Raw genomic sequence first — 42,510 nt, forward strand, 5'->3', positions numbered from 1 at the left:
CGTTGGTCGGTTGACGCGCCGGCGCTGCCGCTTGCGCGGACATCGCAGCGTTGCGCGCGGCGATGGCGGCTTCGTCGGCATTGCCCTTGCCGGGCTTCGTCGCCGCCGTCGAACTCGCAGCGTCGGGGGCGATGTCGGCCGCGGCGATGCTGGCCGAGTCGCCGCGTGCGTCGGCCAGCGCGAGGCCGCTCATCAGCCGCTTCAGATACTCCAATTCGAGCGCGGGATCGTTCGGCTTGGGCTCCCACGACGACGAGTCGTTGTTGACACCCGTCAGCGCTTCGCGCATACCCTTTTGGCTGATGAACACGTACGTGCCGCCGTTCGGGGCCGACTCGAGCCGGGTGCGGAACTTGTTGCGTTCGGCCGCGACATACGAATTGCCCATTGCCTTGGAAAGCGTATTGCGGATCAAGCCTTCGTTGATCTGCGGGCGCGTTTCGTTCCAATCGGTTTCGAGCACGTGCTTGTCGCGCTGATCGACGACGAGCAGGAAGCCTTGCTCCTGCCAGAAGCGGCGGATTTGCGGCCAGACTTGGTCCGGGGAGCGGCTATCGATGACGAGCCAGCTCTCGGTGCCGTCGCGTTGAATATGCATGCCCTTGACGGGCGGCATCACCGCATTTTCCGGCGGCGCGGCCTTTTGAACCTGAGTGAGCCCGGACAACGACGCCTGGCCGCTTTGGGGCGGCAGCGAGCGCTGGTCGGCTGCTTCGTCTAGGAGATTGGGCGGAACGGCGAGCGACGCTTGCTTCGACTTCGAATCGCTCTTGTAGTCGACCTTGGTGGGCGACGACGTGCTGCAACCGGCAACGAGGCCGCCGGCCAAAACCAAAGCGGCGAACCGCGAGGTAAAACGAAAATCGGTCATGTTCGGGAAATCCTTGCGCTTTCGCCGCCAGTGGGTGAATGAATCAGCCGAGCATTTTACCGGGCCCGGCGAGGCCTGTGCAAAAACACATGCCGAACAAGCCGCCGACGGGGCGATCGGAGCGGGAATCGGGTGTGGCGAAGACAGTCAGTGCGGTGGCTGCCCGCGCTCGAGGATATGCTGGAGCGCGGCCGATTTGGCGGCTTCCTCGGCTTGCTGCATCGTGGCGAACGGGCCTTGAGCCAGGTGCACGACGGGCCAGTCGGCTTCGTCGCCCGCGTCGCCCGAAACTCTGTAGCGTGCCGCGAAGCCGCTCGGCGACGCCGGCACGATCTGAATGTCGACCGACACGCCCTCCATTTGATGCCGCACGAAGCCATCCATGGCCGCCTCCTCGTTCCGTTCGAACGGATACAGCGGACATGCTAGCACCGCACGGTGCAGGCGATGCGGCGGGCGGCCCTTAGCCGTTCGACGCGTCGGGCGCCGGCGGGTTCGCCAGTTCAGCCGGTGCGAGCCAACGCGCGGCGGTCAATCTGTCTTCGTCGAACGTGCACTCGAGCGCGGCGGCCTTGACGATCGGTTTCGCCGGCTTTGCCGGTTCGCTCGCCTGCGTCGCCGAGCTAGGCGAGACGGCGGCTGCATCCGGAGCGTCCACTGGATCAGCGGGCGGCGGCGCGGCTGTCTTGAGCGCGCCTTCGACGACGACTCGAGAGCCCTTGATACCGACGCCGACATGCGAAATGGACAGCGTTGCCGCCGGCTCGGCTTGCGCGGCCGCGCGGCGCATTTGCGCTTCGCACGCGCTCGGATTGGCGTACAGCGAACAACCACCGGCTAGGATCGGTGCGATCGAGAGCAGCGCGAGCAAAGAAAGCGGTGGCTTGGTCATCGGCGGTCCTGATTTTCGAAGGGCGTCATTTTAGCCGAGGATCGTTCAGGCCATGCCCTCGGCGCGCATCGACGTTTTGGGGTGCGCGGCGCTCGAGCGGTGGTAGAATCGCGTCCGCCCTGCCCGGGTGATGAAATTGGTAAACATAGCGGACTTAAGCAATTGAGTGCCCGGCCGGAAACGGCCGGTGCAGAACCCTTCAAATTCGGCGAATCCCCTGGCGCCCAGGTGCTTGCGCGAGCAAGTCACCTTCGATACCGCGCCGAGGCAACGCCGAGCCAAGCCCGAAAACATGGCCTGCCACGTCAGGCCGCTTCGCGGAAGGTGTAGAGACTAGACGGGGGGCGCCTAATGCGGCGCGCACGAGCGAGCCTCGTGCACGCAACGATGGCGAAGGCATAGTCCAGCGCACGAACGGCGATAGCGATCTCGCCGGCGTCGAAAGACGCAGTGTGACGAAAATCCGCCGCCTCACGGCTTGCCGGTTCGAGTCCGGTCCCGGGCACCACTGGACGCTTCGACTGCCGCCGGAATCGATCGTGCTCGATCGACATTTAGGCGTGAATCGTCTCGCCGCGATTCAGCATGTCGACGAACTCGTCGATCTTGCGCGCCCGCGTTGCAGGCTTTTTTGCGTTCTGTATCCGAAACAAGATGGCATAGCGGTTTCGGCCGCTCAGCGTCGCAAAGAACGCACTGGCCTTGGGATTGGCATCCAGAGCGGCCCGCAGGTCGTCAGGTACGACCGAGTTGCTGGGTGACGTATACGCGGCCTCCCAGCGGCCGTCCTCCTTAGCTCTCTCGATTTCGCGCATGCCCGCGGGCCGCATTCTGCCCGCGGCGATCAGCGCTTCGGCCCGATCTTTATTGAGCCGAGACCAGATGCTTCTTGCGGAACGCCGAGTGAAGCGCTGCAACCAATATTCTTCGTTTTCAGTCTGCTTTTGACCGTCGATCCAACCATGGCAAAGGGCGCTTTCCACTGCCGCTTCGTACGTCAACGTCGGCTGCTCTGCGCCTTTTTTAGCAAGGCGCAGCCACACCCCGGTCGAAGTACCGCCGTTTTGGGTCAACCAGTTTTCCCACTCATTCTGGTCAAGGAACGTTAAACGCGGTTCTGTCATGGAAGATCGGAATGGCTGCATTCAGGCGGCGAGGCGTCTCTCGTTCCCCGATAGGGCTGTACGTCTGTGCAACGGGCCGTTGCGCAATTGCCGCGCCGCGCAAGCGCCCTGCCCATCACCGATGCTGCGTGGCCACCTTGAGCCCAAGCGAGATGAAGATCGAACCGATGATCTTGCCTTGCCAGCGGCCGAGCCACGACAAGCGCTTCACCAGTCGCCCCAACGGCCGAATCGACAAGACGACGAGCGTCGTATAAATGGCACTGAGCCCTACGAAAATCAGCCCGAGCACAGCGAACTGCGCGAACGTCGACCCATGTTCCGGATGGACGAATTGCGGCATGAACGCGAGGAAGAACAACGCCGTCTTCGGGTTGAGCACCTCGGCCGGAATGGCTTGGAGAAAAGCCTTGCCCGGCGTGACCGATGCGATCTTCGGCAACGACGGATCGCTCGGCTTTTCCATCAGCGCGCGTACGCCGAGGTAGACGAGATACGCGGCGCCCACGATCTTGACCACGTTGAAGGCCAGCGCGGACGTCATCAACAACGCGGATAGACCGACCGACGCAAACAGCGTGTGCACGAAATCGCCGGTTGCCACGCCGAGGCCCGTGAGAATGCCCGCTTTACGCCCGCCTTGCACCGTCCGGCTGAGCACCAGCAGCACCGCCGGCCCCGGAATGAGAAAAAGACCGAGGACCACGGCGACGAACGTACTCAACGTGGAAAGATCGAACATAGCGTCTCCGATTATCGAAATAGTGAGCGGGCGCCCCGTAAGGGCTTGCGCCGGTCGATTTTAACTCGGCGCATGAATATCCCGCTCTCTACTCAACGGCATTACGGTTGTTCGTAGTGCCGTTTGCAGAAACCCATGCCCGCGACGCTAAACCCCGCTCTTGAGCACCTTCCCGATTGCGTCGGCAACGATCGCGACGTTCGAATCGTTCAAGGCCGCGACGCACATCCGGCCGGAGCGCAAAATGTACACGCCGTGAACTTCGCGCAGCGCTTCGACTTGCGACTCGGTCAACCCCGTATACGTGAACATCCCGCGCTGCTTGACGTAACGCGTGAGCGCCTCGCCGCTCACGTGCTCGCGCAAGCTGTCGTGAATCGACTGCCGCATGCGCGCGATACGTTGGCACATAGCTGAAAGTTCGTTCTCCCACTGCTTGCGCAACGACGGCGTATTGAGCACGGTCGATACGATCTTCGCGCCGTGAACGGGCGGATTGCTGTAGTTCGAACGCACCGCACCGGCCAATTGGCCCAGCACGCGCGCGGCCGCCTCGGCACTCTCGCAAATCACGCTCAACCCGCCAATGCGCTCGCCATAGAGCGAAAAATTCTTCGAGAAGGAATTCGCCACCAAAGCCGGCAGCCCCCGCCGGGCCAGTTCGCGCACGGCGAACGCGTCCGCGTCGAGCCCCGCGCCGAAGCCCTGATACGCCATGTCGACGAACGGCAACAGAGCACGCGCGTCGATCACGTCGATCAAGCTTCGCCACTGGCTTTCATCGAGGTCGACGCCGGTCGGGTTGTGGCAACACGCGTGCAGCAGCACGATGCTGCGCGGCGGCAGCGCATCGATCGCGGCACGCATCGCGTCGAACTTCAAGCCGCCCGTTGCCTCGTCGTAGTAGGGGTACGTATTCGCCTTGATGCCGGCGCGCTCGAAGATGAAACGGTGGTTTTCCCAGCTGGGATCGCTGAGCCATACCTGCGAATCGGGAAAGTAGCGCTTCAGAAAATCGGCGCCCACCTTCAGCGCCCCCGAACCGCCCAGCGTTTGCACCGTCGCGATCCGATTCGCTTTGCGCGCCGGGTTTTCTTCGCCGAACACCAATGCCTGCACGGCATCGCGGTATTGCGCCATGCCGACCATCGGCAGATACGGTTTCGGACCGATCTCGCGCAATTGCACCGACTCGGCCTCGCGCACGGCTTCCATCACAGGAATGCGGCCGTCTTCATCGAAGTAGATGCCGATGCTGAGGTTGACCTTCCGGTCGCGCGGGTCTTTCTGGAAATCCTCGTTGAGCGAGAGAATCGGGTCGCCCGGATAGGCTTCGACGTGTTCGAACATTGCGATACCCATACATGAAATAAATTGTGGGGCGCGGCGATGGGGTGCGCGCTGCGCGTCATCATCGCCTCATTCGCGGGCGATGTCATCCTCGGCGCGTCCAGACCCCGACCATGTCGCAGGCATCACGTCCCTTGCCCGAGCGAGCGCCAAGCACCGGATAGTGTCCGCGCACGCGACGAGTGGAATTTATTCTTTTGTCTACCGATTCCCCCGATTGAAGACAAATTCTTCGCGCGAGCGCCGATTTCGAGCGGCACTCGTTTCTCGCCTTGTCGAGCGGATCAGCGGGCATTGCACATCGATTTAGATGCATACACAACCATCCCGTCGCAGCGCCGTGTGCCCGCCCGTTATGAGCCTACACCGCCGCTTTCGCCTCGACGCGCGCCACGGAACGCGTAGGCAGCGTCGGCACGAAGTACCATACGGCCGCGATCGCCTGGAGCGCGATGAGCACGGTCCACACGGTCTCGTGCGCGGCAGCGGGATAGCGGCCGGCCTGCATCGGCCAGTGTCCGAGCGCAGCGCCGATCGCCACCTGCAGCGCGAAGATCGCAAAAAAGATGACGAGGTTCAGCGACGTATTCACACGCCCGATGAGGCGCGCGGGAAAATGTTCGGCCATGACGGCGTACGTCAAGATGCCGGTCCCGCCCAGCGCGCCGTAAGCGGCCCACAGCACCGCCTCGGGGATCGGCGCGCGCGCCGCGATCAGCGCTTGCACGAGCACGAACAGCGCCATCGTCACGCCCGAGGATAAATACACGCTCACGCCGCGCCGCTCCAATACGCGGGCCAGCGCGCCGAAGCCGAGATTACCCGCGATGAAGGCCGCGCCCAGCAGCGACACGAGCGTCGCGACCCGCGATGCGCCGGCGTGGGCGCCCGCCGGAACGACGTCGCGCAGGAAAGCCCCCACCCAGAGCGATTGCATGGCGTAAAAGACGCTCTGCGTAAGGCCCGAGAATGCCGTGAGTTTCCAAAATGCCCGGCTGCTCAGCACATGCCAGGCGCCCTTGAATTGTTCGACGACGCTCGCCTGAGCGGGGCGCTCGGAAACCGAAGGCGCACCCACCCAGACCGCCACGGCGGCAACGGTCGTGAGAATCGCCAACCCGATGCCGATCGTACGCCAGCCGGCCATCGACAAGAGCCAGGTCAACGGCGCCCCGACCGCGACCCCGCCCAAACCGCCCACCGCCATGACGACGCCGTTGACGAGCGTGAGCTGGCCGACCGGAAAATGCTGCGCCGTCGCCTTGAACGCGCCGCCCAGGCACACCGAAACGCCGACGCCGATCAGAAAGCGGCCCAGCATCATCGAACCGAGGCCGCCCGCCAAGCTGAACAGTAGCGCGCCGATCGCGGCGATCAGCATCACGCCCGCGGTGACCCGGCGCGCGCCGAACCGATCGAGCAGTACGCCGACCGGGAGCTGCGCGCCGGCGAATCCCAGAAAGTAGAGACTCGTCAACGTGCCGAGATCCGAGGACGAGAGCCCGAAGTCATGGATGAGCCGCGGCGCGAATGCGAGATTGACGCCGCGAAACACGTACGACACGAAGTACCCGAAGGCGAAAACGGCGAGTAGCCGGCATTGAGTCGAAGTCATGGTGAATCGCAAAAACAGGCGATGGAGGAAGGGTTCGATTATTGGCGAGCGCAGGAGCGCATGCCAGCGAGAGATTTTTCAGGGTAATGTGAGTAGAATTTGACGGCATGAGCACCTCGCTTCCTCCCCTGCAGGCGCTACGCGCGCTCGAAGCGGCCGCTCGACGCCGCAGCTTCAGCCGCGCCGCCGAAGAATTGCATTTGACGCACAGCGCGGTGAGCCATCATTTGCGCGGCCTCGAAGCGCAGCTCGGCGTCGAGCTGTTTCGGCGCGCCGGGGCACGCATGATTCCAACCGCGGCGGGCGCGCAATTGGCCGAGCGCGTGCGGCACAGCCTCGACGATCTGCGCGACGCGCTCGACGCGGCCCGTCGCGGGGCGCGAGGCGCTCACGGGGCGACGCGGCTCGAACTCAGTGCGATGTCGGACTTCCTATCGATCTGGCTCATTCCCAGGCTCGGCGATTTCTACGACCAGCATCCGCTCATCGATTTGTCGCTGCATATGCACGCGGACGTCGCGCCGCCCGATCCGTACTCGGTGGACATCGGCATCTGGCACCGGCGCGTGGACGAACCGGGGTTCGAAATCCGCAAGCTGCTCGACGACCAGGTCATCGCCGTCTGCAGCCCGGCCCTGCTCGCGCGCTATCCGAACTTCCGAATGGAGGATTTGCCGAGCATGCCGCTCCTGCATTTCTCGCGTCGATCATGGCGAGATTTCTTCGAGGCGGCCGCTCTGCGAGCCGACGAACCCGAACGCGGCCCCGTCTTCGACGATGCGGGTCTGCTGCTGCAGGCGACGGTGAACGGGCAAGGCGCGGCGACGGCGCGGCTGCAGCTCGCGCAGGGCTACCTGCAGCGCGGTGAACTGGTGCAGCTCGGCCACGTGCGCATTCCCGCCTCTCTCGACTATTTCTTCACCTGGCGCGAAGGCCACCCGCGCGAAGCGGCCATTTTGCAGTTCTATCGCTGGCTCAAAGGCAAGCTTTCGGCTGAGCGTCAGCCCGCTGTCGCGTAGTCCGTGCGCACCGTTTCGATCGCCTGCGCCAGGTACTTCTCGAAAATCTTCACGACGACTTGCGTCTTTGACGGCGCGGGCCAAGCGACGGCGAGCGCTCGGTGAGCCGTGCCGTCATATCGTCTTCGGCATGTCGCGCGCCGGCGAATTGCCGGCGGTATTCGGCCGGCGTCATCCGTTTGGCCGCCTTGAATTGACGGTTGAAATTGGCGACGTTCGCGAACCCGGCGCGGGCGGCGACGACGGAAACCGGCATGGACGAATCGGTCAGCAGGCGGCATGCATGACCGATCCGGACGCGCGTGACATAGCGCGCGACGCTCTCGCCCAAGTGCTGGCTGAAGCGGCGCGTAAGCGTGCGCTCGGACAAGCCCGCGGCTTTCGCGAGGGTCGCCAGGCGCAACGGGCTCGCATAGCCCGTCTCGATCAATGCGAGCACGCGGTGGATCTGGTCGGGCTCGTGGCCCGACGGGGCGCCTTTGCCCGTCTTGGCATCGAAGGCGCTCGGCGAGGCGAGCGGCGCCGCGGGCGCATCGGACAAATCATCGAGGACATCGAGCACCGCTTTCAAGCGTTCCCGCGAATCGGCGCTCAGCAATCGATCGAGCGTGGCGCGCATGCGCGCGCCCGCCCCTTCGCCGAAGGCGAGCCCGCTGGCGGCGCGCCGCAAAAGATTGAGCAATCCCGCGTATTCGGGACAGAGGTCGACGAACCGGCGCACCCATGCCCCATCGAACCAGACGACGACGGCCACTTGCGGGCTCGCTGCGTCGATGGAGCGATTCGACGCCCACGTATGCGGCAAATTCGGCGGAACGAGCACGAGATCGTCGGCGCCGTAGGCGGCGATCGAATCGCCGATATAGCGCTTGCCTCGGCTGTTCATCGTCAAGGTGAGTTCGTACTCGGGGTGATGGTGCCATTCGAACGGAATGCGCGGCAGCCGCCGATGGTAGACCCGCACCGAACAGCGATCGCCGAAGTCCACGTACTCATAGGCCGGCTTCATGGCTGTTTCCGCAAAGTAATTGGCGCAATAGTATCACCCTGGAATCGACGCACGGCGTACGCTTCTGTACATCGCAGCACCACTAAAACGCACCGATGCACGAAGTGAAGGAGACGAGGCCATGCCACTGAAAATCGACGACCTGCCCACGGCGATCCGACACGCGAAGCGCGAACTGCGCGCGCGCTTGCCCAATTATCGCGACGTATTCGCCGCGGTCGAGGCCGACATGAATGCGCAAGCAACGCACATCGCCGCGCTGCGCGAGCGCGGCGAATCCGTGATCCCCGAGATCGCGTTCGAGGACATCGCCGCGCAACGCGTCGACGCCGAACATATCGCGCTAGTCAAAGCACGCGGCGCGTGCGTGATTCGCCGCGTGTTCGACCGCAAGCTCGCCGAGCAATGGGATCGGGACATTGCCGATTACGTCGAGCGAAATCGTCTCGACGCCAAGCTGCCCCACCGGGCGGAGGATAAATACTTCGGCCAGCTTGCCTCGAGCAAGCCCCAAATTTACGGCGTGTATTGGTCCAAACCGCAAGTGCTCGCGCGGCAGTCCCCGGCGTTGACGCAAGCACGCGTCTTTCTGAACCGGCTGTGGCGCGCGCAAAGCGAGGGCCGCGTGCATTTCGATCCCGATCGCGTACCGGTCTACGCGGACCGCGTGCGGCGCCGCCCCCCGGGTTCGGCATCGCTCGGGCTGTCCGCACATTGCGATGGGGGCTCTGTCGAACGATGGATCGAGTCCAACTTCCGCAAGGTCTACCGTCATGTGTTTTCCGGACACTGGCGCGACTACGATCCGTTCGACGCGGCGTGGCGCACCGACGTGGAGGAGATCGCATCCCCGGCCGTCTGCTCGATGTTCCGCACGTTCCAAGGATGGACTGCGCTGACGCGCCAAGGCCCGGGCGACGGCACGCTGCAGCTCGTGCCGATCGCCAACGCAATGGTCTATATCCTCCTGCGCGCGCTGCAAGACGACGTGGCAGAGGACGACCTATGCGGCGCACAACCCGGGCGGGCGTTGTCGATCAACCCCGACTATCACGCGCCGCTCTTTCGCGCGCTTTCCTCGATCCCCACGATGGATGCAGGCGACACGGTGTTCTGGCACAGCGATGTCATTCACGCCGTCGAAGACGCCCATCGCGGCACGGGCTACAGCAACGTGATGTATATCGGCGCCCTGCCGTCCTGCGCGAAGAACGATGCCTATCTTGCGAAGCAACGCGCGAGCTTCCTAGAGGGCAAGAGCCCGCCCGATTTCCCGGCCGATGATTTCGAGGTCGACTTCGAAGGCCGCGCGAGCGCCGACGATTTGACCGCGCTCGGCCGTGCCCAGATGGGTTTCGATGCGTAGCACCGTCGCGCCGCGCGCGGCGGCCCTACTTGACGGCGAGCGTAGCCGCATTGCCCGCCCCGCAGATCGGGGCGGAGAGCGCGAGTTCGCTCGCGCGCCGAGCGCCGGGGCGCCACGCGTCCAACGCCCCATCGCGCACCCTGTCCACGAACGCGTCGACGCTCGCTTTCGCGTCCGCCAGCGGCTGCGTGATGCGAGAGATGAGCGCCGTCGTCGGCGAAACGATGGCGACGTTTTGCATCATGCCGAAATCCTCGTGATCGAGGATATGACAATGCATGACGAATTCGCCGGTGAAGTCCTGGTAGTGCGTGCGCATGACCACCGTATAGCCGGCTTTGACGAAGACGGTATCGAGAAAGACGCCGCGCAGCGTGCAGTATTGCCGGTCGCCGGTAGCGAGTTCCGCGGCGGTGCAATGGCCGGCGGTGTCGAATATCGACGCGCCGTTCGGGCCCAGAATATCGACGATCTCGAACGGATTCACGTGAATGTGAAAGAGATGACCACCCGCGCCGGCGGTCAGTCGCCACTCGTCCGTCGTTCCGAGCACGGCCGTGTAGTCGACGCGCGCCGGGTCGTAGGTCTGCCCGTTCATCATGAACCGCAGCGCGCCGTTCGAAAAGGCGATGTCGAACCGCATCGATACCTGCTTGTTGACCAGGCCCGTGAGCGGTCTTTCCGGCGAGAAGACCTTCGTGTCGAGCGAGCGCAGATCGCCTAGAACGTCAGCCGGCAAATCGCCGTTCGCGGCGACGAACCGGTTTCGCACGTATTGCCAGTACTTCGAATGCCCGAGTCCGTCGGGCGTGTAGTCGGGGATGTTCGTGCCGGGGCCCACGCGCACCAAGGCCAGCAGACGCCGGTCCTTGACATTGCCCGCGCCGGGGCGAAAGTTGATCGTCGCGCTCGCGTCGGCCGCCTCGTCCAGCACGCAATACAGGCCCGGCTTGGGAAATGCCACGAGCACGTCGCTGCGGTAGCCCGGGTTCAGCGTGTTCACGTCCTTTTCGACCATGGCGTTGCGCGTGAGCCCGTCGACCGCGATCTCGACTTGCTTGACCGTCTCGCCGCCGCATAGTCGATCGAGCGTCGTCGCTCGTTGCGCGCGCGAGCGCACGCCGGCCAGCAACGCATTCGCCGCCCTCGCCCCCGCGTCGATGTCTTGGACGGTCGCGGCGCCCTCGCCCGCGCGGCCGAGCACCGACACGTTCGCGCGCACGACCTTCATGTTGATCGTGTCCCGGTCGCCTCCGTGCACGAGGCGCCAGCGCTGAATTTCGCCGGCAGGCAAGAAGCCGCTCGCGGAAGGAAACTGCGGTTGCACGACGCCGTTGATCTGCGTATAGCGGCCGGAAATCGCCCACGTCGAATTGAATTGCCCCGCGTGCGCCGGGCGCGGATCGGCCACGAAATTCAGTTGATTCGTGTAGTTTCGCAGCTCACCCACGCCCCCGGGCGGACACACCCATTCGTGCGTCTCGGGGTCGGCCAGCGGCGCCGCGGCTTTCGCGTCCGCAAAGCAGCCGTACTCGACCTGCTGGAACAAGAAGACGTGTTCGGGGAAAGGTCTTTTCAGGCGCTCGTCGTGCAGGATTGTGTCGATGTCGGCGATGCCGCCGTTCGCCGCGCGATGCGCGACCGTGCGATGCCCCCGCACGATCAGCACGCCCTCCATGCCGCTCGCGGCGTCGATGGCGGTCGAGCCGTGCCGATGCGAGTGATACCAGAACGTGCCGGCCGGGTGATTGCGGGGAATCTCGTAGCGATAGTCGAGCGACCCGCCCGGCGGCACGCTCAGAAAGACATTGTCGCTATTGCCCGACGGCGAAACGTGCATCCCGTGCAGGTGAATGTTGACGGTGTTGAAGCAGTGCGGCGCGTCGTGCGCTGCATCGGGCGGGCAAGTATCGGCCGATTCGGGCGGCAGCAGGTTGTTGAGTCGAATGCTGAGCGTCTGGCCCGGGTCGACGTTGATCGTAGGTCCCGTTGGACAGCCATCGTAGGCGCGCACCTTGACCTGATCGTAGCTGTCCGTGGAGGGGTTGTAGATGCGATACGAGGCGTAGCCGGCGTTGAGTGTGACCAGACGCGACGCGTCGAACGTGTAGGCCGCGCCGGCGCAAGGCAATGACGCGCGCGAAATCGATGAGGCAGCCGGTACGAATGGCTGCGGCTGAGCGAGCGCCGGCGCGTTCGCGTCATTCAGATCGGCGAATGCGCGGGCCGCGCCGGACGCCGCGAGCGCGGCCGTGCTGCACAGCATTGCCGTACAGGCCGCGGCGGCGGCCATCCATCGCAGGAACCGCATCAGTGAACTCCTTGCCGTGTCGTGATTATTCGTTCTTGGGGTGTCGGTGTCGGCATGACGAACCGCACGCCGAAGCGTCGTCGATTCGTTCGACAAATGCGTTTTGATTGGACGGGCGAAGAAATCTGACGCAATCCGCGTGTCCGAAATTGACGCGCTTATGTCCGGGCGAGCCGTCGTAGACCGAATGGCGGCCAAACGCGCGCCCAAAATCGCATCAAAATTCGCGCAAAATTGCGCGCCGGCGCGCGGCGACTCGTGCCGTTCAACCGAACGTGGCCGTCACGAAATCGATGAAGCTACGTAGCTTCGGCGTGGGTCGCCTATCGGGAGAGAACAGCAGGTGCACCGGCAACGGCGGTGCTTCGTAGCCGGGCAAAACGCGCACGAGGCGCCCGGATGCGAGGTCGTCGTCGAGCAACTCCAACGGCTGGAGAATGATGCCGAGGCCGGCCAGCGCCGCCATCCGCAGCCCTTGTCCGCTGTTGATCGACAGCCGGCCGCCGACGCGAACGTTCGTCGTCGTCCGCTCGCCCGTCAGCACCCATTCCGGCTCCGGCGGGCGCCCCCAGTACGCGAAACCGAGGCACTCGTGATCGGCCAGATCCTCGGGCCGCCGCGGCGTGCCCCGGGCCGCGAGGTACGCGGGCGAGGCGCAGACGATGAGCCGGTACGGCGTGAGCGGCCGGGCGATCATGCGCGAATCGGGCAGCGGCGCGATTCGGATGACGGCGTCGTAGCCCTCGTCGACGAGATCGACGACACGGTCGCTCAACGTCAATTCGACTTGCACCTCCGGATGGTCCGCCAGGTAGCGCGCCAGCGCCGGCGCCAGCCGATAGGCGCCGAAGCTCACGGGCGCGTTGACGCGCAGCGTACCGCGCGGGACGGCCTGCAGGTTCGCGGTCAATGCCTCGACCGCCTCCGCTTCGGCCAGCACCGCTTTGCAGCCTTCGTAGAACGCGCGGCCCGCCTCGGTCAGGCTTTGCCGGCGCGTCGTGCGGTTGATGAGCTGCATGCCGTAGCGCGCCTCGAGCGCGCGCACATGCTTGCCCACCAGCTGCGAGGACATGCCGAGCGCCGCGCCGGCCGCCGCGAACGAGCCCGCTTCGGCTGCCTTGGCGAAGATCGCCATGCTCGTGAGTCGATCCATGATTAGAAACGTTTTGTTTCGATAGAAGGGTTGAATGCGGCGTTTTTCTACGATTCAGCGCGAATTATAGTGGGCGCTCTTTCCCTTTTCATCGACCGGAGAATCGTCATGCCGAGCATCGTCCGCTTCCATCAAAACGGCGGCCCCGAAGTGTTGAAGATCGAAGACGTCGACGTACCGCCGCCGGGTCCGGGGGAGGTAACGCTGCAGGTCAAGGCGATCGGGGTCAACCGTGCCGAATCGATGTTTCGCACGGGGCGCTATATCGAGGCTGCGCAGTTCCCGGCACGGCTCGGCTACGAAGCCGCCGGCATCGTGACCGCGCTGGGCGCGGGCGTGGAAGCACACGAGTTGGCGATCGGCGACGCGGTCAGCCTAGTGCCGCCGACTTCGATCACGCGCTGGGGCACGTATGGCGAACTCGCCAATGTGCCGGCGGCGTACCTCGTGAAGCATCCGGCTACGCTCACCATGACCCAGGCGGCAGCCGTCTGGATGCAGTACGTGACGGCGTGGGGCGCGCTCGTCGATCTGGCGCAGCTCGAGCGCGGCGACACGGTGATCGTGACGGCGGCGTCCAGCAGCGTCGGCATTGCCGCGATTCAAATCGCCCGTTGTCTCGGCGCGAAAGTCATCGCGACCACGCGAACCGGCGCGAAGCGCGACGCGTTGCTGAAAGTGGGCGCTCACCATGTGATCGCGACGCAAGAAGAGGATTTGGCGGCGCGGGTGCGCGAATTGACGGACGGCAAGGGAGCGCGCGTGGCGTTCGACCCTGTCGCCGGGCCGCAATTCGACGCGATTGCCGAAGCGCTGTCGGAGGACAGCACGGCGATCGTCTACGGCGCCTTGAGTCCCGATGCCACGCCGATGCCGCTGTTTCCAATGCTCGGCAAGCGCATCAGCGTGCACGGCTACACCTATAAGCGCGTCATTCATCACGCCGAGCGCTTCGCGCGCGCTAAGCGCTTTATTCTCGACGCGCTAGCCGAAGGACGGCTCGTCCCCGTCGTCGACCGCACGTTCGCCCTCTCGGAGATCGTCGAGGCGCATCGTTATCTGGAGTCGAACCAGCAGTTCGGGAAAATCGTCGTGACCGTCTAGCGTCGCGTGCGCCGGCGCCGTCAATATTGAACGAGGATCGTCACCCGGCGGTTGGCCGCGCGTGCTTGCGCGTCATCGCCCAATACGAGCGGCACGTTGTCGGCGCGCCCTACCGCCGCGAGCCGGTGCGGCTCGATGCCCTTATCGACGAAGAATCGAACGACCGCGCCCGCGCGAGCGGCCGACAGTTCCCAGTTCGATTCGTACTTGCCGTTCGAGATCGGCACGCTGTCGCTGTGTCCTTCGACGAGAATGTTCTTGCCCGACCGGCCGGCGAGCACCTGGGCCACGCGGCTCAGCACGTCGAGCGACTCGGGCAAGAGCCTAGCGTCGCCGGACGCGAATAGGACTTTCGCGTTGATGGCGATCTCGACGCCTTGCGACGAGGGGCTGACGGTGATCGCATGCGCGTCGCTCAGCGGCGCGAGCTGCGCGATCAACGCCGCCTGCGCCGCCCTGCGCACGTTGTCCGCTTGGCTCGCCGCGCTTTGAGCGCGCGCGGTCGCGGCCTGCGCCTCGAACTTCTTCGTCTGCAGGTCGCGATCCTTCGCCAGCTCGATCACATACAACGCGAGAAAGAACACCATCAGCGTCGTAATGAGGTCGGCGTACGAAATCAGCCATCGCTCGGAATGCTCTTCGGCGTGGTCGTCATGCTCGTGACCGATCTCGCCCGAGGCCAGGCGTTTGCTGTCCGCGAGAATGCTCATCGGCGCGCGCTCCGTTCAAATAGGTCAGAGAGGTCGTTCGGACGGCCCCGCAACGGGCTAGCCGAGCGACTCCGCCGCGCGTTCGCGCACTTCCGCCGCGAGCCGCGTCTCGATCGTCTGCGGCGACTCCTTGCGGGATATGGCGAGCAGCCCATCCATGTAAAGCCGGCGAAAACGCAGCTCGCTATCGACTTGCGCCTTGATCTTTCCGTAGAGCGGGAGGAAGACGAGGTTGGCCAGCGCGAGCCCGTACAGCGTGGCCGTGAATGCCGTGGCGATGCCGCTGCCGAGCTGGGCGGGTTCGAGCACGTGACCCGTCACATGAATGAGACCGAGCACGGCGCCGAGAATGCCGAATGTTGGCGCATAGCCGCCCGCCTGCTGCCAAATGCGCGCGGCGGCCATGCGGTTGCGCTCGTATGCCGCCAGTTCGCGATGCAGCGCGTCCTCGAGCACGGCCGTCGACACGCCGTTCGCGAGCAATTCCAAACCGCGCTTGGCGAACGCGTTGATGCCCGTCGCATCGATCGATTCGAACGCGAGCATGCCGTTCAGCTTCGCCTGATCGCCCCATTCGAGCAGCGTCGATAAGCTCTTGCGATCGACCTGCCGCGCCTTCATGAACGCGAGATGCAGTTGCTTGATGCCGTCGAAGAAACGCGACCACGTGTTTTGAATCATGACGGCGGACAGCGTGCCGCCCAGCACGATGACGAACGCTTCACCTTGAAGCAGCGTGCCGAAATGGCCGCCTTCGAGCCAGAACCCCACCCCGATGGCCGCCGCGCCGAACAGCGCGCCGATGACGGTTAGCAAATCCATAAGTACCCCGGGCTAGGCTGTCTTCGCGCTTGCAGGGCCGCTAGCGGCCTTGATCGTGCGAATCGTTTCGAGCAAGCGCAATTCGATGTCGTCCACTTCGGCTTGATCGAGTTTCAAATCGCGCCGCATGACCCACGAAACTTCCTTCTTGCGCGCTTCGGTCATCACCGAGAACAGCTTGTCGACGATAGCCGTGTCGGCAGTCGATGCCGCGAGCTTGGCAAGGTCGTAGGTGTCCATCGAACTCACGGCGTCGAACAGCGTGCGATGATCGACGTGCTCGATATCCTCGAGCGATTTGATCTCGCCGCTGCCGCGCGAGCGTTTCGAGAAGTAGCTCACGCCCTTCTCTTCCACGTAATGCAACACCTTCGTCTTGCGGAACGCGAACATGTCCTCGGCGATCTCGTCGTGCGACAGCTTGTTCAGCAGCATCTTCCGTTCGACGCCGATCAGCGCCTCGAGATCGGACAATTCGATCAGTTCGAGTTCGCTGTTGATCGCGATGTCGAGATCTTGGTCGGCCACCTGCTGAGCGCGTTCGGTGATGCGCGAGGGATCGAACGTCACGACCTGCCGGTTCGACGCGCCGTCTTGGCCCGCTCGCGAATTGCCGCTCAGATGCTCGGCGCGGCCCGTTCCCAACGACACGAGGTTTAGCTTTTCCATGCGGCTGAGCATCGTCATGACGTGCGGGCGCGAATGGCCCGCGATGGCGCGGCACTTCTTGACCACTTCCGGCAGGGGCACCGCCACTTCGTCGCTCTGGCCGCGACGCATGCGGCCATCCATTGCGTCCATGCCTTCGGCGCCCGCCATCAGCGCGAGCACGTGCGCGTACGATACGATCCCCGGCAGAAAATCGGCGTGGGTGTAGGTCGCGAGCAGATCGTCCTTCTTACGGCTGCGGCGGATCGTGGTGCGCACGACGTGACGCAGCAGCGGCGACGCGCGTTCGAGTTCTTCCTCCACCATGCTGGCGTGGACGACCGTGAGTTGGCAGAATGCGAGGGCTTTTGCCGTATGGGCGCGCGGCTCGGCTTGCAACAGCACCGCCTCGCCGAAGAATTCGCCTTTGCCGAGCGTAGCGAGGACCACCTTCTTATCGTCGCAGCGCGTCGAGAGTTCGACCTTGCCTTCGGTGATGACGTAAAGGACCGCTTCCCCGGCGAAACCTTCGGAATAGATGACTTCGCCGGGCGCGGCCGTCCGCGTCCATGACGTTCGTTGCTGGTTCAAGGTGCTTTCCCCGTTTCGATTCTTGTTTGCCCTCGCCCACGCGACACGAGGGGCGAGACAGGAAGCCGCTGTTTGGAACGGCTCATGCGTGCGTTAACGACTCGCCGCAAACGATTCTTTAGCTGCGAGGGGGCCTAGCGCCTCGTTTTGGGGATCAGGTAAACGCGCATCGACAGGCGTGTACGGCCGGTGCAATGCTCGGAACTCCGCCCCGCGATCGAGCGTTCCGTCAGGCATTCGGGGCGTTCGTTCCGGATGCGGGGCCTGTTTGGCGTTTTATCGTTTTTTGTTGATGCAGATCAACACGGCAGCGCGCCGTTTGCAGCCTGCTTGCGCACCGCCGTACCGATCAATCAATGGTGCGCCCGGGCGGCGCGCGTGCGCGCAGCCTTTTTCGCCGCAGCCGAGCGCGCGGCGGCGCCCTTGGTGTGCGCGGCCTTCTTAGCCGCGGCCGACCGGCTGGCCGCCGGCCGCTTGGCTGCCGCCGACTTCGCCTGCTTCGACACCGCGGCGTGCGACGCACCGCGCGTGCTCTCGCGCTTGAGCACGGACTCGCTCGTGCGGGCGCGCTTGGCCTTCGTTTCGGTGCTGGCCGAATGCTTGGCCTTGCCCTGCCCCGCGGCCGTGTCTTTCTCGGCCTTCTTGCGCGTGGCTTCGCTGGTTTTCCCCTTTTTGGGCGGCTTTAAGTCGACGCCGGCGCGACGCGCCTTGGACAGTCCGATCGCGACGGCCTGCTTGGCCGAACGCACGCCGTGCTTGCCGCTGCGCACGTGATCGATCTCCTCCTTGACGAATTCACCGGCCTGAGTCGAGGGCGCCTTGCCGGCTCGCTTGTCGGCATGCGCGCGTGAGAGCGTTTTGCGTTCTGGCATGGGGATCCTCCACTGGAACGTTAAGACATCGTCCTGCGACGCAATGCCCATGCCTGCCGCGCCGCGCAGCACAGCGTCGCCCTGCGCCAAACGACACGGCCCGCACGCGATAACCGCATGCGGGCCGTGAGCCGACCAATCGGCAGCGAGGCATTGAAGCGACCCGGCGGCGCGGCATCCCGACGCCGCCGCGCGCCGCCGTCGAGCCGAGGCGTTACTGACGCTGGCGCTGCTGCAGGTACTGTTTGACGTCGCTCATCGTCACACGCCCGCTGTGGGCCGTGTCGATTTCGTCGAAGTGCTTGGCGATGTAGCCGAGCCCGTTCGTCTGAGCTTGGGCCTTCGTAATCGCCGCGCCATTACTGAGCACGGTATTGGCGCCCAGCCGCGCGTCGATCCGTTGCTGAGCCTGTTGCGCGAGGTCGTTGCCGGTCGACGGCATGACGGCTTTGGCCCGGGTTTGCGGGAAAAACGGGCCGTCCACGCCATGGCCGCGGCTGGGCAACCGAACCGGCGCAACCGCTTGCAGCGCGGCCGCATGGGCAGCGCCGGCCAGCACGCTCAATGCGATGAAGGAAGAGAGACGTCGCAGCATATCGATGGATGACATGATCCGCTCACTTAAGAAAATTAGCCGAGGAAACGCGCAATCGCCAGTCATTGCGTCATGGATTGCGCCGCGAGCGTCGACGTGCCGGTCGGCGGCGCTTCATCGCGCCACGGCGGCGGCAGCATCCACAAGCCGAGCGCCCCGGGCGCCGGCTCGCCGGCGTAGAAGTGGCGCAGATCGGACTTCATCTTCGGCCGGGCCTGGCTATCCAGATAAATCATGTGACCGCCCGGGTAGAACGTCACCTGCAAGTTCGGATTCAAGCCCTGCACCGTCTGCAGCCGCGCGAGCTGCTTTTCCGTATTGAAGAACGGTGTCGCGAGATCGTGGTACCCGTTCAGCGCCATCACCTTCAACTGCGGATTGAGCTCGATGGCCGCCAGAAGATCGGGGATCGTATCGGGCAGCGCCTGACCATCGTGCGAGAAATCCCATGCGTAGATGATCTCGTCGTTCAGCGGCATGTACGTCGCGTTCGGCGCCGTGTATCCGAGGTAGTTCGGCATCTGCGTCGCAAGCGCCGTCGTGAAGGGCTGCGAGATCAGAATATCCGACGGATCGCCGTCCGTTTGCAGGCGCGGATCGGAGTTCGGCAGCGACACGCGTCCGTCATAGCGGCCGATCGTCGTGCCCGGCAGCAGCGCATTGTTGAACGGGTCGATGTTGAAATATCCGTTCAGCGCTTGGTACGACAGGCCCGACGCCCACGTCCACGACGCCAGTGTCGGCGCGCTCGGGAACACGGGCGTACCGAGGAACGTCGGCACCCCGAGTTGGCTCAGCACCCAGGACTGCGCGTACTTCTTGAACTCGTGGTAGTGCATCGAGGCGAACAGCTCCGACTGCATCGCGAACAGGCCCGGGTCGGCCGGCGGCGCCGACAGCTGATTGAAGTACGCCGCGACCGCCGCATAGCCGGGGTAGTAGCCGCTCAACGTATCGGTGTCGAGCTTCATCGCGTTCATGTCGATCGTGTCGGTGCTCAGAATCGCGACGGCTTCGACCGCATCGGCGAAATAGTTCAGGATCGACGATTGCAGCATGATGCCTGTCACATGCACCCCGGACGATTCGAGCGCGAGCGAGAGCATGTCGGTGCGCGGCGTGCCGTACGATTCGCCGAACAAATAAAGCGGCGACGACGAGCGGTTGTTCGCCGCGATGTAGCGACGGATGAAGTCGCGCATTACGTTCACGTCGGCATCGCTGCCCCAGAACTTCTTGTTGGTGTTCGGCGCGATCGCTTCCGACAAACCGGTGCCCGGCGGGTCGATGAAGACCATGTCGGTCGTATCGATCAGGCTTTCCGCGTTGGTCACGAGCGGGAAATTCGGCCAATTCGTCATGAGCGGATCAGGCGTCGCCACGCGCGTGGGCGCGAACGAGCCGAGCCGCAGCCAGATCGACGACGACCCCGGTCCGCCGTTATAGAAGAACGTGACGGGCCGCGGCTTGCCGTCCTTGCTCGGCGCGGTATAGGCGACGTAAGACATCGACGCTTCGGCGTTGCCGCCGAGATCGGAGGCGGTCAAATGTCCCGTCGTCGTGGTGTAGTGGATCGTCGTTTTGCCCGATTTCCACACGTGATGCATGACGGCGGCCTTCTCCGTCGCTTGCGTCGGATCGAGGCTGTCGGCCGCGCTCGTTTTGTAGGCGATCGGGTCCGAATAAGGCTGATCGGCCGCCTGCTTTTGAGCCGCCGCCTGCGATTGCGCGGCCGCCACCTGCTGGGCGTTGGCGCTCGTCATCGACGAGGCGCCGTCGCCACCGCCGCAGCCGGCCAGCGCAAGCGCCGCCGCCGCGATTGCACCGAGCCAGACGCCGCCGCTCGAGCGACGGCCAAGGCCGGAAATACCACTCCTATCTCGATTCTTCATTTTTGTCCTTGGTAGTTGAGTTGCCGTTTCTCGATGACCGAGGCGGCCCCGCGAACCGCATTTGCGCGGCGCGCAAAAAGCCACGTCGGTCGACATTCAGCCCTCTTCTCGATAACGACCAAGAGCCTGCCTATCGAACCGCACGAAAGAAATGCTGCGCAATGCGAAACGTCGATAAAACGTCGTTCTTTACTACTGGAATTCGGAGGGTAAAGCGGATGCAGATTCAGTGCAGATATGCCGATGGAATCGGCGATAAGAAACTAGGCGCGAACCGGATACTTGTCAAGCGGCGAAGCGAATAGGCGCATCGGTCTTCCGAATGCCCACGGGCGTCCTGCCTCTCGGACCGGGCCATTCGATGATGATGAGAACTCGCCTCTTAACGAATAGAGCGATAAATCGTAAGCTAATCGTCAATTAAAATATAAAGGTCGTTCTTTCCGCATTCATTGCAAAAGAAAATGACGATTCAGCGATAAGACATTGAAATGGTTCAGCAATAGCGAAACGAACGATCCATCTAATCGCTGAACGCAGCGGGGCACGAAGATTGCGGCAGCTTGCTATGCCAGCGCGGCCACGGCCTCGTCGACGGCGCGCGCGTCCGTCGGCCGAACGACGCGCGCCACTTCCACCCCGTCTCGCAAGAAAATCAGCGTGGGCCACAGCTTTACCTTGAACGAGCGGCCCAGCGGCCTGCCGGGCCCATCCTCGATCTTCAGGTGGCGAAGGGCCGGGGCCCGGCCGAGCGACTCGCCGATATGGCGCTGCGCCCCTTGGCAATAGCCGCACCAGTCGGTGCCGAATTCCAGCACGGTCGCGCCCGGCAGCGCGTCCACCTCGGCGCGCGTCGGCGCCTCGCTTGCATAGCCCGTTCGTTCAGTCATGACGTGTCCTCTCCGTTCGGCGCTTTTCCAGGGCCAGGTCGCTTGCGCGTCGGGCCTAGCCTGGCGCTTACTCTATCCATGGGTAATCGGCAAGCAGGCATTGTGCCCCGGCTGCCGGTATGGCGCTTGCGGAGGAGAACGGGAAGCAACCGTTACCGTCCATTGGAGCCCAGCCATGAAACTGAAAGACAAACGCGCGTTCGTCACCGGCGCCGACTCCGGCATCGGCCAGGCGATAGCCGAGATCTTCGCCCAGGAAGGCGCCGACGTCGCCATCGTCTATCACACCGACCGAGACGGCGCCGAGGAAACTCGACGGCGCGTCGAAGCCGCCGGACGCCGCGCGCTCGTCATGCAAGGCGACGTGGGGGATTCCGACAGCGTGCGCCGGCTGTTCGACGACGCCGTCCACGCGCTCGGCGGCCTCGATATCCTCGTGAACAACGCCGGCGTGGGGACGGGGGGCGCGAGCGTCGACGAGATCGAAGACGCCGAGCTCGAGCGCGTGTTGCGGACCGATTTGATGGGCCCCCTCTTTTGCTGCCGGGCGTTCGTCAAGCTGCGCAAGCAAGCCGGCGGCGGCGGACGCATCGTGACGATCTCGTCCGTTGCGCAGCACCTGCCCACCCCGGAGAGCGCGCCGTACGGAATGGCCAAGGCCGGGGTCGGTTCGCTCACGCGCAGCCTGTCGCGCGAAGTCGCCGACGCCAGAATCAACGTCAACAACATCGCGCCGGGGCTGATCGAAACGCCGATGACGCAGCCCCGTCTCGACGACCCGGCGAAACGCGAACAGTCGTTCAAGACGATTCCGTGGCATCGCGCGGGCCAACCGCGCGAGATCGCGCGCCTTGCGCTGTTCCTCGCGTCGGACGACGGCGACTATGTGACAGGCCAAACCTGGACGATCGACGGCGGCCTGAGCATGCAATGGGGCGGCGCGTAATGCGAACGGCGCAATGCCGCCGCCGTGCGGACAGCGGCGCGGCGATCAAGCGGCACCTGAATCGACATTGCAGGAGAGCATCATGAAGCTACGAGCAAGCGACCCCACCACGCCACCGATCCCCGACCAGCCGACCATCCCCGATGCGCCGAGCCCCGGCACGCCCGGCGACGTCCCCGATGTCGGCACGCCGGAACCCGAGCCCGATCAGCTACCGGGCACGGCCGGGGATTGACCGCGAAGGGGCGCTCCGCCATTGCCGCAGCACAGACACAGACATCCCCTCAATGCAATGACATGCGAGGAACGACGAGCGGTGTTTGCCTGAGAATCTTCCAGCGCGGCGTTTGAATCCCATATGTCGAGCAATCGCCGCGCGCGAACGCGCGCCGCCCCCCAGGCGAACGGTTTCTTGCACTACGCTCTTCACAATAGTTTTGACCACGCCGGCGCGCGAATCTCATAAGATCCGAACACCGTGAGGCGACCGGCTGCATCGGCCTTCTCAATCGATCCCCTATCATTTCATTAGGAGTCCAAACTATGCCCGCATTGCGGCGCTTCTTGGCCGAGGCCTTCGGTACCTTTTGGCTCGTCTTCTGCGGCTGCGGCTGCGCGCTGATTGCGGCCAGCTTCGGCGCCCCGGGACACGAAATCGGCGTGGGCCTCCTCGGCGTGTCGCTGGCGTTCGGGCTCAGTGTCCTGACGATGGCTTACGCGATCGGCAACGTTTCGGGCGCGCACCTGAATCCGGCCGTGACGATCGGCCTGGCGGTCGCGCGCCGCTTCCCCGTGCGCGACGTGGCGCCGTACATCGTCGCGCAATTGATCGGCGCTGCACTGGCCGCGTTCGTGCTGTCGCAGATCATGGCGGGCAACCCGGCCTTCGATGCGGCCTCGAGCCGATTCGCAGCGAACGGCTACGACGCCTACTCGCCGGCTCACTACTCGATGATGGCGGCTTTCGCGTGCGAGGCGGTGATGACGGGCTTTTTCGTCTTCGTCATCCTAGGCGCGACCGACAAGCGCGCACCGGCGGGCTTCGCCCCGATCGCGATCGGGCTGTGCCTCACGCTGATCCATCTCGTGTCGATTCCGGTTACGAACACCTCGGTCAATCCCGCCCGTTCGACGGGGCCCGCGCTGATCGCGGGCGCCTCGGCCATTCATCAGCTATGGCTCTTTTGGGCGGCGCCGATCTTGGGCGCGATCGTCGCGGGTATCCTGTATCCCGCCATCGCGGGGCACGGCGAGGAAAACGCGGGCGAGCAAGGCGCGCTTGAAACTGCTGGCCTCGCGGCACGCGGCGATTGACAGACCGTTGCCGATCCGCCATCCTTGCGCAATGAACCGCCGCGCCCTGCCTATCGTCGCCATTATTCCCGCCATTCCAATCATGGTGGGTTAGCGCGCATCCGCAGCAGTCACGAAACCCGCCCTGAAAGGCGGGTTTTTTGTTTTCCGCCTCCCGGGCTCGCTTGTTACGCAACGCTATCCGAGGAGCCTTTTATGCAAACATCGCTCGCCCCGCGCTCAGGCGACGCCCGGCACGACACGCGACACACCGGCGGCCAGGTCGATTACCTTCAGCAGATCCTGAACGCGCGCGTCTATGAGGTCGCACGCCAATCGGATCTGCAATTCGCGCCGCAATTGTCGGCGCGCGTGCGCAATTCGATCTATTTCAAGCGAGAGGACCAGCAAAGCGTTTTTTCATTCAAGCTGCGCGGCGCGTACAACAAGATGGCGCACCTGCCGCCCGACGTATTGGCGCGCGGCGTCGTGACGGCATCGGCGGGCAATCACGCCCAAGGCGTCGCGCTGGCGGCGGCCAAGCTCGGCGTACGCGCACTCATCGTCGTTCCGCAAACGGCGCCGAGCGTCAAAGTCGACGCCGTTCGCGCCCATGGCGGGCCCACGGTCGAAGTCGTCCAGTTCGGCGAATCGTACAGCGAGGCGTATGCGCACGCGTGCGAACTGCAGCGTCGGCACGGCCTCGCCTTCATCCCGGCGTTCGACGATCCGCACGTGATATCCGGACAAGGCACCGTGGCGATGGAAATATTGCGCCAGCATCAAGGTCCGATCCACGCGATCTTCGTGCCGATCGGCGGGGGCAGTCTCGCGGCCGGCGTGGCGGTTTATACGAAGGCCGTGCGGCCCGAGGTTCGCGTCATCGGCGTGCAGACGGAGGATTCGTGCGCGATGGCTCGTTCGCTTAGCGCCGGCCGACGCGTGGAGCTGGCCGACGTCGGGCTGTTTTCGGATGGAACGGCCGTCAAGCTCGTCGGCGAGGAAACCTTCCGTCTTTGCAGCGCCTATCTGGACGAAGTCCTGACGGTCGACACCGGCGCGCTATGCGCTGCCATCAAGGATGTCTTTCAGGACACGCGCAGCCTGCTGGAGCCGGCCGGCGCGTTGTCGGTGGCGGGCGCGAAGCGTTACGTCGAACGATGCGGCATGAGCGGCGAGACGCTCGTCGCCGTCACCTCGGGCGCTAACATGAACTTCGATCGCTTGCGCTTCGTCGCCGAGCATGCGCAAGGCGCCGCCGAGCGCGAGCGTGCGCTCACATGACGCTCGGCGTGCGAGAAAGAGCAAGGCTTTATTCGAGCAGCGCGCCCTATCGGTGAGCCGCATCGGCGGTGAGATGAAAGACGCTGACCGCCGATTCGAGCGACTGCGTCTGCTGGCGCAACCCCACGGAGGCCGCCGCCGATTGCTCCACGAGCGCCGCATTGCGCTGCGTGAGGTCCGACACTTGACCTACCGCATCGTTGATCTGCGCAATCTGCAGGCTCTGCCCGCGGCTCGCGGCCACGATCTCCTGCAGCGTGTCGGTGAGCCTCGTCACGAACTGCTCGACCGTGTTCATCGTTTCGCCGGCCCGGCTGGCCGTATCCGTCGCCGTGGTGACGGTGTCCATCGTGCTTTCGACGAGATCCTTGATCTCGCGTGCCGCGCCTGCCGCGCGTTGCGCGAGGTTGCGCACCTCGGTTGCCACGACCGCGAAGCCGCGGCCGTATTGCCCTGCTCGCGCCGCCTCGACCGATGCGTTCAGCGCGATGATGTTGGTCTGAAAGGCGATGCCGTCGATCAGCGACGTGATCTCGGCGATCTTGCGCGAATGGTCGCGCACCTGCGTCATGACCTCGACGGTCTTTTGCACCTCGCGCGCCGCCGATTCGGCCGACTCGGCCGTCTCGTGTCCCGCGGCGTTCGCCCGCTCCGCCCCGAGCGCATTGCGCTCCGCCGTCTGCGTGATTTCCGCCAAGCTCGCCGTCGTCTTTTCGATCGCGCTCGCCTGCTCGTCGGTGCGGCTCGCCAAGTCGGCCGTGCCGTTGGCGAATTCCTGCGTCGCCCGCTCGATCACGTCGATCGATACTTTCGCGTCGATCAGAATGCCGACGAGCTTTGCGTTCATTTGATTGAGCATGCGCGCGAGCCGCCTCGCCTGCGCATCGCCGCGTTCGGGAAAGCGCGCGCGGATATGGCCGCACAGTACATTCAGCGCGCTGTCGTTGAGCGCCCTGAGCGGCGTCAGCACTTCACGCATGAGGTACCAGCCCGTGACCGCAGCCATGACGATGCCGAGCGCGCCCAGCGAAACGCTCAGCATGGCCGACGACAAGCCGGGCACGAACGCATCGCGCGCCGCGACGCTCTGCAGCGCGAACAGCGCCATGAGAAGCGCCATCACACCCCACAGGCGCAGCGCCACGGGCAGACGCAGCACGCGCGCGAGCACGCCGCGCAGCCCCGAACGCTCGAGTTCGCCGCCTTCGAGGCGCATGCCGTGGCCGCCCGAGGCGTCAAGCCGTGCATACAGGCGCGTCGCCTCCTCGATTTGCTCGTCGGAGGGCTTCGTCCGTACCGCCATGTAACCGACTTTCTGCCCGTGTTCGAACACGGGCGTCACATTGGCGAGGGCCCAATAGCCCTGCCCGTCTTTACGCCGGTTTTTGATGAGCCCAGTCCAAGGCTGGTCGCGCCCGATCGTGTCCCACAGGTCGCGAAATACCTCGGCGGGCATCTCCGGATGCCGAACGATGCTTTGCGGCTGGCCCGACAATTCGTCTCGCGAATAGCCGCTGCTCTTCACGAAGGCCTCGTTCACGTAGACGATGCGTCCCGCCGTGTCGGTGCGCGAAATGACGACGTCTCGGTCGGACAAGCGATAGGTTTCGCTAGCCGTGGGCAAATTCTCGGTCATGGGTTAGGACGGTCTGTCGATGCGAATGAACCGTCCTACGATACGAAATACCGTGCTGGGACAGCTTGACCTGCGTCAAGTCGGCGCACGGTCGGCGCGCCAAGCGCTCGCGCGAACCCGGTGCGAAGCCGGTACCGTGACCGGCAGCGCCGTCGAACGGGCCGAGCGCGGCGCGGCCGCGCCGGTCAGCGCGCTAAGCGGTAGAAGAACAGGACCGTGCTGCCGGTAAAGATGCCGAACAGCGCGAGGCCCATTGCCATGGCGAGATCCATGCTGGCTCCGGAACGATAGCAGTTGAACGCGAGCGCGGGCGTGGAAACGTGACGACGGCAAGAAAAAGGCCGTCTTGTGAAAAACAAGGGCCAAGATACGTCTCAAAGAGACAAAACACCCACACGCGACGCCATTATGGCTTGGCCTCGGCCGCCTCGAAAGCGGCAATTTCCCCAGCAGGGTTTTTCCCGAGCCCATCCCGAGGCACAATCGCATCTCGCCGCGCTTCGCCCGCCGCGCTAGGCGCTTCTTTTCACGTACGAGTGCAGCCCATCATGACCGATACCCCGCAGCCCGCTTTCGTCGATATCGCGCACGGCCCGTCGCATCTCCAGCTCGCCCCGCAGTGCGGAGGGCGGCTCCTCAGCTGGCGCATCGGCGATGAAACCGTCATTTACTGGCCCGAGCGCGCCGACTGGAGCAACGTGTCCCGCGTACGCGGGGGCAATCCGCTGCTCTTTCCGTTCCTCGGGCGGCATCGTGTCGACGGCCGGATCGGCGAATGGCGCGACGGACAGGGCATCGTTCGCGCGCTGCCGATGCACGGTTTCGCGCGGGACCTGCCGTTTTCGCACGCGATCGACGACGACGGCCGAGGCGTGCGCATGACGCTCGTCGATACGCCGGCCACGCGCGCGCAGTATCCGTTCGCCTTCCGCTTCGAAGCCGCCTACCGGCTGGCCGATGAACGCTCGCTCGATGTGACGCTCACGACGTCCAACCTCGGCAACGCGCCGCTGCCTTACTACGCCGGGCATCACTTCTATTTCGCGCTGCCGCACGCACTGCGCGGCGAGACGACGCTCGAGCTGCCGCCGACCGAACGCCGCCGCCAACTCGAGGACGGATCGATCGGCGCGCCGGAAGTCGGCGACCCGCGCTATACGTTGGACGACCCGCGGATCCACGATCGGTTTCACTGCCTGCAGGGCGTCCCGAAGGCCCCGGTGCGGCTCGAATCCCCATCGCTGCGCCGACGCATCGAGATCAGCCTCGATCGCCCGGGCTCCGCACCCTGGTACGCGGTGACGACCTGGACCGAGACCGACACGTCGGACTTCTATTGCGTGGAGCCGTGGCTCGGCCTGCCCGACGCCATCCATAACGGCCTCGGCCTGCGCTGGCTCGAGGCGGGCGCGACCGAGACGGCTTCGCTGCGCATCGTCGTTTCCGAACTGTGACGGGCTTCGACTTCGGCTGTTTTTGGGTCTGAAGTCCGAATCGCTGTCTTCTTGCACATTCGTCGACCTACCGCCGTTACAATCGGACGTTTTGTCCGTCGCGCCGCAGACCCGGCGCGGCGGCGCGTTCCGAAGGTGTCGAGCGAGGTTCAATGTTGCAAAAAATAATGACGCGGCTCGCGTGCGTCCCGCTGGCCGTCGCACTGGCCGCATGCGGGTCGGCGCCCGTCGCTCCGGGGTACTATCGCGTCGAGCGCGGCGACACGGTGACAAAAATCGCCCGCAGCCACCGGGAGTCGGTGCAAAGCATCGTCCGCTGGAACAACCTGGCCAATCCCGACGCGATCGAAGTAGGCCAAGTATTGCGCGTCGCGCCGCCGGGCGGGAACACGTCCGCCGGCGCGTCCATCCGCTCCAATGCGGGCGCCGCGTCGGTCGCCCCCGCCACCGGCCGTTCAGCGCCGCGCGCGCTGCCAGAGGCCTCGCCGCCGGCAAGCGGCATCGCGCTCGTCTGGCCCACTTCGGGCAAGGTCGTGCGCAGCTTCGACGGCGTCAATTCCAAGGGCATCGATATCGTCAATGCGGCCGGCACCCCCGTACTGGCGGCCGCGGCGGGCACCGTCGTCTACGCCGGCAACGGCCTGCGCGGCTACGGCAACTTGCTCATCGTCAAGCACAACGCCGACTTCCTCACGGCCTACGCGCACAACCGGAAGCTGCTCGTGAAGGAAGGCGATCATGTCGACCAAGGCCAAACGATCGCCGAGATGGGCGACACCGACAACGACCGCGTCGCGCTGCACTTCGAATTGCGCTACGGCGGCCGATCGATCGATCCGTCTCGATACCTGCCGTCGCGTTAAAGTGTGGCGAGCGACGGGCGCCGCGAGCGGCCTTCGGGCGCCCGCACCAAAAAAAGAGGCCCGACGCGATGTCGGGCCAACGGGGGTTCGGCGCAGTGAGGCAAAGGACCGGTTCGCCATGCGCCGATTACAAATTTAACGATTTTGCAATACATGCACAATCGAATTATTGAACAAAAAGCGGTAATTGACACATAGTGCCGAGATAATGTCATAGAAATACGGCGCCGCCGAATCGATCGTGTGCCGAGCGGTGCGTAAAAACTCGCTGCGCCGCGTGCGGAAAGCCGCAGCGGGAGCACGAGAAACGGCGCCTGCAATGGCGCGAAAGCGGTCGATTAGCCGTCAATCGACTGATCTAATCGAGCGCGGCGCAATTGATCTGCATTTTTGGCGATTTTTTTATCGACGAATTAATCATTCCGCCAGAAGATAAGAGGAATAGAGGAGACGCGACATGCTTACCCGAACCAGCAGCTACGAAGCGCTCGTCCAAGGCTTTACCTGGTCCATTCCCGAGCGATACAACATCGGCGTCGACGCTTGCGACAAGTGGGCCGACGGCAGCGGCAGGCTTGCCCTCGTCTATGAACGGCGCGACGGCGAGATCGTCCGCTACAGCTTCGACGAACTCAAGGCGCTCTCCAATCAGCTCGCGCACAGCTTCGAGCGGCATGGCGTGGCGCGCGGCGAACGCGTCGGGATTTTCCTTCCGCAAGCGCCCGAAACGGCGCTCGCTCATCTGGCGGCCTACAAGCTCGGAGCCGTGGCGGTGCCGCTCTTTGCGCTGTTCGGCGTCGAAGCGCTGCAATACCGCCTGTCGAACAGCGGCGCCGTCGCGCTCGTCACCGATTGCGCCGGCCTGCAAAAGATCCTGCAGATCCGCGATTCGTTGCCCGAGCTGAAGACGATCTACTGCATCGACGGCGACACCCGGCCGCTCGAAGCCGACGGCGTGCTGCCGTTCTGGCCGTCGCTCGAGCACGAGGTGCGCGTGTTCGAGCCGGCCGATACGCGCGCCGACGACCCGGCCGTCATCATCTATACCTCGGGCACGACGGGCAAGCCCAAGGGCGCTTTGCACGCCCATCGCGTGCTGCTCGGGCATCTGCCCGGCGTCGAGATGCCGCAAGCGTTTTTCCCCGAACAAGCGCGGCTGATGTGGACGCCGGCCGATTGGGCGTGGATCGGCGGCTTGCTCGATGTGTTGCTGCCGGCCTGGCATCACGGCGTTCCGGTGCTCGCGCGCCGTTTCGAGAAGTTCGACGCCGACGCCGCCTTCGATCTGATGGCCCGCCACGGCGTCACGCACGCGTTCTTGCCGCCGACCGCGCTGAAGATGCTGCGCACCGTCGAACGGCCGCGCGAGCGTTATGCGCTGTCCCTCGTCGCCGTGTCGAGCGGGGGCGAGTCGCTCGGCGAGGAGCTGATCGAATGGGGCCGCGCGCAATTGGGCGTCACGCTCAACGAGTTCTACGGCCAGACCGAATGCAATGTCGTGGTGAGTTCGTGCAGCGTGCTCTTCGAACCGCGCATCGGCTCGATCGGCAAGGCCGTGCCCGGCCATCGCGTTCAGATCGTCGACGATGCGGGCCGCGTCCTGCCGGCCGGCGCGGAGGGCAACATCGGCATTCATGCGCCCGACCCTGTCATGTTTCTCGGCTATTGGCGCAACCCCGACGCCACGCGCGAGAAGTTCGCGGACGAGTATCTCGTGACGGGCGATATCGGCGTCATGGACGCCGACGGCTTCATTCGCTTCGTGGGACGGAACGACGACGTCATTACGAGCGCCGGGTACCGGATCGGCCCGGGGCCGATCGAGGACTGTCTGCTCGGGCATCCGGCCGTGCGCATGGCCGCGGTGGTCGGCGTGCCCGACGCGACGCGCACCGAAATCGTCAAGGCGTTCATCGTGCTGAACGAAGGGTTCGCGGCCAGCGACATGCTTGTACGCGAGATCCAAGAACACGTTCGCACCCGGTTGGCCGCACACGAATATCCGCGCGCGATCGCCTTCGTGGAAAACCTGCCGATGACGGCGACCGGCAAAATCGTGCGCCGCGAACTGCGCACGCTAGGGTAACGGGTCGTCCCGATGCGCCCCGGCGCGTGCACTACGCCATCCGGCGCATCACGCTGTCGCGCAGCACGAAGTGGTGATAGAGCGCGCCGAGTACGTGCAGGCCGATCAGCCCGAGCATGACCCAGGACAGCACGCCGTGAACGTCGCCGAGCGCATGGCCGATCGAGGAGCCCGTCGGGGAAAGCGCGGGCAGCTTCAGGCCCAAGAGCGTTACCTGCCAGCCGCGCGACGAGGCGTTCGCCCACCCCATCAGCGGCTGCACGATCAACAGCAGATAGAGCAGCCCATGCGTGAGATTGGACACGCTGCGCATGAACGCGCTGCCGTCCACGGGGCGGGGCTCCGCACGCAGCAAGCGCCACAGCACGCGCAAGATCATGACGGCGATGATGGAAGTGCCCAGCACAAGGTGAACGTTGATCAAGCCGACGGGCTGCGTGCCGCGATGGATGTCAGGCATCGTCCACGCCACGACGTATTGCGCCGAGAGCAGCAGCACGACGAGCCAATGCAGGAAGCGGGCAAACGGATCGTATTTCGAAAGGGTGACTTGGCCGGCCATGGGGGTGTCCTTTTGGATAGACGAATGAGATGGCGCGACGCGTCGGCCCGAATCGACCAGGGCCCGAGCGCCGCGGCGCAATTGCGGCCGATTGTAGTCGCGCAACCTTAAGGGATCCTTGACCGACCGCAGAAACGCCGCGATGTCGCGCCGCACCGCCATGGTTTATAGTGACGGCCCTTGCCGCCCCTTGACGCCCGCCCCTCATGACTGCCCCCGAGCGCCCCGCCGCCAGTACCGGCCACAGCCCGCTTTACCTGAAGCTGCTCGCCGAAACGGCGAAAATCGACTGGCCAGAACTCGAACGCTTCTTTGCCCGCGGCATGCTGCTGCGCGTGGCCCGCGATCTGGACCTCGTAACGGTCGCGGCCGCCATCGCCGAAGACGACAGCGCGCAAGTCGCGCAGTGGCTCTCCTCGGGCCTAGTCGAGCGCATGCAGGCCGAAACCGCCGCGGATTTCGCAAAGCGCAATCCAGAGCTTTGGGCTGTCGTCGTTTCCCCTTGGGTGTGCGTGCAGGAGCGCGGCTAGACTAGCCTCTCCTCCATACCCTCCATGTGGCCTCTCTTGTCCTAGTATGTAGTTGCGCGACCCCAATCGCGAAAGGAGGCTGCCATGGACGCTGAATCGATTGCCGGGCTTGTCGGGCTCGCCGTCGGGCTGCTCGTGCTGCTGGCGTTGACGGTATTCGAGTCGCGCTCATATAAGCGCGATCACAACGGCGAAGGCATGATTCACCACTGGATGGCCGAGCATCACATGCTCGACTGGCGGCGTACGCGGCATTAGGTGCCGCGTTAGCACGCCGTCGGGCGCGGCATTGTCCGCCGCCCGCCGTTACTGGCCGGCCCGCCGAGCCGGCGCGGACCGCGCGAGGAACGCGCGGCGCTCTCACGTGCGCGCGAATTCCTTCAACGCGGCCTGATCGGCGGCGAGCGTGGCCGGCAATTCATCGTGCAGGAAATCGACCCACGTGCGGATCTTCGCATCGAGGTATTGCCGCGACGGATAGAGCGCGTAGATATTGAGCGGCATCGACGTGTACTCCGGCAATATCCAGACCAATTCGCCGCTCCTGAGCCCGCGCATTGCCGAATACATCGGCAGCACGGCGATCCCCATCGCCTCGCGCACCGCTACGGCCATCGAATCCGCGCTGTTCACCTGAAAGACCGCGTCCGGCACGCTGAATGTCTCCGCGCCGTTCGGACCATCGAAATTCCATTTGTCGAACACCGATGCCGGGGTGACGATCCGCAGGCAGTCGTGGTTCGCCAGATCGGCCGGCGTGCGCGGCACACCGCGGCGCTCGAGATAAGCAGGTGCGGCGCACGCGATGCTAAATACACTGCCGAGCCGCTGCGAAATCAGGCCTGAATCGGGCAGATCGTAGCCGAGCACGACGGATACGTCGAACCCCTCGTCGAGCAGGTCCGGAATTCGCTGAGCGAGGGTCATCTCGACGGAGACGTCGGGGTAGCGCCGCTGGTAGCGGCCGACCGCCGGCACGATGTAATGCGTGCCGAAGCTGGCCAACACATGCAGCCGCAGTTTGCCCGACGGCCGCGCGTGCGCGTCGCTCGCCTCGGCCTCGGCCTCCTCGACGTAGGCGAGGATCTGCTGACAGCGTTGCAGATAGCGCTCCCCCGCCTCGGTCAGGGCGATCCGGCGCGTCGTGCGATTGAGCAGACGCGTGTGCAAGTGCGCTTCAAGATCCGACACCGCGCGCGACGCATAAGCGGTCGTGGTGTTCAGATGCTGCGCCGCGGCCGTGAAACTGCCGGATTCGACGACGCGCGCGAAAACGCGCATGTTTTGGAGCGTATCCATACCCACCTCTGTCATGTCTCTGCGGCGCGATTGTTGCACGTTTCGCAAAGCCGATTATCTCAACCCAGGTAAAGATCCATTACATCCTTACGGCTTATTCGACAATCCCGCGAAAAATATAATCGGTTGCGTCAAATAACGTCGCCGAGGGAGAAAATCGTGCGATTGCCGATCGCCAACCTACGCATCGCAGCCGCCTTTCTTGCAATGTCGCTAATAATAGCCGGCTGCGCCGGAACAGGCGGAATCGCCCCGCAGCGACAGGCGCTCGAGCCCGCCTCGCTCGACGTGGGCGCCGCCGTACGCGCGGCCGATCGTAGCGCCAACTGGCCCGACGCGGATTGGTGGCGCGCATACGGCGATCCGCAACTCGATACGCTGATGGCCGACGCCGTCGCAGGCAACCCGACACTCGCCGCAGCCGATGCGCGCGTGCGCCAGGCGCAGTCGCTCGCCGGCGTGGCGGCTGCCGAACTGGCGCCGCACGTGACGGGCAACCTGTCCGTCACACGCGAGCACTGGCCGGACAACCCGCTCTACTACGGGCCGGGGACGCTGGCGAACCAAAACACGTGGAACAATACGGGCACGCTGGGATTGTCCTACCGCCTCGATCTTTGGGGCGGCGACGAGCGCGCGCACGAGCAGGCCCTGGACGCCGCGCACGCGCGGGCGGCCGACGCGCGGGCCGCTCGGCTCGAACTCGAGGTCAATCTCGCGCGGGCCTACGTCGACTTCTCGAAGCAGTTCGCGTTGCGCGATGTCGCCGTCGATACGCTCGCGCGTCAACACGAATTGCGCGACCTGGCTTCGCGCCGTCTAAGGGGCGGGATCGGCACCCAGCTGGAAGTGAGTCAGGCCGAAGCGCCGTTGCCCGAGTACGAGCGACAAATCGAGGCGCTGAACGAAGCGATCGAACTGGACCGTAACCAGCTCGCGGCGTTGACCGGCAAAGGTCCCGGGGCCGGCGCCGCGTTGGCGCGCCCCGCGCTCGCGCTGGATGCCGCGGTCGCACTGCCCTCGATGCTGCCGGCGGAGCTGATCGGCCACCGCCCCGACGTGGTGGCGGCGCGCTGGGCCGTGGCCGGCGCCGCGCGCGGCGTCGACGTGGCGCATGCGGCTTTTTACCCCAACATCAATCTGGTCGCGACGCTCGGCGGGTTTGCCGCCGGCGGCCCGTTGTTTCAGTTCCTCAATGCGGCCAACGGGGGCTGGACGGCGGGGCCGGCGCTCTCGCTGCCGATCTTCGAAGGCGGCGCGCTGCGCGGCAAGCTGGGCGCCGCCGCGGCGGGATACGACGAGGCCGTCGAGCACTACAATGCCTCGGTCGTGTCGGCGCTCAAACAAATCGCCGATCGAATCGTTCAATTGCGTTCGCTCGACGCGCAACAAGGCGACGCATTGCGCTCGGCCACGGCCGCGCAGCGCAGCTATCAACTCGCGCAGGTCGGCTTCAAGCGGGGCCTGAACGACTACGTCAACGTCATCGTGAGCGAGACCCAATGGCTCACCGCGCAGCAGCGCGTCGCGAGTATCCGCGCCGCTCGGCTCGCCGCCTACGCCTCGCTCATGGGCGCGCTCGGCGGCGGTCTTGCCACGCCGGCCGAAGCCCCCGGCACGGACGAGATGCAGCCTACGTCGCATCGCTCGAACGCGCATGCCTCGTCCCAGGGCGCGCCCATCGCAAGACACCAAGCCGCCGAGCCGAGCGGCGAGTCTCGATAGCAGGCGCGCCATGGCCGAACCCATATTCCCCTCGCCGCGATCGCTGCCCGCGCTGCAAGCGGCCATCGTCGAATGGGCGCGTGCGGACGGGCGCACCTGGATCTATTTGTTCAAAGCGCTGACCGCCGCGTTTCTCGCACTCTGGATCGCCATGCGGCTGGATTTGCCGCAGCCGCGCACGGCGATGACCACCGTCTTCATCGTCATGCAGCCGCAAAGCGGCGCCGTCCTCGCCAAGAGCTTCTACCGGATCGGCGGCACGCTCGTGGGTCTTGTCGCCACGCTGGTCCTGATCGCCGCCTTCGCGCCGCAGCGCGAGTTGTTTCTCGGCGCGCTGGCGATATGGACCGGCATCTGCACTGCCGGCGCCGCGCGCAACCGCAACTTCCGCTCGTATGGCTTCTTGCTTGCGGGGTATACAGCGGCATTGATCGGCATTCCCGCCGCTCAGCATCCGGACGGCGCCTTTCTGTCGGCGCTCACGCGGGCAGCCGAAGTCACGCTCGGGGTGCTGTGCGCGGGCGTGGTCAGCGCGCTCGTGCTGCCGCAGTACGCGAGCCTGCAAATGCGCTCCACCGTGCGCGCGCGATTTTCGGCATTCGTCGAATACGTCGCGGCCGCGCTGTCGGGACGCGTCGAACGCGCCCAGATCGAACGCACGAACGCACGCTTTCTCACCGAGATCGTCGGGTTCGAGGCCATGCGCAGCGTTGCCGTATTCGAAGGCCCGGAAACGCGCGGCCGCGGCGGCCGCCTCGCTCGACTGAACAGCGAGTTCATGACGGCCTCGACGCGATTTCACGCGCTCCATCAACTGATGAACCGATTGCGCGGGGCCGGTGCGATAGAAGCCGTGGACGCACTCGAGCCGTATTTCAAGGAACTGGCGCCGCTTCTCGTCCCGCCGGACGAGCCCGTGCTGACGGCCGCGGACGCCGCGCTCTCGGCCCGCAAGCTGGAAGCGTTCAGGGCTGCGTTGCCGCGACGCGTGCGCGACACCCGCGCCGCGTTGGCCCAACGAGCAGGGTTCCCGCTGCTCGACTTCGATACGGGCGCGGAACTCCTCTACCGCTTCGTCGACGACATGCACGCCTACGCGCTCACCTACGCCTCGCTCGCCGCAACGACGCACGAACGCGAGCGTTCCCCGGAGCGCTACGAACCGAAAACCAACGCCGTGCTGACATGGGTGGCCGGCGTGCGCGGCGCGATCGTGATGGGCGCGCTGAGCGCGTTCTGGATCGCGACGGCCTGGCCGAACGGCGGCATGCTCGTGCTGAACGCCGCGGCCGTCTGCGCGCTCGCGTCGTCCTCGCCGCGCCCCACGCGCATGGCGTTTCAAATGACGCTCGGCACGGTGCTCGCCGCACTCGTCGGCTTCGTCGTGGTGTTCTGGGTGTATCCGCGCATCGACGGTTTTGCTCTGCTGTGCGCCGCGCTCACGCCGCCGCTCGCGCTCGGCATTTTCATGACGACGCGATCGAAGCTCGCGGGCTACGGCGCCGGCTACTGCATCTTCTTTTGCGTGCTGGCGGCCCCCGATAACATCGTGCACTACGATCCCGCCGGCTTCGCGAACGATGCGATCGCACTGATCCTGTCGATGGTCGCCAGCGCGGTCGCGTTCGCGGTCCTGCTGCCGCCGTCGACGCCCTGGCTGCGCGGCCATCTGCTCGCCGACTTGCGGCGCCAAGTCGTGCTCGCCTGCCGAGCGCCGCTTGCGCGCGTGCGGGGCCGTTTCGAGAGCCGGGCGCGCGATCTCGCCTTCCAAGCTCATGCGCTGCTCGAGCAGGAACCGCAGGCCCAGCGCGATGCGCTCGCCTGGCTGATCGCCGTACTCGAAGTGGGCCACGCAGTCATCGACCTGCGCCGCGAATTGGCCGCGTTGCCGAGCGATGCGCGCTACGCCGCCACGATGCCGTGGCGGCGCGGCATCGCGCGCTCGGGCAAGGCATTGACAGCGCTGTTCTCGCGGCCGACCGACGCGCGCCTTGACGCCGCTCTAGCGGCCAATTTCGATGCGATCGCCGCGACGCAACAGGCGCTCGCCACGTTCGCCCCGCCACGGGAGGACCGGCGCCGTCTGCAACGGATCCTGAGCTATCTGCACTTCGTGCGCACGGCGCTGCTCGATCCGCAATCGCCGCTCGCGCGCTATGCGGGCGCGGCGCCCACCCACGCCGCGGCACCGGCATGAAGGAGCACCCTAATGTCACGTGAAATCGCCGTCCTCGGCGCCTACCTGCCCGCGCTCGTGCCGCTCTGCATCGGCGGCGCAGCGCTGACTTGGCTCGTCGATCGCCTCCTCGCGAGCGTCGGGCTTTACCGCTTTGTCTGGCACCCGGCGCTCTTTCGCGCCAGCCTGCTCGCCTGCGTCTGCGGCGCCCTCGGGCTCGCCGTCTATCGCTGAGCGCTCTTTCGCCCCAACACCATCATGACGCTTCGACACATCATCGGTTTCATCGCGACGGCAGTGCTCGTCGTGCTCGCATTGACAATCGGCCGCACGCTTTGGGTTCACTACATGGACGAGCCGTGGACACGCGACGGCCGCGTGCGCGCCGAGATCGTGAACGTCGCGCCCGACGTCTCGGGCGCGGTGGTCGAACTGCCGATCGCGGACAACATGTTCGTGAAAAAGGGACAAGTGCTGATGCGCATCGACCCGGCCCACTATCAAGTCGCCGTCGAACAGGCCGAAGCCGCCGTGGCGGCCCGACGCGCCGACTGGCAAATGCGACGCGCCGACGCGGCGCGTCGAGCCGACATGGACAGCCTCGTCGTATCGAAGGAAAACCGCGAAAACGCCACGAGCGCCGCATCGAGCGCCGAGGCGCTCTACCGCCAGGCGCTCGCCGCGCTCGACGCCGCCAAGCTGAACCTCTCGCGCACGACGATCGTCTCGCCTGTCGACGGCTACGTGACGAATCTGTCGGTGTTTCGGGGCGACTATGCGACGGCCGGCACGCCCAAACTCGCCATCGTCGATAGCCATTCGTTCTGGGTGTACGGCTATTTCGAGGAAACGAAGCTGCCGCGCGTGAGGATCGGCGACAAGGCTCGGATTCGCCTGATGAGCGGCGGCGTGCTGCAAGGCCACGTCGAAAGCATCTCGCGCGGCATCTACGACCGCGACAATCCGCAAAGCCGCGAGCTCGTCGCCGACGTGAACCCGACCTTCAACTGGGTGCGCCTCGCGCAGCGCATACCCGTGCGGATCCACATCGACACCATTCCGGATGGGCTCGTGCTGGCGGCGGGAACGACCTGTACGGTGATCGTATCCCCAGCGCATTGAACAGCTAGGAAGCGGGCGGGCCCGACAGAGGCCCGCCGCTCGGGTCAGCGGTTAGCGGTTAGCGTGCAGCCTGAACTGGCCGACCAGCCGCTTGAGCGCCTGCGCCTGATCGTCGAGCGAGCGCGCGGCGGCGGTCGCTTCTTCGACGAGCGCGGCGTTTTGCTGCGTGCCCGCGTCCATCTGCGTCACCGCCAGATTCACTTCCTCGATGCCCGCGCTTTGCTCGGACGACGCGGCCGAAATCTCGCCCATGATGTCGGTCACGCGCTTCACGGCCTTGACCACTTCATCCATCGTCTGCCCCGCGTCTTGCGCGAGGCTCGAGCCGTTGGCGACGCGCTCGAGCGACGTGTTGATGAGCGTCTTGATCTCCTTGGCCGCCGCGGCGCTGCGCTGCGCGAGGCTGCGCACCTCGCCGGCCACCACGGCGAAGCCGCGGCCCTGCTCGCCCGCCCGCGCCGCTTCCACGGCCGCGTTCAGCGCAAGGATGTTGGTCTGGAACGCAATGCCGTCGATCACGCCGATGATGTCGCCGATGCTCTTGGCGCTGTCGTTGATCTCGCCCATGGTCGTGACGACGCGCGAGACGACGCCGCCGCAGGTCGAGGCGATTTCCGACGCATTGTTGGCCAGCGAACTGGCTTGCTTCGCGTTGTCGGCGTTTTGCTTCACCGTCGAGGTGAGCTGTTCCATGCTCGTCGCCGTGCGTTCGAGCGACACGGCCTGCATCTCGGTGCGCTGCGACAGGTCGAGGTTGCCCATCGAGATCTCGCTCGCGGCCGAGGAGATCGCTTCGGCGCTCGCCGCGATCTCGCCCACGGTCGCGGCCAACCCGGTCTGCATTTCCGACAGCGCGTACAGCATGCTCGAGTTGTCCTTCTTCGCGAGCGCAATGCGGTTCGACAGATCGCCGGCCGCGATGTGGCTCGCGATTTCCTTCGCGTAGGCCGGTTCGCCGCCGAGCTGACGCGTGAGACGGCGCACCACGGCTTCGCTGACGACGAACGCAAGCACGATCAGGCCGACGGTCATCGCCGCCATCATCACGAACGACGACTTGAAGATGAAGGCCGACTTCTCGATCGTCGATTTTGCTTCGGCGCCGCGGCGCTGGACGAGGTCGTCGACGGATTTTTCGAGCTTGCCCGTTTCGACGAGCAGCGACACGTCTTGCATGCCGACTTGCCAGTTCATCTGCGACAGGTCGAGCGACTGCGCCTTCACGAGCGTCACGAAATCACGCAGGTGCCCGGCCCAAGTCGTGACGGCCGCTGAAAACTTTTTCTGTTCGGCCAATCCTTCGCCATCGGACGGATCGGTGTACTGCTGCAGCGTCGCCACTTCGCCGTTGATGGCCGACAGGCCCTTTTCGATGTCGGCGCCGAGCTCGTCGCGCTCCTTGGCCGTGGTGGCCGTCAGCAGCATTTTTTGCGCGCGGCTCGCGCGCAGGACGTTCGCTCGGACTTCTTCCGCCGCGCGGCTGGCGACGTGGCCCTGTTCGTAGATCGACTTGATCGAGCCGTTCAGACGCTCGATCTGCGCGAGCGAGAACACGCCGATCACGAGCGTGCCGACGAGCACCACCGCGAATGCCAAACGCAGCGACGCCTTCACCGACAAACCGCTCAACTTGCTCTTCGCCGCGCGCTTGTGCCCACGGCCGCCGGCCCCCGTGCTGTCCGGAACAAACCCCGCACCGGAACGCCTGCCCAGCGATACTGCCTTCATATGAATCCCCTTTCTTATCACCTGCCGCCGTGGGTGGGACGGCAAAAGCCTTGTTTACCTTCTCGGGTCAACGGCATCGACGCCGCGGTTCTTTAGCTCACGGCGAAGGATGTAAACCCGGTGTGGCGGCTCGTGGCGCGCCAGACGCTTTATAACTCGCCAAAAAGGCGGCACGGCGACAAGCGGCAGCGCGATCAATATTGCTCGCTTCGCTTTTCTTCCAGGGAGAGAATCGCTACGCAGACGGCTACCGCTCGCATCGGGCCATTGTTCTGGCCCTTGTTGCCATCGAAGCACAGGACTGGGAGCACGCGGACCCACGCCGCGGATGTCTCAAACAAGACAAACTTTGTCCGATTATTCATTTCAGGACAAACTAAACTCGTAGCGTACGCAAGTAAGACGATTGGAACGCCCCGAATGAAACGCCCGGCCCGCCTCGCCGGCCGGCGGGTGAATACCGTCGCTTTCCCACTTCCCTAGCCCACGATGCAAACGACCCTCAATAAGAACGCCCTCGCTACGGATGCCTCCGCTGCACCGGCTAGCGCGGCCCCCGGCACGGCAAGTCCCGTCCCGCGTACCGTCTACTCGGTGCTCGGCGCCATCAGCTTCTCGCATCTGCTCAACGACATGATTCAGTCGCTGATCCTGGCCATCTACCCGATGCTGAAGCAGAACTTTTCGCTGTCGTTCGCTCAGATCGGCCTCATCACGCTGACTTACCAGATCACGGCGTCGCTGCTGCAGCCGCTCGTCGGCCTCTATACGGACAAGCGCCCGCAGCCCTATTCGCTGCCGGTGGGCATGGGCTTCACGTTGACGGGGCTGGTGCTGATGTCGATGGCCCCGAGCTTCGGCGTACTGCTGGTCGCCGCGGCGCTCGTCGGCTGCGGGTCGTCCGTGTTTCACCCGGAATCGTCGCGCGTGGCGCGCATGGCCTCGGGCGGGCGCTACGGTCTCGCGCAGTCGCTGTTCCAAGTGGGCGGCAACGCGGGCTCGTCGCTCGGGCCGCTGCTTGCCGCGCTGATCGTCATTCCGCACGGCCAACGCAGCATTGCCTGGTTCTCGGTGGCCGCGCTGGTGGCGATCGTCGTACTCGCCAACATCGGCCGCTGGTATAGCCGCCACCCGGCGACCAAAAAGAAGGCCGGCGCGCGGGCAGTGCATCCGACGCTGTCGAAGTCGCGGGTAACGTTGGCGGTCGGCGTGCTGGTGCTGCTCGTCTTCTCCAAGTACTTCTACCTGGCGAGCTTGAACAGCTACTTCACGTTCTACCTCATCGATAAATTCCATCTGTCGGTGCAAGCCGCGCAGATCCACTTGTTCGTCTTCCTGGCCGCCGTGGCGGCGGGCACGATCATCGGCGGGCCGATCGGCGACCGCATCGGGCGCAAGTACGTGATTTGGGCGTCGATCTTGGGCGTCGCGCCGTTTACGTTGATGCTGCCGTACGCGAATCTGTTCTGGACCAGCGTGCTGACGGTCGTCATCGGCGTCGTGCTGGCCTCGGCGTTCTCGGCCATCATCGTCTACGCGCAGGAACTCATCCCGGGGAACGTCGGGATGGTGGCGGGCCTGTTCTTCGGGTTTGCATTCGGCCTGGGCGGGGTGGGCGCCGCCGTGCTCGGCGATTTGGCCGACGCAACGAGCATCGGCTACGTGTACAAGGTCTGCTCGTTCCTGCCGCTGATCGGCATTCTGACGATGTTCCTGCCCAACATCGAGCAGAAGCGGCAGCCGCGTTCCGCTTAAGTCGCCGCTATATCGACGGCCCCGGCACGACGCGGGGCTCCGTCGGTCCTAGAAGCTCGCTTAGGCGACGCTATGCGGTTAAAAGAGGAGTACTTTGCGCTTTCCGACGGCTCCCCGTCTTCGCAATGGACTTCTTGATGACCGAGCTAATTCACACTTACCGCGCCGGCTTACCGCTCGAGCCAGCCGCCGTCTCACCGGCTCTCTCGTCAATGGATCGACAGATAACAGTTACTTGTCCCAATCAGATATTATTGCGCGATGGCTTCGGATCGGCGAGACGGGCGGACATCATGCAACTTTTGACGCTGGAAAAATTGCGTGCCATGCAACTATCATCGAAGACGGCCCCACCGAGGTCACAGTGCTAAACGTCATCCATGCGCGACGAAAATATCCCTGAGCCGCGCCGCTCAAATTCGAGCCGTCCACCCCTCGGCGTACGCAGCCAAAAAGCGCCGCAAGATGCCTGACG

38 protein-coding genes and 1 pseudogene are annotated in these 42,510 nt (G+C 64.9%); 17 read left to right on the plus strand and 22 right to left on the minus strand.

The window, feature by feature from the left end; translation table 11 throughout:
- From bamC to ACTHNR_RS07325, 7 genes are all read right to left on the minus strand, one after another.
- Positions 1–871, minus strand: an 871-nt coding sequence (gene bamC / locus ACTHNR_RS07295) for an outer membrane protein assembly factor BamC (RefSeq protein ID WP_440546902.1), incomplete at its 3' end; no start/stop codon positions are given.
- A gap of 147 nt (positions 872–1,018) precedes the next feature.
- Positions 1,019–1,255 (minus strand): hypothetical protein, encoded by a 237-nt coding sequence (locus tag ACTHNR_RS07300; RefSeq protein ID WP_440546903.1) that lies wholly within the window; start codon positions 1,253–1,255, stop codon positions 1,019–1,021.
- 79 nt (positions 1,256–1,334) lie between these two features.
- Positions 1,335–1,763, minus strand: a complete 429-nt coding sequence (locus ACTHNR_RS07305) for a hypothetical protein (RefSeq protein ID WP_440546904.1) — start codon at positions 1,761–1,763, stop codon at positions 1,335–1,337.
- A 554-nt stretch (positions 1,764–2,317) separates the two neighbouring features.
- On the minus strand, positions 2,318–2,887 hold the full coding sequence (locus ACTHNR_RS07310; RefSeq protein WP_440546905.1) for a YdeI/OmpD-associated family protein: 570 nt from the start codon (positions 2,885–2,887) through the stop codon (positions 2,318–2,320).
- A gap of 115 nt (positions 2,888–3,002) precedes the next feature.
- The gene (locus ACTHNR_RS07315) at positions 3,003–3,629 is read right to left on the minus strand and encodes a LysE family translocator (protein WP_440546906.1); all 627 of its coding nucleotides are present in this window, start codon (positions 3,627–3,629) and stop codon (positions 3,003–3,005) included.
- A 147-nt stretch (positions 3,630–3,776) separates the two neighbouring features.
- Positions 3,777–4,979, minus strand: coding sequence for an amino acid aminotransferase (locus ACTHNR_RS07320; protein ID WP_440546907.1), 1,203 nt, complete (start codon positions 4,977–4,979; stop codon positions 3,777–3,779).
- 361 nt (positions 4,980–5,340) lie between these two features.
- Positions 5,341–6,594, minus strand: coding sequence for an MFS transporter (locus ACTHNR_RS07325; protein ID WP_440546908.1), 1,254 nt, complete (start codon positions 6,592–6,594; stop codon positions 5,341–5,343).
- 107 nt (positions 6,595–6,701) lie between these two features.
- On the opposite strand from ACTHNR_RS07325, the gene ACTHNR_RS07330 reads away from it, so the two are divergent.
- Entirely contained in the window at positions 6,702–7,613 is a 912-nt protein-coding gene (locus ACTHNR_RS07330; RefSeq protein WP_440546909.1) for a LysR substrate-binding domain-containing protein, read from the plus strand.
- 49 nt (positions 7,614–7,662) lie between these two features.
- Here ACTHNR_RS07330 and ACTHNR_RS07335 read toward each other — a convergent pair whose 3' ends face one another.
- Positions 7,663–8,622, minus strand: a complete 960-nt coding sequence (locus ACTHNR_RS07335) for a helix-turn-helix domain-containing protein (RefSeq protein ID WP_440546910.1) — start codon at positions 8,620–8,622, stop codon at positions 7,663–7,665.
- Positions 8,623–8,743: 121 nt separating this feature from the next.
- Between ACTHNR_RS07335 and ACTHNR_RS07340 the strand changes: the two genes are divergently transcribed.
- The gene (locus tag ACTHNR_RS07340; RefSeq protein WP_440546911.1) at positions 8,744–9,988 is read left to right on the plus strand and encodes a DUF1479 domain-containing protein; all 1,245 of its coding nucleotides are present in this window, start codon (positions 8,744–8,746) and stop codon (positions 9,986–9,988) included.
- Between the two features lie 25 nt (positions 9,989–10,013).
- On the opposite strand, the gene ACTHNR_RS07345 is transcribed toward ACTHNR_RS07340, so the two are convergent.
- The 3 genes from ACTHNR_RS07345 to ACTHNR_RS07355 all read right to left on the minus strand — a co-directional run bounded on the left by ACTHNR_RS07345 (position 10,014) and on the right by ACTHNR_RS07355 (position 13,562).
- Positions 10,014–12,299, minus strand: coding sequence for a multicopper oxidase family protein (locus ACTHNR_RS07345; RefSeq protein ID WP_440546912.1), 2,286 nt, complete (start codon positions 12,297–12,299; stop codon positions 10,014–10,016).
- A 265-nt stretch (positions 12,300–12,564) separates the two neighbouring features.
- Positions 12,565–13,452 (minus strand): LysR substrate-binding domain-containing protein, encoded by an 888-nt coding sequence (locus ACTHNR_RS07350; RefSeq protein ID WP_440546913.1) that lies wholly within the window; start codon positions 13,450–13,452, stop codon positions 12,565–12,567.
- Positions 13,453–13,499: 47 nt separating this feature from the next.
- A complete protein-coding gene (locus tag ACTHNR_RS07355; protein ID WP_440546938.1) occupies positions 13,500–13,562 on the minus strand; it encodes a hypothetical protein in 63 nt (20 codons plus the stop codon).
- On the opposite strand from ACTHNR_RS07355, the gene ACTHNR_RS07360 reads away from it, so the two are divergent.
- Positions 13,561–14,556: a zinc-dependent alcohol dehydrogenase family protein gene (locus ACTHNR_RS07360; protein ID WP_440546914.1), complete on the plus strand. Its 996-nt coding sequence runs from the start codon at positions 13,561–13,563 to the stop codon at positions 14,554–14,556. The genes ACTHNR_RS07355 and ACTHNR_RS07360 overlap by 2 nt on opposite strands.
- Positions 14,557–14,576: 20 nt before the next feature.
- Here ACTHNR_RS07360 and ACTHNR_RS07365 read toward each other — a convergent pair whose 3' ends face one another.
- The 7 genes from ACTHNR_RS07365 to ACTHNR_RS07395 all read right to left on the minus strand — a co-directional run bounded on the left by ACTHNR_RS07365 (position 14,577) and on the right by ACTHNR_RS07395 (position 21,576).
- Entirely contained in the window at positions 14,577–15,266 is a 690-nt protein-coding gene (locus ACTHNR_RS07365; RefSeq protein ID WP_440546915.1) for an OmpA/MotB family protein, read from the minus strand.
- A gap of 57 nt (positions 15,267–15,323) precedes the next feature.
- Complete coding sequence (locus ACTHNR_RS07370; RefSeq protein ID WP_440546916.1) at positions 15,324–16,088, minus strand: flagellar motor protein; 765 nt, start codon at positions 16,086–16,088, stop codon at positions 15,324–15,326.
- Between the two features lie 12 nt (positions 16,089–16,100).
- The gene (locus ACTHNR_RS07375; RefSeq protein WP_440546917.1) at positions 16,101–17,327 is read right to left on the minus strand and encodes a Crp/Fnr family transcriptional regulator; all 1,227 of its coding nucleotides are present in this window, start codon (positions 17,325–17,327) and stop codon (positions 16,101–16,103) included.
- A 353-nt stretch (positions 17,328–17,680) separates the two neighbouring features.
- A complete protein-coding gene (locus ACTHNR_RS07380) occupies positions 17,681–18,199 on the minus strand; it encodes a DUF6496 domain-containing protein (RefSeq protein ID WP_440546918.1) in 519 nt (172 codons plus the stop codon).
- 214 nt (positions 18,200–18,413) lie between these two features.
- Positions 18,414–18,809, minus strand: a complete 396-nt coding sequence (locus ACTHNR_RS07385; protein ID WP_440546919.1) for a 2-oxoglutarate dehydrogenase — start codon at positions 18,807–18,809, stop codon at positions 18,414–18,416.
- Between the two features lie 47 nt (positions 18,810–18,856).
- Positions 18,857–20,686, minus strand: coding sequence for a S10 family serine carboxypeptidase-like protein (locus ACTHNR_RS07390; protein ID WP_440546920.1), 1,830 nt, complete (start codon positions 20,684–20,686; stop codon positions 18,857–18,859).
- 566 nt (positions 20,687–21,252) lie between these two features.
- Entirely contained in the window at positions 21,253–21,576 is a 324-nt protein-coding gene (locus ACTHNR_RS07395) for a thioredoxin family protein (protein WP_440546921.1), read from the minus strand.
- Positions 21,577–21,751: 175 nt separating this feature from the next.
- Here ACTHNR_RS07395 and ACTHNR_RS07400 point away from each other — a divergent pair, with 175 nt between their 5' ends.
- The 4 genes and pseudogenes from ACTHNR_RS07400 to ilvA all read left to right on the plus strand — a co-directional run.
- Entirely contained in the window at positions 21,752–22,522 is a 771-nt protein-coding gene (locus ACTHNR_RS07400; protein ID WP_440546922.1) for an SDR family NAD(P)-dependent oxidoreductase, read from the plus strand.
- Positions 22,523–22,604: 82 nt separating this feature from the next.
- Entirely contained in the window at positions 22,605–22,757 is a 153-nt protein-coding gene (locus tag ACTHNR_RS07405) for a hypothetical protein (RefSeq protein WP_440546923.1), read from the plus strand.
- A 308-nt stretch (positions 22,758–23,065) separates the two neighbouring features.
- Positions 23,066–23,836, plus strand: coding sequence for an aquaporin Z (gene aqpZ / locus ACTHNR_RS07410; protein WP_440546924.1), 771 nt, complete (start codon positions 23,066–23,068; stop codon positions 23,834–23,836).
- Between the two features lie 195 nt (positions 23,837–24,031).
- Positions 24,032–25,084: pseudogene (ilvA, locus tag ACTHNR_RS07415) on the plus strand (threonine ammonia-lyase, biosynthetic); the annotation flags it as partial.
- Between the two features lie 61 nt (positions 25,085–25,145).
- On the opposite strand, the gene ACTHNR_RS07420 reads toward ilvA, so the two are convergent.
- Positions 25,146–26,735: a methyl-accepting chemotaxis protein gene (locus ACTHNR_RS07420; RefSeq protein WP_440546925.1), complete on the minus strand. Its 1,590-nt coding sequence runs from the start codon at positions 26,733–26,735 to the stop codon at positions 25,146–25,148.
- A gap of 548 nt (positions 26,736–27,283) precedes the next feature.
- Here ACTHNR_RS07420 and ACTHNR_RS07425 point away from each other — a divergent pair.
- The 3 genes from ACTHNR_RS07425 to ACTHNR_RS07435 all read left to right on the plus strand — a co-directional run bounded on the left by ACTHNR_RS07425 (position 27,284) and on the right by ACTHNR_RS07435 (position 31,138).
- Positions 27,284–28,189: an aldose epimerase family protein gene (locus ACTHNR_RS07425; RefSeq protein WP_440546926.1), complete on the plus strand. Its 906-nt coding sequence runs from the start codon at positions 27,284–27,286 to the stop codon at positions 28,187–28,189.
- 152 nt (positions 28,190–28,341) lie between these two features.
- A complete protein-coding gene (locus tag ACTHNR_RS07430; protein ID WP_440546927.1) occupies positions 28,342–29,052 on the plus strand; it encodes a peptidoglycan DD-metalloendopeptidase family protein in 711 nt (236 codons plus the stop codon).
- A 457-nt stretch (positions 29,053–29,509) separates the two neighbouring features.
- The gene (locus ACTHNR_RS07435) at positions 29,510–31,138 is read left to right on the plus strand and encodes an acyl-CoA synthetase (RefSeq protein WP_440546928.1); all 1,629 of its coding nucleotides are present in this window, start codon (positions 29,510–29,512) and stop codon (positions 31,136–31,138) included.
- A 31-nt stretch (positions 31,139–31,169) separates the two neighbouring features.
- On the opposite strand, the gene ACTHNR_RS07440 is transcribed toward ACTHNR_RS07435, so the two are convergent.
- On the minus strand, positions 31,170–31,700 hold the full coding sequence (locus ACTHNR_RS07440; RefSeq protein WP_440546929.1) for a cytochrome b: 531 nt from the start codon (positions 31,698–31,700) through the stop codon (positions 31,170–31,172).
- A 206-nt stretch (positions 31,701–31,906) separates the two neighbouring features.
- Between ACTHNR_RS07440 and ACTHNR_RS07445 the strand changes: the two genes are divergently transcribed.
- Positions 31,907–32,230 (plus strand): DUF2288 domain-containing protein, encoded by a 324-nt coding sequence (locus ACTHNR_RS07445; protein ID WP_440546930.1) that lies wholly within the window; start codon positions 31,907–31,909, stop codon positions 32,228–32,230.
- Between the two features lie 84 nt (positions 32,231–32,314).
- Complete coding sequence (locus ACTHNR_RS07450; protein WP_440546931.1) at positions 32,315–32,488, plus strand: hypothetical protein; 174 nt, start codon at positions 32,315–32,317, stop codon at positions 32,486–32,488.
- 102 nt (positions 32,489–32,590) lie between these two features.
- On the opposite strand, the gene ACTHNR_RS07455 is transcribed toward ACTHNR_RS07450, so the two are convergent.
- Positions 32,591–33,529: a LysR family transcriptional regulator gene (locus ACTHNR_RS07455; RefSeq protein WP_440546932.1), complete on the minus strand. Its 939-nt coding sequence runs from the start codon at positions 33,527–33,529 to the stop codon at positions 32,591–32,593.
- A gap of 207 nt (positions 33,530–33,736) precedes the next feature.
- On the opposite strand from ACTHNR_RS07455, the gene ACTHNR_RS07460 reads away from it, so the two are divergent.
- The 4 genes from ACTHNR_RS07460 to ACTHNR_RS07475 are packed head-to-tail and all read left to right on the plus strand — an operon-like array spanning position 33,737 to position 38,552.
- Positions 33,737–35,254: an efflux transporter outer membrane subunit gene (locus tag ACTHNR_RS07460; RefSeq protein WP_440546939.1), complete on the plus strand. Its 1,518-nt coding sequence runs from the start codon at positions 33,737–33,739 to the stop codon at positions 35,252–35,254.
- Between the two features lie 10 nt (positions 35,255–35,264).
- Positions 35,265–37,451, plus strand: coding sequence for an FUSC family protein (locus tag ACTHNR_RS07465; RefSeq protein ID WP_440546933.1), 2,187 nt, complete (start codon positions 35,265–35,267; stop codon positions 37,449–37,451).
- 12 nt (positions 37,452–37,463) lie between these two features.
- Complete coding sequence (locus ACTHNR_RS07470; protein WP_440546934.1) at positions 37,464–37,664, plus strand: DUF1656 domain-containing protein; 201 nt, start codon at positions 37,464–37,466, stop codon at positions 37,662–37,664.
- A 24-nt stretch (positions 37,665–37,688) separates the two neighbouring features.
- Positions 37,689–38,552 carry an efflux RND transporter periplasmic adaptor subunit gene (locus ACTHNR_RS07475; protein ID WP_440546935.1) on the plus strand — a complete coding sequence of 288 codons (864 nt, stop codon included), beginning with the start codon at positions 37,689–37,691 and terminating at the stop codon, positions 38,550–38,552.
- A 51-nt stretch (positions 38,553–38,603) separates the two neighbouring features.
- Here ACTHNR_RS07475 and ACTHNR_RS07480 read toward each other — a convergent pair whose 3' ends face one another.
- Complete coding sequence (locus ACTHNR_RS07480; protein ID WP_440546936.1) at positions 38,604–40,280, minus strand: methyl-accepting chemotaxis protein; 1,677 nt, start codon at positions 40,278–40,280, stop codon at positions 38,604–38,606.
- 489 nt (positions 40,281–40,769) lie between these two features.
- Here ACTHNR_RS07480 and ACTHNR_RS07485 point away from each other — a divergent pair, with 489 nt between their 5' ends.
- The gene (locus tag ACTHNR_RS07485; RefSeq protein WP_440546937.1) at positions 40,770–42,035 is read left to right on the plus strand and encodes an MFS transporter; all 1,266 of its coding nucleotides are present in this window, start codon (positions 40,770–40,772) and stop codon (positions 42,033–42,035) included.
- The last annotated feature ends 475 nt before the right edge of the window (positions 42,036–42,510 follow it).

The organism is Trinickia sp., from assembly GCF_051954495.1.
Lineage (GTDB): Bacteria > Pseudomonadota > Gammaproteobacteria > Burkholderiales > Burkholderiaceae > Trinickia.

Coding starts and splice junctions, on each gene's coding strand:
- ACTHNR_RS07465 (WP_440546933.1), top strand. CDS start 35,265: ATGGCCGAACCCATATTCCCCTCGCCGCGATCGCTGCCCGCGCTGCAA.
- ACTHNR_RS07425 (WP_440546926.1), top strand. CDS start 27,284: ATGACCGATACCCCGCAGCCCGCTTTCGTCGATATCGCGCACGGCCCG.
- ACTHNR_RS07420 (WP_440546925.1), bottom strand. CDS start 26,735: ATGACCGAGAATTTGCCCACGGCTAGCGAAACCTATCGCTTGTCCGAC.
- ACTHNR_RS07300 (WP_440546903.1), bottom strand. CDS start 1,255: ATGGATGGCTTCGTGCGGCATCAAATGGAGGGCGTGTCGGTCGACATT.
- ACTHNR_RS07390 (WP_440546920.1), bottom strand. CDS start 20,686: ATGAAGAATCGAGATAGGAGTGGTATTTCCGGCCTTGGCCGTCGCTCG.
- ACTHNR_RS07380 (WP_440546918.1), bottom strand. CDS start 18,199: ATGCCAGAACGCAAAACGCTCTCACGCGCGCATGCCGACAAGCGAGCC.
- ACTHNR_RS07365 (WP_440546915.1), bottom strand. CDS start 15,266: ATGAGCATTCTCGCGGACAGCAAACGCCTGGCCTCGGGCGAGATCGGT.
- ACTHNR_RS07475 (WP_440546935.1), top strand. CDS start 37,689: ATGACGCTTCGACACATCATCGGTTTCATCGCGACGGCAGTGCTCGTC.
- ACTHNR_RS07340 (WP_440546911.1), top strand. CDS start 8,744: ATGCCACTGAAAATCGACGACCTGCCCACGGCGATCCGACACGCGAAG.
- aqpZ (WP_440546924.1), top strand. CDS start 23,066: ATGCCCGCATTGCGGCGCTTCTTGGCCGAGGCCTTCGGTACCTTTTGG.
- ACTHNR_RS07310 (WP_440546905.1), bottom strand. CDS start 2,887: ATGACAGAACCGCGTTTAACGTTCCTTGACCAGAATGAGTGGGAAAAC.
- ACTHNR_RS07445 (WP_440546930.1), top strand. CDS start 31,907: ATGACTGCCCCCGAGCGCCCCGCCGCCAGTACCGGCCACAGCCCGCTT.
- ACTHNR_RS07455 (WP_440546932.1), bottom strand. CDS start 33,529: ATGGATACGCTCCAAAACATGCGCGTTTTCGCGCGCGTCGTCGAATCC.
- ACTHNR_RS07440 (WP_440546929.1), bottom strand. CDS start 31,700: ATGGCCGGCCAAGTCACCCTTTCGAAATACGATCCGTTTGCCCGCTTC.
- ACTHNR_RS07320 (WP_440546907.1), bottom strand. CDS start 4,979: ATGTTCGAACACGTCGAAGCCTATCCGGGCGACCCGATTCTCTCGCTC.
- ACTHNR_RS07350 (WP_440546913.1), bottom strand. CDS start 13,452: ATGGATCGACTCACGAGCATGGCGATCTTCGCCAAGGCAGCCGAAGCG.
- ACTHNR_RS07345 (WP_440546912.1), bottom strand. CDS start 12,299: ATGCGGTTCCTGCGATGGATGGCCGCCGCCGCGGCCTGTACGGCAATG.
- ACTHNR_RS07400 (WP_440546922.1), top strand. CDS start 21,752: ATGAAACTGAAAGACAAACGCGCGTTCGTCACCGGCGCCGACTCCGGC.
- ACTHNR_RS07485 (WP_440546937.1), top strand. CDS start 40,770: ATGCAAACGACCCTCAATAAGAACGCCCTCGCTACGGATGCCTCCGCT.
- ACTHNR_RS07335 (WP_440546910.1), bottom strand. CDS start 8,622: ATGAAGCCGGCCTATGAGTACGTGGACTTCGGCGATCGCTGTTCGGTG.
- ACTHNR_RS07430 (WP_440546927.1), top strand. CDS start 28,342: ATGTTGCAAAAAATAATGACGCGGCTCGCGTGCGTCCCGCTGGCCGTC.
- ACTHNR_RS07315 (WP_440546906.1), bottom strand. CDS start 3,629: ATGTTCGATCTTTCCACGTTGAGTACGTTCGTCGCCGTGGTCCTCGGT.
- ACTHNR_RS07460 (WP_440546939.1), top strand. CDS start 33,737: ATGTCGCTAATAATAGCCGGCTGCGCCGGAACAGGCGGAATCGCCCCG.
- ACTHNR_RS07395 (WP_440546921.1), bottom strand. CDS start 21,576: ATGACTGAACGAACGGGCTATGCAAGCGAGGCGCCGACGCGCGCCGAG.
- ACTHNR_RS07370 (WP_440546916.1), bottom strand. CDS start 16,088: ATGGATTTGCTAACCGTCATCGGCGCGCTGTTCGGCGCGGCGGCCATC.
- ACTHNR_RS07330 (WP_440546909.1), top strand. CDS start 6,702: ATGAGCACCTCGCTTCCTCCCCTGCAGGCGCTACGCGCGCTCGAAGCG.
- ACTHNR_RS07450 (WP_440546931.1), top strand. CDS start 32,315: ATGGACGCTGAATCGATTGCCGGGCTTGTCGGGCTCGCCGTCGGGCTG.
- ACTHNR_RS07385 (WP_440546919.1), bottom strand. CDS start 18,809: ATGTCATCCATCGATATGCTGCGACGTCTCTCTTCCTTCATCGCATTG.
- ACTHNR_RS07325 (WP_440546908.1), bottom strand. CDS start 6,594: ATGACTTCGACTCAATGCCGGCTACTCGCCGTTTTCGCCTTCGGGTAC.
- ACTHNR_RS07305 (WP_440546904.1), bottom strand. CDS start 1,763: ATGACCAAGCCACCGCTTTCTTTGCTCGCGCTGCTCTCGATCGCACCG.
- ACTHNR_RS07480 (WP_440546936.1), bottom strand. CDS start 40,280: ATGAAGGCAGTATCGCTGGGCAGGCGTTCCGGTGCGGGGTTTGTTCCG.
- ACTHNR_RS07435 (WP_440546928.1), top strand. CDS start 29,510: ATGCTTACCCGAACCAGCAGCTACGAAGCGCTCGTCCAAGGCTTTACC.
- ACTHNR_RS07360 (WP_440546914.1), top strand. CDS start 13,561: ATGCCGAGCATCGTCCGCTTCCATCAAAACGGCGGCCCCGAAGTGTTG.
- ACTHNR_RS07405 (WP_440546923.1), top strand. CDS start 22,605: ATGAAGCTACGAGCAAGCGACCCCACCACGCCACCGATCCCCGACCAG.
- ACTHNR_RS07470 (WP_440546934.1), top strand. CDS start 37,464: ATGTCACGTGAAATCGCCGTCCTCGGCGCCTACCTGCCCGCGCTCGTG.